Annotated in this window: 46 protein-coding genes (2 of these 46 running past the window's edge); 41 read left to right on the top strand and 5 right to left on the bottom strand. The window is 39.3% G+C overall.

Features of this window, described 5'->3' with window-relative positions; translation table 11 throughout:
- Both ATE92_RS10265 and ATE92_RS10260 read right to left on the bottom strand, forming a co-directional pair.
- On the bottom strand, positions 1-60 hold the beginning of the coding sequence (locus tag ATE92_RS10265) for a GEVED domain-containing protein (RefSeq protein WP_100803622.1). The gene continues 2,868 nt to the left of window position 1, outside the view; 60 of the gene's 2,928 nt are visible here — the first part of the coding sequence; the start codon lies at positions 58-60; its stop codon lies off the left edge, out of view.
- 228 nt (positions 61-288) lie between these two features.
- A complete protein-coding gene (locus ATE92_RS10260) occupies positions 289-3,201 on the bottom strand; it encodes a GEVED domain-containing protein (protein ID WP_100803621.1) in 2,913 nt (970 codons plus the stop codon).
- 210 nt (positions 3,202-3,411) lie between these two features.
- On the opposite strand from ATE92_RS10260, the gene purL reads away from it, so the two are divergent.
- The 32 genes from purL to ATE92_RS10105 all read left to right on the top strand — a co-directional run bounded on the left by purL (position 3,412) and on the right by ATE92_RS10105 (position 41,864).
- Positions 3,412-7,113, top strand: coding sequence for a phosphoribosylformylglycinamidine synthase (purL, locus tag ATE92_RS10255; RefSeq protein ID WP_100803620.1), 3,702 nt, complete (start codon positions 3,412-3,414; stop codon positions 7,111-7,113).
- A 169-nt stretch (positions 7,114-7,282) separates the two neighbouring features.
- Complete coding sequence (locus ATE92_RS10250) at positions 7,283-8,416, top strand: T9SS type A sorting domain-containing protein (RefSeq protein ID WP_100803619.1); 1,134 nt, start codon at positions 7,283-7,285, stop codon at positions 8,414-8,416.
- Positions 8,417-8,603: 187 nt separating this feature from the next.
- The gene (locus ATE92_RS10245; protein WP_100803618.1) at positions 8,604-9,767 is read left to right on the top strand and encodes a T9SS type A sorting domain-containing protein; all 1,164 of its coding nucleotides are present in this window, start codon (positions 8,604-8,606) and stop codon (positions 9,765-9,767) included.
- Between the two features lie 123 nt (positions 9,768-9,890).
- Positions 9,891-10,550, top strand: coding sequence for a histidine kinase (locus ATE92_RS10240; protein ID WP_100803617.1), 660 nt, complete (start codon positions 9,891-9,893; stop codon positions 10,548-10,550).
- 3 nt (positions 10,551-10,553) lie between these two features.
- Positions 10,554-12,398, top strand: coding sequence for a sensor histidine kinase (locus ATE92_RS10235; protein WP_100803616.1), 1,845 nt, complete (start codon positions 10,554-10,556; stop codon positions 12,396-12,398).
- A gap of 14 nt (positions 12,399-12,412) precedes the next feature.
- Positions 12,413-13,171 carry a LytTR family DNA-binding domain-containing protein gene (locus ATE92_RS10230; protein WP_100803615.1) on the top strand — a complete coding sequence of 253 codons (759 nt, stop codon included), beginning with the start codon at positions 12,413-12,415 and terminating at the stop codon, positions 13,169-13,171.
- Positions 13,172-13,255: 84 nt separating this feature from the next.
- A complete protein-coding gene (locus tag ATE92_RS14245; protein WP_100803614.1) occupies positions 13,256-14,017 on the top strand; it encodes a LuxR C-terminal-related transcriptional regulator in 762 nt (253 codons plus the stop codon).
- Positions 14,018-14,131: 114 nt separating this feature from the next.
- On the top strand, positions 14,132-14,683 hold the full coding sequence (locus tag ATE92_RS10220) for a hypothetical protein (protein ID WP_157809615.1): 552 nt from the start codon (positions 14,132-14,134) through the stop codon (positions 14,681-14,683).
- The gene (locus ATE92_RS10215; RefSeq protein WP_100803612.1) at positions 14,680-16,047 is read left to right on the top strand and encodes a hypothetical protein; all 1,368 of its coding nucleotides are present in this window, start codon (positions 14,680-14,682) and stop codon (positions 16,045-16,047) included. Before ATE92_RS10220 ends, ATE92_RS10215 begins: the two co-directional genes overlap by 4 nt.
- A gap of 4 nt (positions 16,048-16,051) precedes the next feature.
- A complete protein-coding gene (locus tag ATE92_RS10210; protein ID WP_100803611.1) occupies positions 16,052-16,519 on the top strand; it encodes a hypothetical protein in 468 nt (155 codons plus the stop codon).
- 20 nt (positions 16,520-16,539) lie between these two features.
- Positions 16,540-16,998: a hypothetical protein gene (locus tag ATE92_RS10205; protein ID WP_100803610.1), complete on the top strand. Its 459-nt coding sequence runs from the start codon at positions 16,540-16,542 to the stop codon at positions 16,996-16,998.
- A 53-nt stretch (positions 16,999-17,051) separates the two neighbouring features.
- Complete coding sequence (locus ATE92_RS10200) at positions 17,052-17,501, top strand: hypothetical protein (RefSeq protein ID WP_157809614.1); 450 nt, start codon at positions 17,052-17,054, stop codon at positions 17,499-17,501.
- 13 nt (positions 17,502-17,514) lie between these two features.
- Entirely contained in the window at positions 17,515-18,732 is a 1,218-nt protein-coding gene (locus ATE92_RS10195) for a thioredoxin family protein (RefSeq protein ID WP_157809613.1), read from the top strand.
- 4 nt (positions 18,733-18,736) lie between these two features.
- Positions 18,737-19,225, top strand: coding sequence for a hypothetical protein (locus tag ATE92_RS10190; RefSeq protein ID WP_100803607.1), 489 nt, complete (start codon positions 18,737-18,739; stop codon positions 19,223-19,225).
- Between the two features lie 39 nt (positions 19,226-19,264).
- Positions 19,265-19,804, top strand: coding sequence for a hypothetical protein (locus ATE92_RS10185; RefSeq protein WP_100803606.1), 540 nt, complete (start codon positions 19,265-19,267; stop codon positions 19,802-19,804).
- 51 nt (positions 19,805-19,855) lie between these two features.
- Entirely contained in the window at positions 19,856-20,587 is a 732-nt protein-coding gene (locus ATE92_RS10180) for a PPC domain-containing protein (protein ID WP_157809612.1), read from the top strand.
- Positions 20,588-20,610: 23 nt separating this feature from the next.
- Entirely contained in the window at positions 20,611-21,765 is a 1,155-nt protein-coding gene (locus tag ATE92_RS10175) for a hypothetical protein (RefSeq protein ID WP_100803604.1), read from the top strand.
- A 106-nt stretch (positions 21,766-21,871) separates the two neighbouring features.
- Positions 21,872-24,265 carry a M14 family zinc carboxypeptidase gene (locus ATE92_RS10170; protein WP_100803603.1) on the top strand — a complete coding sequence of 798 codons (2,394 nt, stop codon included), beginning with the start codon at positions 21,872-21,874 and terminating at the stop codon, positions 24,263-24,265.
- Positions 24,266-24,376: 111 nt separating this feature from the next.
- Positions 24,377-26,158, top strand: coding sequence for a long-chain fatty acid--CoA ligase (locus ATE92_RS10165; protein ID WP_100803602.1), 1,782 nt, complete (start codon positions 24,377-24,379; stop codon positions 26,156-26,158).
- 129 nt (positions 26,159-26,287) lie between these two features.
- Entirely contained in the window at positions 26,288-26,737 is a 450-nt protein-coding gene (locus tag ATE92_RS10160; protein WP_100803601.1) for a MarR family winged helix-turn-helix transcriptional regulator, read from the top strand.
- Position 26,738: 1 nt separating this feature from the next.
- Entirely contained in the window at positions 26,739-29,147 is a 2,409-nt protein-coding gene (locus ATE92_RS10155; protein WP_100803600.1) for a 3-hydroxyacyl-CoA dehydrogenase/enoyl-CoA hydratase family protein, read from the top strand.
- Positions 29,148-29,187: 40 nt separating this feature from the next.
- A complete protein-coding gene (locus ATE92_RS10150; RefSeq protein ID WP_100803599.1) occupies positions 29,188-29,550 on the top strand; it encodes a four helix bundle protein in 363 nt (120 codons plus the stop codon).
- A gap of 25 nt (positions 29,551-29,575) precedes the next feature.
- Positions 29,576-30,766: an acetyl-CoA C-acyltransferase gene (locus tag ATE92_RS10145; protein WP_100803598.1), complete on the top strand. Its 1,191-nt coding sequence runs from the start codon at positions 29,576-29,578 to the stop codon at positions 30,764-30,766.
- A 107-nt stretch (positions 30,767-30,873) separates the two neighbouring features.
- Complete coding sequence (locus tag ATE92_RS10140; protein ID WP_100803597.1) at positions 30,874-32,691, top strand: acyl-CoA dehydrogenase family protein; 1,818 nt, start codon at positions 30,874-30,876, stop codon at positions 32,689-32,691.
- Positions 32,692-32,847: 156 nt separating this feature from the next.
- Positions 32,848-33,717 carry a hypothetical protein gene (locus ATE92_RS10135; RefSeq protein WP_100803596.1) on the top strand — a complete coding sequence of 290 codons (870 nt, stop codon included), beginning with the start codon at positions 32,848-32,850 and terminating at the stop codon, positions 33,715-33,717.
- 42 nt (positions 33,718-33,759) lie between these two features.
- Positions 33,760-35,091: a M28 family peptidase gene (locus tag ATE92_RS10130; RefSeq protein WP_100803595.1), complete on the top strand. Its 1,332-nt coding sequence runs from the start codon at positions 33,760-33,762 to the stop codon at positions 35,089-35,091.
- 19 nt (positions 35,092-35,110) lie between these two features.
- The gene (locus ATE92_RS10125; protein WP_100803594.1) at positions 35,111-36,739 is read left to right on the top strand and encodes a M1 family metallopeptidase; all 1,629 of its coding nucleotides are present in this window, start codon (positions 35,111-35,113) and stop codon (positions 36,737-36,739) included.
- A gap of 9 nt (positions 36,740-36,748) precedes the next feature.
- Positions 36,749-37,321: a YdeI family protein gene (locus ATE92_RS10120; RefSeq protein ID WP_100803593.1), complete on the top strand. Its 573-nt coding sequence runs from the start codon at positions 36,749-36,751 to the stop codon at positions 37,319-37,321.
- A 46-nt stretch (positions 37,322-37,367) separates the two neighbouring features.
- Entirely contained in the window at positions 37,368-40,652 is a 3,285-nt protein-coding gene (locus ATE92_RS10115; RefSeq protein WP_100803592.1) for an amidohydrolase family protein, read from the top strand.
- A gap of 8 nt (positions 40,653-40,660) precedes the next feature.
- A complete protein-coding gene (locus ATE92_RS10110) occupies positions 40,661-41,092 on the top strand; it encodes a DUF3291 domain-containing protein (protein ID WP_100803591.1) in 432 nt (143 codons plus the stop codon).
- The gene (locus ATE92_RS14090; RefSeq protein ID WP_232729185.1) at positions 41,049-41,237 is read left to right on the top strand and encodes a hypothetical protein; all 189 of its coding nucleotides are present in this window, start codon (positions 41,049-41,051) and stop codon (positions 41,235-41,237) included. Before ATE92_RS10110 ends, ATE92_RS14090 begins: the two co-directional genes overlap by 44 nt.
- Before the next feature lie 9 nt (positions 41,238-41,246).
- The gene (locus tag ATE92_RS10105) at positions 41,247-41,864 is read left to right on the top strand and encodes a HEAT repeat domain-containing protein (RefSeq protein WP_198515613.1); all 618 of its coding nucleotides are present in this window, start codon (positions 41,247-41,249) and stop codon (positions 41,862-41,864) included.
- A gap of 52 nt (positions 41,865-41,916) precedes the next feature.
- Here the strand turns inward: ATE92_RS10105 and ATE92_RS10100 are convergent, their stop codons facing one another.
- Positions 41,917-42,543: a fasciclin domain-containing protein gene (locus ATE92_RS10100; protein WP_232729147.1), complete on the bottom strand. Its 627-nt coding sequence runs from the start codon at positions 42,541-42,543 to the stop codon at positions 41,917-41,919.
- A 206-nt stretch (positions 42,544-42,749) separates the two neighbouring features.
- Between ATE92_RS10100 and ATE92_RS10095 the strand changes: the two genes are divergently transcribed.
- From ATE92_RS10095 to ATE92_RS10065, 7 genes are all read left to right on the top strand, one after another.
- Positions 42,750-43,127, top strand: coding sequence for a LysM peptidoglycan-binding domain-containing protein (locus ATE92_RS10095; protein WP_100803590.1), 378 nt, complete (start codon positions 42,750-42,752; stop codon positions 43,125-43,127).
- A gap of 186 nt (positions 43,128-43,313) precedes the next feature.
- The gene (locus ATE92_RS10090) at positions 43,314-46,535 is read left to right on the top strand and encodes a hypothetical protein (RefSeq protein WP_100803589.1); all 3,222 of its coding nucleotides are present in this window, start codon (positions 43,314-43,316) and stop codon (positions 46,533-46,535) included.
- A gap of 10 nt (positions 46,536-46,545) precedes the next feature.
- The gene (locus ATE92_RS10085; RefSeq protein WP_100803588.1) at positions 46,546-48,495 is read left to right on the top strand and encodes a S9 family peptidase; all 1,950 of its coding nucleotides are present in this window, start codon (positions 46,546-46,548) and stop codon (positions 48,493-48,495) included.
- A gap of 15 nt (positions 48,496-48,510) precedes the next feature.
- Positions 48,511-49,206, top strand: a complete 696-nt coding sequence (locus ATE92_RS10080; protein WP_100803587.1) for a DUF2490 domain-containing protein — start codon at positions 48,511-48,513, stop codon at positions 49,204-49,206.
- A gap of 3 nt (positions 49,207-49,209) precedes the next feature.
- Positions 49,210-50,421, top strand: a complete 1,212-nt coding sequence (locus ATE92_RS10075; RefSeq protein ID WP_100803586.1) for a bifunctional alpha/beta hydrolase/OsmC family protein — start codon at positions 49,210-49,212, stop codon at positions 50,419-50,421.
- A 6-nt stretch (positions 50,422-50,427) separates the two neighbouring features.
- A complete protein-coding gene (locus ATE92_RS10070) occupies positions 50,428-50,919 on the top strand; it encodes a YdeI/OmpD-associated family protein (protein ID WP_100803585.1) in 492 nt (163 codons plus the stop codon).
- A gap of 83 nt (positions 50,920-51,002) precedes the next feature.
- On the top strand, positions 51,003-51,587 hold the full coding sequence (locus tag ATE92_RS10065; RefSeq protein WP_100803584.1) for a superoxide dismutase family protein: 585 nt from the start codon (positions 51,003-51,005) through the stop codon (positions 51,585-51,587).
- 339 nt (positions 51,588-51,926) lie between these two features.
- Here ATE92_RS10065 and ATE92_RS10060 read toward each other — a convergent pair whose 3' ends face one another.
- Positions 51,927-55,373: a M36 family metallopeptidase gene (locus ATE92_RS10060; RefSeq protein WP_100803583.1), complete on the bottom strand. Its 3,447-nt coding sequence runs from the start codon at positions 55,371-55,373 to the stop codon at positions 51,927-51,929.
- A gap of 203 nt (positions 55,374-55,576) precedes the next feature.
- Between ATE92_RS10060 and ATE92_RS10055 the strand changes: the two genes are divergently transcribed.
- Both ATE92_RS10055 and ATE92_RS10050 read left to right on the top strand, forming a co-directional pair.
- Positions 55,577-56,110, top strand: a complete 534-nt coding sequence (locus ATE92_RS10055) for an RNA polymerase sigma factor (protein WP_100803582.1) — start codon at positions 55,577-55,579, stop codon at positions 56,108-56,110.
- Positions 56,111-56,119: 9 nt separating this feature from the next.
- A complete protein-coding gene (locus tag ATE92_RS10050) occupies positions 56,120-56,908 on the top strand; it encodes an anti-sigma factor domain-containing protein (protein ID WP_100803581.1) in 789 nt (262 codons plus the stop codon).
- 177 nt (positions 56,909-57,085) lie between these two features.
- On the opposite strand, the gene ATE92_RS10045 is transcribed toward ATE92_RS10050, so the two are convergent.
- Positions 57,086-57,671 carry the 3' portion of a lipopolysaccharide assembly protein LapB gene (locus ATE92_RS10045; protein ID WP_100803580.1) on the bottom strand. Its footprint extends 695 nt past the window's final position, so only the last 586 of its 1,281 coding nucleotides appear in the window; its start codon lies beyond the right edge, outside the window; its stop codon occupies positions 57,086-57,088.

Here is a 57,671-nt window from a genome sequence, read left to right as displayed (position 1 = left end):
AGCAAAAAGACATGCTCCCAGAATCAACGCCAATGCCATAGGTAAATTCTTTAATTTCATCGGTTAGTTTTTTTTTAAATGAATAAGTTAGCAATATAAGGTATTATTTGGAAACAAAACCCCACAAACACGGTAGGATAGACGGTAGTTACTCAATTATTTTTTAAAATTTTAATATGAATCCAGGGTAATTCTATTAAAGTACAATTGTGCTTAGTGAAAATGATAAAAAAACGAAGAAAAAAAAGAGCGGTCTTTAACCGCTCTTTTAAGTTTTTATTAAAAAAATTATTTTACGATAATTCGAGCTGTTTTAAAGGATTTGGTATCCTTACCACCCACTCTAATTAAATAAATTCCACTAGCAGCTTGAGACATATTGATTCTAACTTTAAAAGCATCTCCTTCTTTATCTAGAAGTTTAACTCCCAGCTGCTGTCCCAACATATTGTAAACCGCTGCAAAGGCAATTCCGTCGAAGTCAGACCTAAAGGATACATCAAAAATGTTTTCTCCAATAGAAGTAATTATTATTTCGGAATTAATAATTTCAAAATCTGCAATTCCAAGAGTTCCAATATTGGCCGTATAATCTTCTGTCTCTCCATAAGCAGTAACTTCGCATGCATCTATCGGCACCGGAGCTTGCCAGTTGGATTTGGCTCTCATTCTATGTGCTCCCACTGTTGCACCCACAGGAATGGTTAAGGTAACGGTCTCAGTGTATGAACCTCCCGCCTGCCCGGGTGCTATTATAAAATTAGGCACCACAACTTCATCATTTGTAAAAATTGAATCGTCATTAAAATCGATCCAGACTTTTACATGTTGATCGCCATATCCTGTTGTAAAGGTGATATCGTGAGTTCCTTCATCTAGGTTTGCGATTTGAGCTGTAAAATCTCCATACCCTTCACAACCTGACGGATTGTTTATCTCGGCAATCGAAACCAATTGGAATCCATCACCAAAAGAACAATCGAGGTTAGGCTGACATAAAATATTCTCGACCACTGCAATTGCTTCATCATTTGAACTATCCATATCCCCGGCTAGCGAAGTATTAGAATGAATATTGTATGTCCCTAGAGCCGATAAATCTGCAGTTTGTGTAAAATTATAGGTAACTTCTTGTTCCGATGCGATGGGTCCAACAAATGTTTCAACAACATCGGCTCCTCCATTTATGGTATATACCACGCTGACATTGGATTGTGTAGCGGCTCCGAAATTTTTGATTGTTACCGATACCGTTTCTGCATTGCTTAAACCTGATCCTGAAACAGGAGATGTAATTTCAAGTACTCCCACATCATTTGCCAGCAAGTGCGTCACATTTTTAGTAAAAGGATCGTTTGTGGCAAATTGGTCTCCGACCAAGTTAGTTCTGGCTTCAATAGCATAGGTTTGTCCAGACGTTGATAAATCGACAGTTTGTGTGAACGTATAATTTTGCGCAGAATTTCCATTAATGGTTCCCGCAAAAACTTCCGAAGCAACTAAATTTCCATCCACTCTAAGTTCCAGAGGGATATTGGATTGTGCGGCTGTACCAAAATTACGAATACTTACCTCAACAGTTTCGGCATTGCTTAATATCCCGTTGGTAGGCTGTACAATATTACTAACCCCTACGTCGGCCGTAAAACCTCCACTTAGGGAAAAGGAAGCCACCTGTGTTCTCCATTGATTTGTCGCAGAAAAATACTCTGCGGTATGCCAGAATGTAAAGTTATTGGGATCCATGGTTAGATGAGAATAATCTCCAAATCGGTTCGAAAAAGTTTGTACTCCAACACCGTTGACGATGGTTGTCTCTGCAACAGTCATCATTCCTAAGGGATCTCCATCGAAACGCCCCGTGTACCTAATTCCGGCAGGCAGTGTTGCACTTGCAATGTTGAATCCAAGTCCGATATTTCCGGCTGCATCCATTGCGGCACTTCCCATAAAACGACTATGTCCATCGGCGGGTGCATAGGTTCCTTCCTGGTGAATTGACCATGGAAGAATACCGTCATTTCTCAATTCAATCCAACGAATTCCCGAAGTATCATTCCCGTCAATATCTGTATTAAAAGTCACAATCATAGAGTTATGCGAACCGAAGCCTCTGTAATTAGTGGCGAAGGAAATTACACCCCCTATCATATCTATCTTTTGTGCGGTTCCAGGCTGGGCTACATCCCCCGTTCCAAAAGGAGCAAAAACCGAGTTGAACGGATCTGTTGGAATCACTAAAGGAGCCGAGATGGTGGAATTTCCAATTACGGACCAATCTACATCTATCTCCCAAACTTTTAAATGGTCGAAGGCAACACCGGCCCATCCATCATCCTGAAGGTATACAATATATCCGGGCGTATTTGCAGAGATTGTTGTTCCCAATAAATTAGCCGGCTCGGGGCTATACACCGTATTTGTATTTTGTACCGATCCGGGTAATGGGAAACCGACAATTTGTGGTCCGGCCCCACCGGCAAGTATTACATCACGCTCTATTGCATATACCTTATTGGTGCCTCCCTTATTTGCAGTTAAATAATAACCGTCCGGCCAAACGCTGTAGTGAGGGTAGTCTGGAAAGGCATCCAATGCAAATTGATACACATTATAAGCTCCTGTTGGATCGTTTGTATCTGATACTCCAATCGCCAGAGAATTGGATAATGAGCCAAATTCACTAACAAAATACCTATCTGCTAATTGATCGTATAAAACAATGGGGTCACCCGCATTTGAAGGAATTCCTAAAAAAGTTCCTAAGGCAACAGGTCCTACAAGTAGGTTGCCGGTTTTATCAAATATCTTTACACTTGAGTTTACAGAGTGTACATAGTGATTGGGTCCAACAGCTCCTGTGGGATCCGGTGGCGTAAAACCTGTATTATCAAAACCGATAAAGTTTTGCTCCAATGGGAAGCTTGAAATTCCTCCTGCTTCTCTTTGTACATTTGTGTCGATACCATTAGGAAGCGCATCCATATTCACCTGTGCGTTATATCTGGACTTATTAGGAACAATTTTTATTTCTTTTATTCCAATGTTTTCATTAATTTGTTGAGTTGCGTAATCTCTTAAAGGAATCGTTTTTCCAATAAAAGTTCCTACAATCACCTCGGTAGGCCCCGAAGCTTCTTGTGCAAAAAGTCCCATACTAAAAATTAGTAGCAGGACTGCTATTATATTTTTTGGTTTCATAATTTTAAGTTTATGGTTATTATCGTTAAATGGGCAGACAAGATAAGCTATTATTTTGAAAATAACATTGCTCTTTTCAATCGATTAGCTCCTAATTTCAGTTTAAAAAATCACTCCTTTTTTAGTTCAAAAATTATTCTAAAATAGTTACCTTTGTGGCGACTTAACGAGGTGGTTAGGTTGTAAAAAATTCACTCAAATTCTACTAAGATGATTCACTTTTTTGGAGACGTAAAAAACATCGTTTTTGCTGTCCAAACTTCCGGCGAACTTTCACAAACCGACACGGAAAAACTACAATGGTTATTTGGCAACCAACCCAGAATCGATAAATCCGCGTTGGCGGATTTTTTTGTTGGCCCACGTGCGGCGATGGTGAGTCCATGGAGTACTAATGCCGTTGAAATTACCCAGAACATGGGTGTTAAAGGTATTATTCGAATAGAAGAATTTAACAAGATTTCTGAAAATTTTACCGATTTTGACCCTATGCTGTCTCAGAAGTTCAGCAAGTTGGATCAGGAGATTTTTAAAGTGCACATTCAGCCCGAAGCCATTTTAGAAATCGACGATATAGCATTGTACAACCAACAGGAAGGTTTGGCTTTAAATGCAGAAGAAATTACCTATCTCGAAAATCTTTCCAAAAAAATAAATCGAAAACTAACAGATAGTGAGGTGTTCGGTTTCAGTCAGGTAAACAGCGAACATTGTCGTCATAAAATATTCAATGGAGTTTTTGAAATAGACGGTAAGGAAATGCCCTCCTCCCTGTTCAAACTCATTAAAAAAACATCGCTGGAAAATCCCAACGATATTGTTTCGGCTTATAAGGACAATGTTGCCTTTGTTAAAGGTCCGAAAGCGATTCAGTTTGCACCTAAAAGTCCGGATAAACCGGATTTCTACCAGGAATCAGCGTTTGATAGTGTAATTTCTATCAAAGCCGAAACACATAACTTTCCAACTACCGTCGAACCATTTAACGGGGCTGCAACAGGAAGCGGAGGGGAAATAAGAGACCGTTTGGCAGGTGGTAAAGGTTCATTGCCTCTGGCAGGAACAGCCGTATATATGACTTCCTACTCGAGACTGAAAGACTCCGCTCATGGCAGATCTTGGGAAAAAGCCATGGAAGCACGGGATTGGTTATACCAAACCCCACTCGATATTTTAATAAAAGCCAGTAACGGGGCATCCGATTTCGGGAATAAATTTGGCCAACCCTTAATCGCAGGTTCGGTACTTACTTTCGAACATACCGAAGAAGCACGTAAACTTGGATTCGACAAGGTGATTATGCTTGCAGGAGGTATAGGTTACGGGAAGGCAGATCAAGCCATAAAAGACATCCCATCTGTAGGAGATAAAGTAGTGATATTAGGAGGTGAAAACTACCGTATTGGTATGGGAGGTGCTGCTGTTTCTTCGGCAGATACAGGAGAGTTTTCTAGCGGAATCGAGTTGAATGCTATTCAGCGTTCCAATCCCGAAATGCAAAAAAGAGCCGCCAATGCCGTGCGTGGAATGGTTGAAAGTGAGATAAATCCTATTGTCTCTATACATGATCACGGTGCCGGGGGTCACCTCAACTGTCTGAGCGAATTGGTGGAAGCTACCGGAGGAAAAATAGATTTGGATAAACTGCCTGTTGGTGATCCTACCCTTTCAGCCAAAGAAATTATTGGCAACGAGTCTCAGGAGCGTATGGGATTGGTGATTGGCAGTGAAAACATAGACAAATTAAGACGTGTTGCAGACCGCGAACGTTCTCCCATGTACGAGGTAGGTGATGTAACCGGAGACAATCGTTTTTGCTTCGAAAGTAGCACAACAGGAGCCAAACCTATGGATTTTGCTTTAGAAGATATGTTTGGAAGCTCCCCGAAAACAATTTTGAAAGACAGCACAATCACCAGAAATTACCATAACGCCAGGTATGACATCGGGCAATTAAAATACTATCTCACACAAGTACTGCAATTGGAAGCAGTTGCTTGCAAAGACTGGCTTACCAACAAGGTGGACCGGTGTGTGACAGGCCGTGTTGCCAAACAACAATGTGCCGGTACGTTGCAATTACCGTTGAACAACTGCGGGGTAATGGCGTTGGATTATAAAGGAAAGGAAGGTGTTGCTACCTCCATTGGACATTCACCAATTAGTGCATTGGTCGATCCTGTGGCAGGTTCCAGAAATTCGATTACCGAAGCCTTAACCAATATTGTTTGGGCTCCTTTAGAAAAAGGATTGAAGAGCGTTTCGCTTTCGGCAAACTGGATGTGGCCCTGTAATAACGAAGGTGAAGATGCCCGTTTGTATGAAGCCGTAAAAGGTGTGAGCGATTTTGCCATTGACTTAGGCATTAATGTTCCCACGGGAAAGGACTCCCTTTCTATGAAGCAGAAATACAAAAATGAGGAAGTAATTTCCCCGGGAACCGTAATTATTTCGGCGGCAGGACATTGCAACGATATTAAAAAAGTGGTGGAGCCCGTACTTCAGAAAAACGGCGGCAGTATTTACTATATCAATATTTCACAGGACGATTTTAAACTGGGTGGTTCGTCGTTCGGACAAGTACTAAATGCTGTGGGCAGTGATGTTCCAACTGTAAAAAGTGCTGCCTATGTAAAAACGGTTTTTAATACCCTGCAACATTTAATTACCAAAGAGCACATCCTAGCAGGTCATGATGTTGCATCGGGAGGATTAATAACCACATTGTTAGAAATGTGCTTTGCAGACAAGAATTTAGGAGCCAATCTCAATCTTTCGGCATTAGGAGAAGAAGATTTGATAAAAGTTTTATTTTCTGAAAATTGTGCTGTTGTGATTCAGGCTTCGGAAGATGCTACTGTTGAAGCATCTCTTTCAGAAAAAAATATAGCCTTTGTAAAAATTGGAACAGTAACGGAATCTGAAACCCTTCAGCTGAAGCATTTGCAACAAGATCTAAGTTTCAGCATTCCTGAGCTTCGGGATGTTTGGTATACAACTTCCTATTTACTGGATAAAAAACAAAGCGGAGAACAAAAGGCAAAGGAGCGTTTCAGCAACTATAAAAATCAGCCGCTTCAATATACTTTTCCAGAGGTTTTCACCGGAAAACTACCTGTCATTGAGCGAAACCAAAATGACGCTTCGGCTCCGCTCAGCGTCCAACGTCCGAAAGCTGCAATTATTCGTGAAAAAGGAAGCAATAGTGAACGCGAGATGGCCAATGCTATGTATTTGGCCGGATTTGATGTAAAGGACGTTCATATGACCGATTTAATTGAGGGTCGTGAAACTCTTGAAGACATCAAATTTATAGCAACAGTAGGGGGTTTTTCCAACAGCGATGTGTTGGGAAGTGCCAAGGGATGGGCCGGAGCCTTTTTGTATAATGAAAAGGCGAACAAGGCGTTGAAAAATTTCTTTGCCAAGGAAGACACCCTTTCCTTAGGGGTTTGTAACGGGTGCCAGCTCTTTGTGGAATTGGAGTTATTAACACCGGAGCACGAACAAAAGCCAAAAATGCTACACAACGAAACCGGAAAGTTTGAGTGTCATTTTACTTCGGTAAAAATTCAGAAAAACAACTCGGTGATGCTATCTTCTCTGGAAGGAAGTACTTTGGGGATTTGGGCAGCGCACGGAGAAGGAAAATTTAGTTTCCCACTAAGCGAAGAAAACTATCATATTGTTGGAAAATACGGCTACAATGCGTTCCCTGCAAATCCTAACGGAAGTGATTTTAATACTGCCATGATGTGCGATGCTACGGGACGTCATTTGGTGATGATGCCGCATTTGGAGCGCTCTACCTTCCCATGGAACTGGCCGCATTATCCCAAAGATCGGAACGACGAAGTTTCTCCTTGGTTGGAAGCGTTTGTCAATGCCAGAAAGTGGCTGGAAAAACAATAAATCATTTTTAGAAAAAAACCGATTTCGTTAATCTTAATCGGTTTTTTTTTGGTTTAAGAAGTTAACATGCTTGTAAATTATCAATTCAAACCAACCAATCGTCAATTGGCTTATTTTAAAAATGGACATCTCCTCTAGTTTCGTGGTGTAAATTTTAAATAATCCAATCATGAAAACATGTATTACACCATTACTCTTATTCCTTTTAACTATTAGTATTACGCTGGGAAGTGTAACAATAATAGCTCAGCCGATTAACGACCATATCGTGGATGCCATAAATCTTGGCGAAGGCCCCATACCCTATTTGGATGCCGCAGTAGACTTTGCATCAGCAACTAATTTAGATGATCAAACTCCCGGTCCTTTATGTGAAGTGGTAGATGCGGGGATCTGGTATACTTTTAAGGCCACGGCCGTTGGTATGGTATCAGCTGAAATTATGAACCCTAATGATCCTATTGTTGTTTTCTTTTCAGGGCCTGAAAACGCAACGAACGCACTGCAGCTTTCTTTTGTAGATCAACCTACAAACATTTGTAATATAAATTCATTGAGTAGTATTCAAACCTCGATTGGAATCAACTATTATCTGTATATACACAATGCAGCTGTATCTGATGCTGATATTAATGTGGGTGATGCATTTGCAGCTCCCGTAAACGATCTCCTTGAAAATGCTACAAATTTGAATGGAATGGTAGATTATTTTGATAATGATGTACATTTTTTAATGGCAACCAACACAAATGACGGAGGGCAATCGGGATGCGATTCGGGCTTGGCCATTTGGTACAAATTCACGGCCCAGTTGGATGGACAGGTAATAGCCGGCGTTGGAACTCCACCCGGAGAAAGTGCAATACTATTCTACTCGGCGGCCGATGAAAATGTAACTTCGGGATCAGAGCTAACTCATGTTGACCAACCCACCAATCCGTGTGCATTCGGTAATTTGTCGTCCATTCAAGCCACCGCAGGTGTCACCTACTATATTTTAGCAGCAACAGCACAACCGTATATCGATGTTTCGGTGAATCTTTCGGCGATTTTAAGTGTTGAAGACAATGTACTCGAAGGATTTACATTTTTTCCCAATCCGGTGACTTCAGAAATTAATCTAAGCGCAAAAGCTGCAATCGATGAAGTGGTAATCTACAACCTATTAGGGCAAACGGTTTTTGCTGAAAACCCCAACACTTCAGCTAAAAATATTGACCTGTCCTTCTTACAAACCGGAATGTATATAATGCAAATTACTTCAGAAGGTGCAACAGCCAGCTATAAGATTTTGAAAAAGTAGTAATACTACAAGTTTAATATTGTTGTAGGAGCCATTCTATCTTAGAATGGCTCCTTTGATTATAATCAATAAAGCTTGATAGAAAAGAATTACCATATATCAACTCACAATTGCCATTCGTCAATTTTGCCTTAATAAAAGAAGGTAGTCCATGTAGTTTTGACCTATAAATCAAATAATAAAAATCATGAAAACATTTACTACAAAAATCTTTTTACTGTTGACAATGACCTTAGTCTCTTCAACAATTTACGCAGCAGACACTATAATTATGCCTCCTGCAAACGACCTTATTGAAAATGCGATTAATTTAAATATTGGTCCTTCTCCTTATTCCGAAAGCAATGTAAATTTCCCGGAGGCTACCAGTATAAATGATCAGACATATTCAGGTAACGGTTGTAGTTTAACGCAGGCCGCTGTTTGGTATAAATTTACTGCTACAAAGGCTGGAAATGTGGCAGCCGGAATTTTGAATCCTAATGGAGCCGTAGTTGTATTTTTCTCCGGCCCCGAAAACGCCACCAATGGAAATAATTTGGTCTTTGTAAACCAAAATAACAACATTTGCGACTATAGTGCGCTAGGCAATATTGATACTACCGCAGGAACCACCTATTACATCTATATGCGTAATGTTGTAGTTTCTGATGTTTCAATTAATGCTTCAGCTGCCTTTCAAGCTCCAGCCAATGATTTAATTGAAAATGCCACTAACTTGAATGGTTTGGAGGATTATTTTGACGACAATGTTCACTTTTTAGTGGCAACCAATGATGGAGATTCAGGGCAATCGGGTTGCGACACAGATCCTGTAAGAGCGGTCTGGTATAAATTTACTGCGGCTATTGACGGACAGGTAGTAGCCGGGATAGATGTTGCGCCAGCCGGCGGCGGTGTGGTTTTCTATACTGCAGCAGATGAGAATGCCACATCGGGCGGCGATCTTACCTGGGTAGATCAACCTAATAACCCTTGTGGCCCGAACAATCTTGCATCAATAAATGCCGTAGCCGGTACTACATATTATTTATTGGCTGGAAAGATAGGAGCTTTTGCTAATGGATATGCAGACGTTTCCATTAATTTATCCGGCATTTTAGGAATTGAAGACAACGTTATTGATGGCTTCAGCTTTTATCCCAACCCTGTTACTTCAGAAATAAATTTAAGCGCAACTACAACAATAGACGAAGTTGTAATCTACAATCTCTTAGGACAAAAGGTTTTTGCAGAAAAGCCCAATTCGACCAGAAAAACTATAGATATGGTGTCTTTACAAACCGGATTATATGTGATGCATGTTTCTTCGGAAGGAAGGTCTGCAAGCTATAAAATTGTAAAAAAATAATAAACTTGGAATTACTATTGTAATCTATGAGGAGAAAGCTGTTCAATCTATTTGTTGGGCAGCTTTTTAATACATAAAATCCCCTAATAAATTGAAACCAATTTGAAACCGTCTCCCTCTATTATGTCATTACAATCTAACTCTGAAGTATCGGATGAATTGGCGCATTTAAAACTGAAAACATTGCGATCTCAAATGAATCCGCATTTTATTTTTAACGCCTTAAACGCCATTCAGTTTTTTATTACTTCAGAAAATAAAAAATCGGCCGTAATCTATTTATCGGTTTTCAGTAAACTTATTCGTCATTATTTGAATAACATTGAAAATGACACCGTGCATCTCACAGACGAATTCGCAATGCTTCAGGAATACTTAAAGCTTCAGAAGTTGCGATATTCCCATCAGTTTGAATACCATTTGGAGTACGAAGAAGATTTAAAAACCATCGAAGCTGTTATTCCCTCCTTTATTCTTCAGTCACTTTTCGAAAACATTATAGAACATGCCATTTATAACCAGTATCAAAATTACAAAGTAGTGACCGTTTTCTCAAAACAGAGAGAAGCTGTAGAAGTAAAAATTCGGTTTTCATACAATTGTCTTCCCAATTCACCTCGAAAGTACATCCCCGATTACAGAGAACAAATGGTGAGATGGCAGGATCAAATTAGATTATTGAATAAGCTTAAAAGTTATAAAATTAAAAAAAAGGTTACTTTTAGTAAGAGTTCTGCCATAAGTGGTGGAACCATCGTATTAATTCTTCCTAACCTATCATAGCCAATGAGGTATAGGCTACAACTATTGCTACTATTAAGTCTGCTTTTAAGCGGATTTGCCTCATTACTTAATGCTCAAACAACAGTTTCAGAAACTGAAGTTTTCGTACCGTTTAAAGTGTATAAATCGGAAGGGGATAGTCTTTCCGTAGCGGCGATAATTTCAAGACCCGAGCTATTTATCACCTCAAATATTAACTCCGGGAAAACCAATACCAACAATACTTATTGGGTGCGAGCCGATTTAAATCCGGTTTTAAACCATCTAAAAAGTGACAGTGTTTGGTACTTGCAAACCGGTTCATTTTACGACATTACCTATTATTTTCAAGGGAAAAATTCAATTGAATTTAAGGAATACGGCCCTGTAAACACCAAGGAAAAATACAGTTTTTACACCCCTAAAGACGGGGTTTATTTTAAAGCCGAAAATCTTATAAACGAAAGGTATTTATTTTTCAAAATTCGATTCTATTCGTCCAACCAGAATTTCAATAACCTAAAGCTGAAGCTTAGAACAGAAGCGTCAAAAAAAATTGAAAGCAATTATTATCGTTGGAAAGATGTGGTTGAAGCATCCCGCGACTATCTGTTTGTAGGTGCTTTTTTTATAATTTTCATATTTACCTTTATCACCTATTTTGTTTCTAAACGATTAGATTTCCTATTTTATTCAATTTATACATTGTGTTTGTTGCTCTACCTGGGAAGGAGCGCCTATAACACGGTTGTATTTCTCACATACGACTACACTGTATTTTCATTGTGGCTTCATTCAAGCCTGCAGGTGTTTATAAATCTCTTTTATGTTGCCTTTGCAAAGTACTATCTGGAAACCTTCAAAATGTATCCAAAGCTCAACAAGGCCATTCACGGGATTGCCATCTTCCTGCTAATTGTAATTCTGGTTAATTCCTATTTTACCATCACATTACAGTTAGACCCGCACACGCTGGTGATGAATATTCATAGATTGGTAATGTCTGTTTTTGCAGTTTGCGCTGTAATCTATCTTGTAATTTATGCTAAAAATTCGCTAGCTTATTTTATCATTATTGGATCGTTAACCTTTACTGCCGGTGCTTTGGCTATGTTATTTACAGAAGACAGACACTATATGATGGTGGGAAGCGTGGTAGAAGTATTGCTTTTCGGACTTGGTTTAAATTACAAACTGCGAAAGGACAACAAAGAAAAAATACAACTGAAGCAGACGGCGCACGACAATCAGATTAGTGCTTTACGCGCACAAATGAATCCGCATTTTATTTTTAACTCCTTGAGTTCTATTCAGCATTTAATTATTTCGGGGAAAAAGGAATCTTCTATCAAGTATTTGAACAAATTCAGTCTCTTAATGCGGAATCTGCTGGAAAGCTCAATTGAAGCAAATGTTGTTTTATCGGAAGAAATTTCACTTCTGGAAAAATACTTGGAACTGGAGGCGCTTCGCTTTAATAATTCGTTTCAATATGAAATTACGGTTGACGCTTCGGTAGATCCTGAAGCTGTGGAAGTGCCTTCATTAATAGTGCAACCCTTTGTTGAAAATGCCATTCTGCATGGACTGTTGAAAAAAACGGGAAATGACAAACATCTGCGAATCCATTTCAACAGAAAAAATAATCACATCATTTGTGAAGTTGAGGACAATGGTATTGGAAGAAGTGTTTCTGAAACCAAAAAATCTGATATGAAAAAGTCCAAAAAATCGAGAGGAATTGAAGTCACCGAAAAACGCTTGCAACTTATTAGTAATTCCGAAAAAGACACCATTGAGATTATCGATAAAACCAACGAGAAAGGCGAACCTACCGGTACGCTGGTAATCATTAAAATTTCTATTTAATACCAAAACCAAGCATGAAATTGAAAGCAATTATTGTGGACGACGAGAACCACAGCCGCGAGACTTTAAAAAATCTATTAACCGAATTTTGCCCTGACGTAGAAGTATTGGTTGCAGTAAGTTCGGTAGAAGAAGCCATTACTTCCATCTCCGGTCTAAAACCGGATGTTGTTTTTCTGGATATCGAATTGCAAACCGGAACCGGATTCGATATTCTGGATAGACTCGAAAATATAGACTTTCAGGTTGTGTTTACTACGGCCTTCGAACAGTACGCCATCAAAGCAGTAAAGTTTAGTTCGTTGGATTATTTATTGAAACCCATCGACCTGGAAGAATTACAGAAAGCGGTGGAAAAAGCAAAAAAGGCCAAAGACAAAGACTCATACAACCAACAGTTGGAAACGCTTATCTTTAATTTAAAGCAGCAGCAACCACATCTCAACAAAATATGTCTTTCCACCTCCGAAGGCTTTGAGTTTTTAAACGTGGACGACATTTTGTATTGCAAAGCAGAAGGTTCCTATACCACTTTTAAGCTTAAAAATAACGTCTCGCATCTGGTAAGCAAGCATTTAAAGGAATACGAAAATCTCTTAACCGATCAGAGTTTTATGCGAGTGCACAACGGCTATCTCATTAATCTTAAAGAAGTTAAAAAATATATCAAGTCGGATGGAGGTTATATCCTTATGAACAACGACGATACCGTAAGTATTTCAAGAAATAAAAAGGATGATTTTTTTGAAGCCATGCAACAAATATCAAAATAAATAAACGTTCTTTAGGGGAATAAATCCAAACAAGAATTAAGTAAATAATTTGGTTTAACCCTACTTCTATGTATCCCCATCCCTATGAGCCAAGAGATTGAAAAGTTGCACCATGTTTGGGAACATTCTCAAAAAACCGCAGGTAAAAACACTGCTCTGCCACAGATAAATTTTGAAAAAATAATTGGCTCTTTAATTAGCACCGGACCATTTTATTACTACGTGATCGATTTTTACGACATGTCGCTCTCCAACGTGAGTGGGGCAATAGAAGAAATACACGGATTCAATCCCAAAACCGTCACTTTTAATGATATACTTGGCACCATTCACCCGGAAGATATGGACTTTGTGGCCAAGGCTGAAGCCGCCAATATTAAGTTCCTTTTTGGAACATTAGGAATTGACAAGGTATTGCAATATAAATCTTGTTTCTCTTTTCGTAGTAAAATGAAAAATGGAGAATATGCCCTGTTAAATCATCAGGCACTAATTTTAACACTGGACGAGCATGGAGGTTTTGGGAAATCCTTAAATATTCATACCAGAATTGATCATTTGTCCAAAACCAATACCCATCAATTGTCATTAATAGGACTTCAAGGGCACTCTTCCTTCATGAATATTGATGTACTTGAAGACAAGAGAAATCCGATTGAATTTTCCAAAAGAGAATTAGACGTTTTAAGACTAATAGCAGAAGGCAATACCAATAACGAAATTGCCACTCAACTTTTTATAAGTCCGCTAACAGTCAAAAAGCACCGAACCAATATTTTAAACAAATCCAAATGCAAAAATACTTCTCAATTAATCAAGGAAAGTATTCTCATGGGGTTGATATAAACTTCACGTAAATAATACCCCTTTATAGGTATTGTTTAGGCTGCGAAATATCACTTTATTTGGTACACATCCAACTTTAATTGTGCTATCAAGACTTGACAATTAGAATCACAGATGAAAAAAGTTATTTTATATCTAAGATCAAGAAGACAAAAAATTAATCTATGGCTGATTTTTATAGTGGCTATGTGTTGCTTTTGCACTATGACCCTAACAGCCCAAAGCATTGAACAGCTCGTTGGGCATTGGCAATTACAAAAAGTAGGTCTCAAAAAAACCATCGTTCAAAATTCTGAGAACGAAAGGGAAGCTCTCCTCGATATTTTTAAAACGGGCTTTTATAATCAACTCACAGAGGAACAAAAATTAACTGTAGAAGATTTAGAGTTTACCAATTCTGAAGCAGAAAAACTCCTTGACTACTATTTTCAAACGACAATTGAGTTTAAAACCACCGGGGCTTTTTATAATACTTCGCAAAATCCGGTCAAATCTCTTTCCGGTGAATATCTACTAGACAAAAAAAAGCTACATCTGGAATGGGAAACAGCAGAAAAAAAAAGTTTTAAAATAGCAAAAAACTCCAATTCTGAGCTTATTCTAAAAGACACCAAACTGAAGATTACTTATTACTATTTAAAAATTAATCCAATAAAAATACCATGAAACAAATTCATTTTATCCTCCTATTTATAGCCTCTTTTGGAATGAATCCCAATGTATATTCCCAACAGTTTAGCTTGGAGCAAACCAAAGAAATCCTCACCAGTTATAATTGGAAAATGTCCAGCTATACATCAGAAGATGGAGAGAAAAATTATTTAGCAGACAACAATACCGCGATAATTTATTTCAGTAAAAATGGAGCGATGACTATTTTTCGCAATGCGGACGATTCTCCTTTGGAACCTTTGGATTATAGTATAACAAACAATCAAATATACTATGGACAACTGGTGGAGGATGCTAAATTGAATTACACTTTAGAACAAAACGAATCGGGCTATATCTTGAGCATAACGAATGATGATCTTGGAAATGAAACCGTTTTTATGTACGATTCGGTGAATCCGGCAATCAGCGCTTTTGCACTTCCAACCAACCGATCCGTAATTATTGGAGCCGGCCGTGAATCGTATGACGGTACTCCGGCAGATGCGCCGACTATTATTTCAAAAATCAACAGCCTGCTTAAACAAGCTATTGGGAACATTGGATTTTGGAAAGATGGAGGTCAAAAATTTATCATTGAGGACAATTATTTTACAGTTGGCGAGATGGGTACAAAACTCGTGGAAACTGCCAAAGATGGAAATGATGATCCAAATACGTTTAGCTATGAATTTAATCCCGAAAATATAAAAGATGTAACCATAAAATATTTACCTAATGATTCACCTGTGGGAATACTTAAATTAGAATTCTATGGAAATAATGACGTTTATCGACAAATCATAAGGAAGAAGAAAGATCCATTTCCTTTTTATAGCAGTCTGGTTTTAGTATCCTATCTCAAAATCGATCAGACGAATTTTAGTCGGTTAAAAGAGTTGTTTCTTCAGTTAAAAGAATTGTATAGCACCAAAGAAAATCAGCGATTATCACTCTTACAAATCTTTACCGAAGAGGATAAGGAATTTTGGATTTCGGGAGATGGAATTTCGCAGACTTATTCGCTGAACGAAGCTCAATTTACAGGTTGTACTATGCGATTTCATTACGACCTAAAGACTATAAGTACTTCAGGCGACTCAAAAGGGTCTTTTATTACCGAGATTCCACTTAAAGATATTGAAAATATTACGTTGGACAAAGGTAAAAGCAGGCCCAATACAATTTTGCTGCATGCCGGAAAAAACGGGTTTCGAACTTTTAAGATAGATGATGATAGCGACTATGTTCCAGACACAGCTGTTTCTCATCTACCCATATTTATTGATGTTTCTACTTCGAAAAAATTAGAACGGGTATTAGAACTGATAAAAACACACTGTAAGGAGTGTGGTGGCCCAAAATTGAAACTAAAATAGACTTATGAAAATGTATCCTATTTTAATCGCAATCTTACTCTGCGTAACTAGTTGGGCACAAGAAGCAGATGTGACAAACTCTGATGCTTACAAATTCATCCAGAATTACTATTCCACATTTGCAACCGGCTATGATTTAGATGACCGCTACGTTATAATTTCAGAGAATTACAAAGCCATTTTTTCTGATACTACCTTCACACTTACATTCGATACTATCGATAAAAATAGAGACCTTCAGAAACAAATTGTATCCATTGACCTAAAAGATGTTATAAGCATAGAACCTAATGGCCTGGACGTGGTGGAAATCATGGATTATGAAACGTATGCAATTCCAGTTTGTTGGAAATTAGCGTTTATCACAGCCAATGAAACTTATGTCATTAATATTTATTACGAAGTGGATGAGGACGTGGAACAAACCGAAATTTATAAAGCCTTTGAAAATCTCATAAAAATTAAACAATAGCAGTCCTAAATTTAATAATCATGAATAAAGCAATCACGATCTGTCTTTTTTTTGTAATAGCAATTACATTAACTAGTTTGACTAAAAACCATGAACAATTAGATGAATTTCCGCCAATCCAAAAATTTTTAGATAAAATAAAGCAACAAGAGTTGGAGGGCGAAGATCCAATGAAAATTTCTCAAAAATTGGAAGGAAATACCTTTACATATATAACCGACTGGTACGATATAGTTTCTAAAGATTTTTACGAAAACATCGATTGGAATCAATTTAGTCGTGTAAGGGAGGAAACTATGACCGATAATATTATTAAATGTGAATTTTATTTTTACCGAAACATGCAACTGTCTAGTTATAATAATAGTAATGAAAAAACATTGGATGAAAAAACAAATTATTTCACCTGTTATATTCTAGAGAGCGATTGGGAGGCATTTATAAAAGTGATTGAGGATTGGGAGGAAGCACAAGATTAAGTTATTATAAGAATTATAATAGGTAAAAAAACTAACGTATATAATAAATACTCATGAAAAGCGTACTCAGAATCAGTTTAGTTATTGTAATCTCACTTACATCGATGAGTTTGACAAAAAGCAATCCTCAGGCCAACGAATTTCCTCCAATACAGAAGTTTCTGGATAAATTTACAAAAGTCACGTACGGGGGTGACCCTATGACGATTTCACAAGAGATTGCCGGCAACACCTTTATTTACAAAACAGACTGGCAAGGCATCCAAACCGAAGAGACCTATTCGGAAATTAATTGGAATCGTTTTGAACTGTACACAAAAATTATTGACGATGAGTATGTATCCTGTGAGTTCAGATTTTCAAAAGACATAAATTACAATTATATCGATGATGAATTCATAGAAGAAAGTAAAGAAGTGAATTCATTTACCTGCTTTATTCTATTAAAAGATGAAGAAGAATTTTTGGAAGCTATTAGGGATTGGAAGAATACAGGACACTAAATTTGCAATGATTATGAAAAAATTACTTTTAGCATTCCTTTTTCCGGTGATGAGTTTTGCACAGGGGATTAACTTTGAAGATGCAACTTTTCCACAATTGCTGGCAAAGGCAAAAACCGAAAATAAGATTATTTTCATTCACGCCTACACCCTTTGGAACAGCTCCTCCAAGTATATGAAAGATAAAGTTTTCCCCGACGCCAATGTGGGTGCTTATTTCAACTCAAATTTTATAAACGCCAGATTTAACATGGAGGAAGGTGAAGGTATAATGCTTGTCAAAGACTATAACATTACCGATTATCCTACGATCTTATTTATTGATGGAAACGGGAAACTAGTGCTTAAAACCCTTGGTTTCCAATCACAAGGCGAATTGATTGCCTTAGGTAAATCGGTTGCTAAGCCAATTGATTTCTCCGCTCTTGACAATATGGATCTTGGTTCGTTCTCTTTTGTTTATACAGAAGAAGAATTATCAAAACGAATCGAAGAGTTTGATTCGGGAAATAGAGATCCTAAGTTTTTATATAAATTGACTGAATATGCGCTGAACCGGAATCACAAAAATGCGAAAATGTATGCCAGAGCATTTTATAAGGTTGAGAAAAATTTGTTGACATACGACAATGCCACTTTAATGCTTCAAACTATGGATAGTCCCGAATCTGAAGAATTTACTTTTTTACAGAGGAATGAAGCTGAAGTAAGCAAAATTCATAACCATATCGATGTAACAAACAAATTAGATAAAGTTGTAAGCGAATTTGCACTAATAGGAATCGACGAGAATGAATCTATTACCAATCGAGTAAACAAAATTGAAAGTACAATTGCGAAATACAGACCAAATAAGGCAATTGAACTGTCTTCCTTTTATGGTTTAGCCTATGCAGAGCAAGAGAAGGATTTCAAGTTATATGAAAAATATGCCCTTATTTATTTTGAGATTACTTATAAAAATTCAAGGCATAACCTCTTAAATAAAGTAGCTTGGGGATTCTACGAAAATATAACAAACGAAGCCTCATTAGAAAAAGCGCTAAAATGGGCATTACAGTCGGTGGATGTATCGAGTAATTCCTATAATAACGATACGGTGGCGCATTTGTATTATAAACTTGGCGATACAAATAATGCTAGAATTTATGCAGAAATTGCTATTAAACTAGGAAAAGAAAATGGTGCCGACACTTCAATAACAGAAGCGTTACTAGCAAAATTAAACTAAGACTATGAAGATTAAAAATCGATTTACTAATTACTATCTATACCTATTGTTATTTTTTTCGAGCACATCTTTATTAGCTCAAAATCAATCTACAATTATAGATAATGCATACCCTCAAGGCGTGAGCAAAGAAATCTATTATGGGATGCCATTAAGTGAATTTGAACAAAACATTGAAGGGGCCGAGCTTGTTGAGGAAAATTCTTTTAGAATAGTTTTTATCCAAAAACTTACTACAAAAGAAATTCAAAAAATTGTTTATTATTTCGATTTAGATGGAGAGAAGCCATTATATGAGATAATTATTACATATTCAAACCTACAACAACCGGTCAATATAGCACACTCTCTTTTTGGGGAACCAAATTTTGATCAAACAGAATGGAGGGTTCACACTAATGAACATAAAATTTGGAGCTGGGTATTTAAAGAAAAACTCGTAATTGTAGCAAACATTCCTGACACAGAATGGAGTTCTAAATGGAATAATTAATAATCTTTTATACTGTATTTTAAAAAATAGCGAACTCCGGTGAACGAAAAAAAATTCTCAAAAGAAGAACAAAAATTCTGGCAACGGTATTTTCGAATCGAAAAACTCGAAGATATCCCTCAAGAATGGTCTATACTTGGCGGTTATGGGTTTGGTGATGATCAGACAGATGAATATATTTACTTTGTTAGTTTAAGAGTACCCATTCTTCGAGAAATTATTCTAAAAGAATCCTATGTTACAGACGAAGGGGTAAAACACATGAGTGTTTTCGAAGAGTTAAAATTGCTCTATTTGCGAAAACACAAAGCAATCACTAAAAAAAGCATTCCGTATTTCAATGAGATGAAATCTTTGGAAAGTTTGAATATTACTAAAACAAATATTACGCTAACTGATTTACATGAGCTTTTGGACAATCAAAATCTTAGAGAAGTTTTTATAGATTCAGAAGAAAATGAAGAAAATATCCTTGAAAAAGCATTTGCCTTAAAAGAACGTATGCCAAATTGCAACATCTATTTAGACACTTGTTTTACGACCGAAAACAATGGAGACCCAATCGATCCTATTTTCTAACGATTAAACAATGTTTTCAGAATTTATTGTACTTATTAAATATGTGTAATTATGAATAAAACTATCTTTCTTATCCTTATTAGTTTCCTCTTTTCGTCCAACAGCCTCTTTAGTCAGTCCCATAATCTTAATAGTATTATGTCGCAATGTAGGTACGCTAAAAAACCGGCAAATTTTAATTATGAAGGCGCCACACCCTGTCCTGCCTGTGCCGATTTAGACAAGAAAGACAAAGAAGCAAAAAAAGCTGAAGACAAACGGCGTCTAACCGAAAATAAAGCAAATCAACTGGCCGCTAAGGAAGCACTCGCTGTTTCAGAAGCCAACCGACTTAAAAAGGAAGAAGCTGAAGCAAGAGATGCCCGTGTAGCTGCATTAGTAAAAGAAAAAGAAATTAAAGACAAAACAGTTGTAGCGCAAGCCAAAGGAGGAACCTCCGAACTTTTAAATGTATTGGTTGAAGGAGACAGAGGTGATCAAAAGATAGTTCGGTTTACGGTACCTTCAGGAGTGTCATTTATGGAGGTAATCTTACAGGAAGGTGGCGTGGGTTCTAAAAACAGTGCCGATCTTTTTGTGCGACGTACAATAAACCCAACGGTCTCATTTAAGCAATACTCACATTACACATGGGAAGCTGATTGTGCAAGTACCAATTTAAATCGAGCGCAAGAATTATGCACATTTACAAATCCGCAATCGGGTGAATGGGTAGTTTTGGTCGGTTGCATTGATAATTGCAATTATTTTAGTTCGAATCTGGTTGTTAAAATAACCCAATAATCAAAACCAATAGTATTTAAAATATGAAACAACTCCTACCCTTCTCAATATATTTCATTTCTGTATTTACAGCTTTCTCACAAGCTGTGGATTACGAAAAGTTGGATTCTATTACGTCCAATATCAGCCTGATGCAACAATCTGCTAATAATTTCGGGTTTGTTGAAAACGACAAAATATACAGTCTTGGTTTTCCTGAGGATAACTTCCACCTGTATATCCACAACTTATTGGCAACGCACGCCGTATATAAAACCAACAACGGTAAAGAGCTGTTATTTCTAACTGAAAAGATCGATATCACCAAGGCAAATCACATTGTGTATGGGAATTTAACTCCGGACTTATTATATATACATCTTTATTTTCCGGATGACCTCATAAAAACAAAGGTGTTTGAAAATGGAGAAATTGTAGATTTTTTACACCTTAAATATATTGAGTTTTATAAATCGGTTGAAAATAATATAAGTGCAGTGTCCAACATCACTGCCTTATACGGGCTATTACAAAAAGCATCAGGAAAAATTACTGAAGAAGTATTGTCGCAGGAACGAAAAGATTGGGACCAACTTACACTAGCTGCCTATCAGGAAAAATATCCCAATTGGATCCAAATAATAGAAGGAAAGCCAAAAAAGGTAAAGGCAGAAGTTGTTGCTTCAAATCCGGGCAATGTTGAGAATTTTATGGATTTTATGTATTTTAAAGAGTACCGCTTAGGACTCACCGAAGACGAAGTAAAGAAAACCTACCCGGCATTTAAGAGAGTATATAAAACTAAAAATGAAACGGATGAGACCTTCGATTATTCCATTGCGAGAAAGGATAATGTATATCAGGGAGATTTAATTGGATTCTACATAAAAAACAACAGAACAATTGGATATTATGCAACAATCTTTGGCGTTTTCGACAGAATCGTCTATACCGATGAAAGCGCTTTGGCTAAGGTGAACGAGATAAAAAGTGATTTAATTGCCAAACTGGGGTTTGAGCCTACCGAAAAAATAACCGAAACGCCTACCGCTGGTTATATTTCGAATACGATGACAACCTATGTTTGGGAAAAAAATGATAAAATGATTGCGCTTTACTATTCGAAATTAGTAAATGCGGCCGGAGGTGACTATTTCTATTTCATGATAAGCTCAATAGATCAAAATCTGGCGCGTTAGCAAGTAGCCTAAAAATGGTTGATAACTAAGATTTGTCAAATTTTGCTGCACTTTATTAGTTTTCACTATATTGTACCCCCCAAATCATATCAAGTATCTGCAATTAATGAAAAAATTAGCCCTCCTACTGCTGCTCATTTCTGCCGTAAGTTTTTCCCAGAATATTCAGGAAAAACACCAACGCGCTCAAATAAATTACAATTCCACCAATGATCTTACGAGATTGAATGCCCTCGGTATCCCTCTGGAACATGGTGTTCATAAAAAAGGACATTTTATAATTTCCGACTTTTCTGTTTCTGAAATCAATCTCGCTCGTCAGGCAGGTTTTTCGGTCGAAATTTTAATAGAAGATTCTAAGGCGTATTTCCTTCAGCAAAATCAACTGAACAATCCTCCTCAAAGAAATCTTACTTGCGACGGAAGTGGCGCGACTGAATATCAAACTCCGGCCAATTTTCAATTGGGTTCCATGGGTGGTTATCTTACCTATCAAGAACTTTTAGACGAATTGGATGAAATGGCAGCGCTATTTCCCAATCTTATCACCCAAAAAGACAATATAAGTACATTCCTTACCGAAGGAACACCGGACAATTCAACTACGCCGCCAATTGGTGGCAACGGTATTAAATGGGTCAAGATTAGTGACAACCCTAACGCTTCAGAAGGAGAACCGCAAATTCTATATACTGCTTTACACCATGCCCGGGAGCCTGCAGGGCTTTCTCAATTGGTTTTCTATATGTGGTATTTGTTAGAAAATTACGCCACCGATCCTGAAATTCAAAGTATTGTGGACAACACCGAACTATTTTTTGTTCCCGTTTTAAATCCCGATGGTTATTTGTACAATCAAAAAACCGACCCTAACGGAGGTGGTTTTTGGCGAAAAAATAGAAAGAACACCTACGGAACCGATTTAAACAGAAATTACGATTACTATATCAATGGTGATCCCGGAAATGGAACCTGGGGAGGCGAAGGCACTTCAAGTGATACGGAGAGCCAAGTCTATCACGGTCCGGCTCCCTTTTCCGAAATTGAAACACAAGCGATTAAGTGGTTTGTAGAACAACACGATTTTGTGATGGCTATTAACAACCATACTTCGGGCGATTTGTTATTGTATCCGTATGGTTATACCGATAATGCTCCCACTCCGGAAAATGCTTTATTTGAAGGAATATCTGAAGAACTGGTGTCACAAAACGGCTTCGACAATATCATTTCATCCGAATTGTACCCGGCAGCAGGGGTTAGTGACGATTTTATGTATGGTACCGTAGGAACACACGATAAAATATATTCGATGACGCCGGAAATTGGTCCGAGTTTTTGGCCTCCTTCCAATCAGATAGTTCCCATTTCCCAAGGAATGATGTATTTAAACCTTACCTCGGCTAAAATGGTAAACAACTATGCCGCTATTAAGGACACAGCTCCATTATTTGTTGGGAGCTTAGTGAATGCTGAAGCCGATTTCGACATCAAGCGATTAGGTGTTTCAGGAACCGGAAACTTTACGGTAAGTATGAATCCAATTTCTGCAAATATTTCTACAGTGGGAAATGCAGTAACCTTTACCGGAATGGACGTACTCGATACAGACAGCGGTTTCATTCCTTACACGCTTGCAAACGGAACGGTTGAGGGCGATGCTATTATTTACGAATTGATTGTAAATAACGGAAGCTACGACTCCAAAATCACAATAAATAAGCTTGCGGGAAGTTTGCTTCCTGTATTCAACGATCCCGGAAACAGTGTAAGTGATAATTTTGTAAATGTTGGCTGGGGAATTACTACAAATACATTTGTTTCTCCTTCCAGTTCAATCACGGATTCGCCGGGTGCACTGTATCCACCTAATTCAAACAAAACTATTACACTGAGTAATTCGGTCGACTTAACAAATGCATTAGGAGCAAGTGCCTCCTTCTATGCCAAGTGGGATCTTGAACCCAATTACGACTACGTGCAATTTGAAGTATCCATTAACGGAGGAAGCACATGGATCCCGCAATGTGGAAAATACACCAATGCAGGAAGTAACAACAACTCACAACCTACGGGAGAACCTTTGTACGACGGTTCACAAAGCGATTGGGTTTTGGAAGAGATAAACTTGAGTGATTATTTAGGCGAGACTATTCTGGTTCGCTTTCAGTTTCGTTCGGACAACGGCGATCAAAGAGATGGATTCTATTTTGACGACCTGAAAATTAATATTGCAAGCGATGGCACTTTAGGCGCTCCGGAAACGACTGAAAATCATTTTGAATTATTCCCGAATCCCATTGAAGATGTTTTACATATTAATACACAACTTACCAATTATTCAATTTCAATGTATACGTTGCAAGGTCAGTTGGTCACCAAAACCGAAAATAATTCGGGCCCGCAATCGTTCGATTACAGCAATTACGCATCAGGCGTTTATATGATACAAATTACTTCCGAAAATGCTTCAAAAACATTTAAAGTTGTGAAACTATAACAAGAATTTCATTTTATAAATTTAGGAAGCCACGATAATTCGTGGCTTTTTTTATTTCAATATAAAACTGGATAATTTTTCATAATTTGCATGGCTACAACAATACCAATTATGACCGAACCAAAAAGACTCTTCGACTTCCCCTATTACCAACTGGAAAAATACCCTCTCGAAAAATCACTTGTGAGCAAGGTAAACGGAGAATGGATTGCAACCTCAACGCAGGAATATATAAATAAAGCGAACGCTCTAAGTCGCGGTTTAATTCGCTTAGGCGTAAAACCCAACGACAAGGTGGCCATCATCTCTATGACCAATCGCACCGAGTGGAATATATGTGATATTGGGATTTTACAAACCGGAGCACAGGATGTACCCATTTATCCCACCATCAGTGAGGAGGATTACGAATATGTGCTCAACCACAGTGAATCTATGTATTGCTTTGTTTCTTGTGAAGAAGTGTATACCAAAATTGCAAAAATAAAAGATAATGTACCTTCCTTAAAAGGCATTTATTCTTTCAATAATCTTAATAATTGTCCTAATTGGGGTGAGGTGTTGGAATTAGGTAAGGATGAAAGCAATCAAAACGAAGTAGTTAGTAGAAAAGAGGCTGTAAAAGAGACCGATCTCGCTACACTTATTTATACTTCCGGAACAACAGGACAACCAAAAGGAGTTATGTTGACTCATAGAAATATAGCGAGTAACGCTACGGCAAGTGCCAAAAGATTGCCCATAGAAATGGGAAAAACTAAATCGCTAAGCTTCTTGCCTGTTTGCCATATTTATGAGCGCATGTTGCTTTATATGTATCAATATTGTGGAGTGAGTATCCACTTTGCTGAAAGTCTTGAAACAATTAGTGATAATTTAAAGGAAATAAAACCGGAGGTGATGACCGCAGTACCGAGACTGCTGGAAAAAGTGTATGATAAGATTTATGCAAAGGGAGCAGATTTAACCGGAATTAAAAAGAAATTATTCTTCTGGGCTATCGATTTAGGGCTAAAATATGAACCCTACGGCCAAAATGGTTGGTGGTACGAGACAAAATTGAAGATTGCCAGAAAATTAATTTTTAGCAAATGGCAGGAGGCTTTGGGAGGAAACTTGCAGGCGATTGCTTCAGGAAGTGCAGCTTTACAACCCAGATTGGCACGTGTCTTTAACGCCGCAGATATTCCTGTGATGGAAGGCTACGGACTTACGGAAACATCACCTGTAGTAAGTGTTAACGATATGCGAAACGGTGGTTTCCGAATTGGAACCGTTGGTAAGGCAATTGAAAATACTGAAATTAAAATTGCCGAAGATGGGGAAATTCTGGTAAAAGGACCGCAGGTTATGATGGGTTATTATAAAGATCCCGATAAAACTGCTGAAGTTTTAAAAAACGGGTATTTTCATACAGGAGATATAGGTGAAATTGATGCGGACGGCTTCCTTAAAATTACCGATCGTAAAAAGGAAATGTTTAAAACCAGTGGCGGGAAATATGTTGCGCCTCAATTACTTGAAAATGCAATGAAGCAATCTCGCTTTATAGATCAGATTATGGTAGTTGGTGAGGGCGAGAAAATGCCGGCAGCTTTAATTCAGCCTAATTGGGAATTTATAGCCGAATGGAATAAGCGTAAAAACAAAGGCCTTCCGGACGACCCGAAAGAACTGGTAAACAATGAAGTACTAATTTCTCGAATTCAGAAAGAAATAGACATCCATAACGAACGCTTCGGTAAATGGGAAAAAATTAAAAAATTTGAACTCACGCCCGATGTATGGGGAATTGAAAGCGGTCACCTCACTCCTACCATGAAAATGAAACGGAAAGTAATTAAAGAGAAATACATAGATCTTTACAATAAAATCTATGAAAGAGATTCTTGAGATTAAATAAACCTATATTTTAGAATGAAAAGAGCCTCACCAATTGGCTCTTTTTTTATACTAATATTTTACATATTTACTATGCGTGCATAATATAATTTTGTATCTTTGGATTTCCAATATTTCAATATGAAGGAAAAAACCATCGATTATGTATTACGAGCCACCTGGATGGCCGTTCAAAAAATGTATAACGAAGAGGCCGGAAAAAAAGGGAGCACCATGGCTACCGGTTTCGCCCTGATTAGCATCGACCCGGAAGAAGGTACCTCTTCTACAGCCCTGGGACCTAAGATGGGAATGGAAGCCACAAGCTTATCACGTACCCTAAAAACGATGGAAGAGAAAGGATTGATTGAGCGTAAACCCAATCCGTTGGATGGTCGAGGAGTAATTATTCACCTAACCGAATTTGGGAAAGAGATGCGGGAATTTTCGAAAAATGTGGTGCTGCAGTTCGATGAGGCCGTAAAAGAAGAAGTAAGCCCTGAAGAGCTGCAAACTTTTAAAAATGTAGCCCACACCATTTTGGAGCTCATCAACAGTAAAAAAATATACAATACCGAAAAAATTTCATAGCATGTCAAAAAGAAGAATTAATAAAGTTGCTGTAATCGGCTCCGGAATCATGGGAAGCGGAATCGCTTGTCATTTTGCAAATATTGGAGTTGAAGTACTACTATTAGATATTGTTCCTCGTGAATTGAACGACAAGGAAAAAGCCGCAGGCCTCACCTTAGAAGATAAAGTTGTTCGCAATAGATTGGTGAACGAAGCTTTGACAGCTTCTATCAAATCGAAACCCGCACCCTTATACCACAGTAGTTTTGCAAACAGAATCACAACAGGAAATCTGGAAGATGACATCGCAAAGGTTGCAACTGCCGACTGGATTATTGAAGTGGTTGTAGAACGATTAGACATAAAACAACAGGTTTTTGAAAACCTTGAAAAGCATAGAACTCCCGGAACATTGATTACTTCAAATACTTCAGGAATTCCTATACATTTTATGAGTGAAGGTAGAAGTGAGGATTTTCAGAAGCATTTCTGCGGAACACATTTCTTTAACCCACCTCGTTATTTAAAATTGTTTGAAATCATTCCGGGACCTGAAACTTCTTCCGAAGTTTTGGATTTCTTAAACGGATACGGCGAAAAATTTTTGGGGAAAACTTCAGTAATTGCAAAAGATACTCCCGCCTTTATTGGAAACCGTATTGGTATTTTCGGAATTCAAAGTTTGTTTCACCTGGTTCAGGAGATGGGTCTAACCATCGAAGAAGTGGACAAACTTACCGGTCCCGTTATTGGTCGTCCTAAATCGGCCACTTTCCGTACCGTAGATGTGGTTGGATTAGACACGCTGGTGCATGTTGCCAACGGAATTTATGAAAACTGCCCTAACGACGAAGAACACGAAGTGTTTAAACTCCCGCAATTTATTGCTACCATGATGGATAATAAATGGTTGGGAAGCAAAACAGGACAGGGTTTTTATAAAAAAGTGAAAAATGACGACGGAAGTAGTGAGATTTTAGGATTGGATTTGAATACTTTGGAATATCGCAGCGGTAAAAAAGCCTCCTTCCCTACTCTGGAACTTACCAAAAGTATCGACAAGGTTGTAGATCGCTTTCCTGTATTGGTTGGCGGAAAGGACAAAGCAGCAGAATTCTACCGTAAAAGCTTCGGAAGTATGTTTGCCTACGTGTCTAAACGTATTCCTGAAATTTCGGACGAATTGTACAAGATTGATGACGCCATGAAGGCCGGTTTCGGCTGGGAAAATGGCCCCTTTGAGATTTGGGACGCCGTTGGAGTGCAAAAAGGAATTCAGCTTATAAAAGATTTGGGGAAAGAACCCGCTCCATGGGTGAATGAAATGCTCGAAGCGGGAATCGAATCGTTTTATACAGTAAAAGAAGGCGCGACATATTATTACGACATTCCGAAGAAAAAACACCTAAAAGTGCCCGGACAGGATGCGTTTATCATTTTGGACAATATCAGGAAATCTTCCGAAGTCTTTAAAAACAGTGGAGTTGTTGTGGAAGATCTCGGCGATGGAATTTTAAATTGTGAATTCCAAAGCAAGATGAACAGCATTGGCGGAGATGTCCTTGCAGGGCTTAATAAAGCTATTGATATAGCCGAAAAAGATTTCGACGGACTAGTAATCGGAAATCAGGGTGCCAACTTCTCGGTAGGTGCCAATATTGGAATGATCTTTATGATGGCGGTCGAGCAGGAATACGACGAATTGAACGCGGCGGTGAAATATTTTCAGGACAGCTGTATGCGACTGCGCTACTCTTCCATCCCTACCGTTGTTGCTCCCCATGGAATGACTTTAGGCGGAGGATGTGAAATGACCCTACACGCAGACCGCGTTGTGGCTGCAGCCGAAAGTTATATCGGGTTGGTTGAATTTGGTGTAGGCGTGATTCCGGGCGGTGGTGGTTCCAAAGAAATGGCATTGCGTGCATCAGACAGTTTTGCCAAGGATGACGTTGAATTAAACCGTCTAAGAGAACGATTTTTAACCGTTGCAATGGCGAAAGTATCTACGTCAGCTTATGAAGCATTTGATTATGATTTCCTCAAAAGCGGAAAAGATATTGTGATAGTCAACAGAGACCGACAAATTGCTGAAGCCAAAGCAGTAGCGAGAATGATGGCAGATCAGGGGTATACCAAGCCGGTAAGGCGAAAAGATATAAAAGTGCTTGGAAAACAGGCTTTGGGCTTGTTTTTGGTAGGAACAGATGCAATGGAAGATAGTCACTATATAAGTGAGCACGATCAAAAAATTGCCAACAAATTGGCCTATGTTATGGCAGGTGGAGATCTTTCTGAACCCACTCTGGTTTCAGAACAGTACCTACTCGATCTGGAACGAGAAGCTTTCTTAAGTCTGGCAGGAGAACGCAAGACCCTGGAACGCTTACAACATATGATTCAAAAAGGAAAGCCACTTCGCAACTAAGGTGCTAAGAGAAATGAGTTATTAGATACTAGTATTGAGAATGCATAAAGTAGAAGATTTAAAAATTTGGGTTAAATCAATAGAATTGGCTAAGAGTATTTATCAAATAGCCGATACATTACCTATTGAAGAAAAATACGGATTGACTAGTCAGATAAAAAGATGCGCTATCTCAATTCCTTCAAATATTGCTGAAGGGTCCGGGAGAAATTCGCAAAAAGAATTTATTCAATTTCTAAGTATCGCCAATGGTTCAGCTTACGAATTACAAACACAGTTACTGTTAGTAATTGAATTACAATTAATTTCAGAAGAAAAACTAAAGCCAATATTGGAAAAGGTAATTGAAATTCAAAAAATGAATTATGGATTTCAGAAATCACTTAAAGAATCTAAATACTAACATCTCAATACTCAATACTATATAAATGAAAACAGCATATATCGTAAAAGCATACAGAACAGCAGTGGGAAAAGCGCCACGAGGTGTCTTTCGTTTTAAAAGACCGGACGAATTGGCCGCGGAAACCATTCAGTTTATGATGAAGGAATTGCCGCAACTCGACAAATCTCGAATTGACGACGTGATTGTGGGAAATGCAATGCCGGAAGGGGCTCAGGGACTTAATATGGCGCGATTCATCTCTTTGATTGGATTGGAGTCGGTGGATGTTCCGGGGGTTACTGTCAATAGATTTTGCGCTTCAGGAATAGAAACCATTGCAACGGCCACTGCCAAAATTCAGGCGGGAATGGCCAATTGTATTATCGCAGGTGGCGCAGAAAGCATGAGTGCCGTTCCTATGTCGGGCTATAAACCCGAATTGAATTATGAAATTGCCAAATCCGGACACGAAGATTACTATTGGGGAATGGGTAACACCGCCGAGGCTGTTGCCAATCAGTACAAGGTATCCCGTGAAGATCAGGACGAGTTTGCGTACAATTCGCATATGAAGGCGTTAAAGGCACTAGCCGAAAACCGTTTTAAAGATCAAATTGTTCCTATCGAGGTGGAAGAGACCTTTGTAAATGAAGCAGGGAAAAAGGAAACCAAAAAATATACGGTCACTCAGGATGAAGGTCCGCGTAAAGGAACCAGTAAAGAGGCATTAGCAAAGTTACGCCCTGTGTTTGCCGCGGGAGGAAGTGTTACTGCCGGAAACTCTTCGCAAATGAGTGATGGTGCAGCATTTGTTATGGTGATGAGTGAAGAAATGGTAAAAGAGTTAAATCTCGAACCCATTGCGCGCATGGTAGGTTTTACTGCAGTGGGTGTAGAACCCCGAATTATGGGTATAGGACCTGTAAAGGCAATTCCGAAGGCATTAAAACAATCGGGATTAAAACAGGATGATATCGCGCTTATCGAACTCAATGAAGCCTTTGCTTCTCAGTCGTTAGCTGTAATACGTGAACTCGGCCTTAATAAGGATATAGTAAATGTAAACGGGGGCGCCATCGCACTTGGGCACCCACTGGGCTGTACAGGAACTAAATTATCGGTTCAGCTTTTCGACGAAATGCGCAAGCGAAATATGAAGGGCAAATACGGCATGGTAACCATGTGTGTGGGAACCGGACAAGGAGCTGCGGGGATTTATGAATTTTTAAAATAAGATAATGAGAAGACTTGTCTGGTCGAGCGCAGTCGAGACCTAAATAGACAGGAAAGATTAAAAAATAGTTCTCGACTGCGCTCGAACTGACATAAAAAGGATAAAAAATGAGTACAGAAACAAAGAATAACAAAGAACTTTTACGGGGTGGTCAATTCTTGGTAAAAGAAACAGCCTGTGAAGATATTTTTACTCCTGAAGACTTTTCAGAAGAGCAAAAAATGATGAAAGAAGCGGTAATGGAATTCAATGAAAGAGAGATCATTGCTCACAGAGATCGCTTCGAGAAAAAAGATTATGCATTCACCGAAGAGGTAATGCGTAAAGCCGGAGAGCTTGGCTTTTTAGGCGTTGCTGTTCCTGAAGCTTATGGCGGATTGGGAATGGGCTTCGTTTCTACCCTCCTTACCTGTGACTATATTTCCAGCGGCACAGGATCTTTTAGTACTGCATTTGGTGCGCATACCGGGATTGGTACCTTGCCAATCACCTTATATGGAACCGAAGCTCAAAAACAAAAATACGTTCCCAAGCTTGCAACCGGTGAATGGTTTGGCGCTTATTGCTTGACAGAACCGGGTGCGGGAAGTGATGCCAACAGTGGAAAAACAAAGGCCGTACTTAGTGAAGACGGTACCCACTACAAGATCAGCGGACAAAAAATGTGGATCTCCAACGCGGGATTCTGTAAGCTCTTTATTGTATTCGCTAGAATTGAGGACGACAAATACATCACCGGATTCATAGTCGAAAATGACCCTAGTAATGGGATTACTATGGGTGAAGAAGAGCATAAATTAGGAATTAGAGCTTCTTCTACCCGTCAGGTGTTTTTTAGCGATACGGTAGTACCTGTAGAAAACATGCTTTCGGAAAGAGGAAACGGATTTAAAATTGCAATGAACGCCCTAAACGTTGGTCGTATCAAATTGGCCGGCGCCTGTTTGGATTCGCAACGACGTGTTACCACTACGGCTATAAAATATGCTGTAGAACGCAAACAATTTAATACTCCCATAGCCGAATTTGGTGCAATTAAGAAGAAGATAGCCGAAATGGCCACTAATGCGTATGCAGGTGAATCTGCTACTTACAGAGCTGCGAAAAATATAGAAGATCGTATCGCTCTTCGTGTAGCTGATGGAAATTCACATCAGGAAGCCGAGCTGAAAGGAGTTGAAGAATACGCCATTGAATGTTCTATTTTAAAGGTTGCAGTTTCGGAAGACATTCAGAATTGTGCCGATGAAGGGATTCAGATTTTCGGCGGAATGGGCTTCTCTGAAGATACTCCAATGGAAGCGGCTTGGCGGGATGCGCGTATTGCACGCATCTATGAAGGCACCAACGAAATCAATCGTATGCTGGCCGTAGGAATGCTTGTAAAGAAAGCCATGAAAGGTCATGTCGATTTGTTAGGCCCCGCCACAGCAGTTGCTCAGGAACTAACAGGAATTCCTTCTTTTGACACACCGGATTATTCTGAATTGTTTTCAGAAGAAAAAGAAATACTCAGAAAATTAAAGAAAGTATTCCTTATGGTTGCCGGAGCTGCCGTTCAAAAATACGGCCCGGATCTGGAAGAGCATCAACAAATGCTTTTGGCTGCGTCCGATATTTTAATTGAAATTTATATGGCTGAAAGTGCCGTGCTTCGTTCCGAAAAGAATGCGAAGCGTTTTGGAGAAGCTGCACAAAAGGAACAAATTGCCATGTCAAAATTATATTTATATCATGCAGTAGAAACCATTAATACCAAAGCACATGAAGCAATTATCTCCTTTGCTGAAGGTGATGAACAACGCATGATGTTGATGGGCTTACGACGTTTTACAAAATACCAGAACATGCCAAACATAGTAGAGCTACGTAAAATTATTGCCGAAAAGGTTACCGCCGAACAAAAATATCCTTTCTGGTCGTAACCATTAGCAACAACATAGGCCAGAGAGCTGTAAGAGTTCAATTTTTCCATAAATTGAAAATTGGTTAGTTAGTTGAAAACCGTCTCTGAAGAGGCGGTTTTTTTTATACTTCAACTTTGGTCCAAACTTTGCTATCTTTAGAACAAAATAATGACAATGATTAAAGTACTCTTTACTGCGGTAGTGCTACTAACCTCGCATTTACTCCTCTCCCAGCCCGATACCGATATTTTTCTGATGGACATTTCGGCATCTGAAAAAGGCCTCGAAATCTCCAACTTTAAAAATATTTCAAACAATCCGGGATACGACAGTCAACCTTCTTTTGCGTTAGACGCACTACTCTATGCGGGAACGGAAAACGGTCAGACTGAAATAAAATCCTATAATATCGCTTCAGGAACTACAGAGCGTATCAATCAGCCTACATCCGGCGGAGAATATTCACCTCTATTAGCTCCGGACGGGGTTGGATTTACGGCAGTTCGTCTTGATACAACAGGGCTACAGCGTCTTTACTATTATAAAAATACAGGCGAATCTCAACAATTAATTGAAGACCTTCAAGTGGCCTACTACGCTTTTTATGATAAAAACACCCTTTTAGCTTCAGTACTTTCGGATGACAGATTGGATTTGGTTCTTGTTGATTACACTCAAAAAAAATGGGATACTATTGTACTGAATTCAGGCAGATCCATTCATAAAATTCCCAATACCAGGGCAATGAGTTATACCGTCCTGAACGAAGATGGAAACTACGACATCTATCAATTGGATATGGAAACCCGAGAAAGCTTTTTTATCACCGAATTACCCATTGGCATCCAGGATTACGCGTGGTTAAGTGAATCGAAATTAATTTTAGGGAGTACAGATAAATTATTTATATATGACCTTTTTGGCACCGGAGAATGGAAGCCTGCGGCTGATTTGTCTAACTATTCCTTTCAAAACATAACACGCATTACAGTAAATGCCGGCGGAACCAAACTTGCTTTGGCAGCCGAACTGAAGACAGAATAATGTGTTTGATTTTAGTATCTTTAGCTACTTACTACTTAATCCATGAAAAATTTAATTATTCTGCTTAGCCTTTCCATTGGTTTATGCTGTTCTGCACAAACCGATACGAGAATTTATGACATTATCAATGCTGTTTCTTCCGAAAGAATTGAAGCCGACATTACTAAACTTGCCGGATTTGGAACAAGACATACCCTAAGCGATACTGTTTCTGAAACGAGAGGAATTGGCGCGGCTCGCCGATGGATTAAAAAAGAATTTGAAACTATTTCGAATGATTGCAAAGGCTGCTTGGATGTTTTTTATCAGAAAGATTTGGTAAAAAAAGGCGATAACAATCGCATTGTCAACGATGTATGGGTGGTAAATGTAGTCGCCGTTCAAAAAGGCACAAAATATCCCAACCGATATATTATCATGAGTGGGGATATCGATTCCCGGGTTAGTGATCCAACCGATTATACATCCGATTCTCCCGGTGCCAACGACAATGCCAGCGGCATGGCAGGAGCTATCGAAGCTGCTCGTGTTTTATCGAAGTATTCGTTTGAAAGTAGCATTATATACGTAGGATTAAGCGGTGAAGAACAAGGCTTGTTCGGCGGAAAAGGATTGGCTCAATACGCGTTGGATAATAAGTGGGAAATTATTGGAGTACTTAACAATGACATGATAGGGAATATAAAAGGTGTAAACGGCGTAATAAGCAATCGGGATTTTAGAATCTTCTCCGAACCTGTTCCTCCCACAGAAACTGATAACGAGCGTACTTCAAGACGCTTTTACGGCGGCGAAGTAGACGGAATTTCACGTCAGTTGGCGCGTTATGTTTATAATACCACCAAAAGCTACATGCCCGAAATGAATCCCACCTTGATTTACAGATTAGATCGTTTTGGTCGAGGAGGTCACCATCGCCCCTTTAACGACGTAGGTTTTGCCGGCATTCGAATTATGGAATCCCACGAAAATTATACACAGCAGCATCAGGATATTCGTATGGAAGATGGTATAGAATACGGCGACAAACTGAAATTTGTCAATTTTGACTATGCAAAAAAACTTACGGCTGTCAATGCTATAAATTTAGCGAGTCTGGCCTGGGCACCGCCTTCTCCTAAAAATGTTGCAATTGGAGGTATTGTGGAGCCTTCAGCAAAGTTAAAATGGGACAAAGTGGAAGGTGCAAAAGGCTATAAAATTTATTGGAGGGACACTACTTCCCCAACCTGGGATTACAGTCGATATGTAGGGAATGTCGAAACCTTTACTCTGGAAGGTATTGTAATCGACAATTATTTCTTTGGAGTGGCATCGATAGGACCCGATGGTCATGAAAGTCCGGTAGTATTCCCCAATAAAACTTTTCGATAATCACTAATCATTTTACACAATGAAGCACGTTCTTGTTATAAGTATTTTTCTCTTGTCATGCCTCACGGTTTTTTCTCAAAATTTTACCCGACAAGATACGCTTCGGGGAAGTATTACAGCCGAACGTGCATGGTGGAATTTGATACACTATGATTTAATCGTGGAAGTACAGCCCGACAATCGATTTATACAAGGAAGTAATACCATTACCTATGAAGTTTTAGACAAAAATGAAGTGATGCAAATTGACTTGCAGGCACCTATGAAGATTGATAAAATCCTTCAGAATGGCAAGGAATTATCCTTTACTTCGGAAGGGAATGCGCATTTCATTAACCTTCAGCAGAAGCAGAAAAAAGGAGAAACCGATAAACTCACCGTTTATTTTTCAGGAAAGCCAAAAGAAGCAATACGCCCACCCTGGGATGGCGGTTTTACCTGGAGGAAGGACAGTAACGGGAAACATTTTATTGCAACTTCCAATCAGGGAATTGGTGCCAGTATCTGGTGGCCCAACAAAGATCATTCATACGACGAGCCCGACAAGGGTATTGGGCTGGCAATTGAAGTCCCTTCAAGTTTAGTAGCCGTTGGTAACGGTCGATTAATAAAAACAGAAGACAAGGGTGCAACCAAAATCTGGCACTGGAAAGTGGTGAACCCCATCAACAATTACGGCGTAAATATAAATGTAGGTGATTATGTACATTTCGGGGAAAAGTATAAGGGCTTAAAAGACGAATTGGATATGGATTACTGGGTATTGCGAGAGAATGAACCCAAGGCGAAAAAACAATTTTTACAAGCTCCAATGATGATGAAAGCTTTCGAACATTGGTTTGGCCCCTACCCTTTTTATGAAGACAGTTTTAAGCTTGTAGAAGTTCCCTATTTGGGAATGGAGCACCAAAGTAGTATCACCTATGGGAATCAGTATAAAAACGGGTATTTAGGCAGCGATCTTTCGGGTACCGGCTGGGGACTGAAATTTGACTTTATTATTATCCACGAAGCAGGACACGAATGGTTTGCGAATAATATTACAAACAGGGATATAGCCGATATGTGGTTACATGAGGGCTTTACCGCCTATTCTGAAAATTTATACCTCGATTATCACTTCGGAAAAGAGGCCTCGGCAGATTATGTGATTGGCACCCGAAGAATGATTCAAAACGACCGTCCCGTTATTGGAACTTACAATGTGCAGTATGAAGGAAGTAGCGATATGTATTATAAAGGTGCCAACATATTACACACCTTGCGACAGCTTCTTGAAGATGACGAAAAATGGAGAGACATATTAGTCGGTTTGAACAAGAATTTTTACCATCAAACCGTTTCAAGTAAGCAGGTTGAAGAATCTATTAGCAAAGAAACCGGAATTGATCTCACCGAATTCTGGGAGCAATACCTCCGAACTACCATGATTCCCCTGGTAAAATATAGAGTAAATGGAAAATCACTTCAATTTCGGTATGAAGAAGTGATTGAAAAATTCGACATGCCGGTAATTGCTATAGTAAACGGTAAAGAAGAATGGATCTTCCCTATTGCCGAATGGAGAACCAAGGAGTTTTCGGAACCAATTAAAACTGTCGAAATTAAGAGAGATTTTTTTGTAGATAGTGAAATGATTAAAAACTAGAAATTCATTTTGAAAGAAAAACCCGAGTTATATTTCCCTCGAGATGTGGAGTGGCGCGAATGGTTACATTTTAATCATACTACCCATGATCAGGGAGTTCATTTAATTTTTTATAAACTGGAATTAAATGTCCCGACCATGCGCTGGGAAGATGCGGTAAAAGTTGCACTGTGTTACGGCTGGATAGACAGTACTGTGCGCAGTCTGGGTAATGGCAAACGACAACAATATTTTTGTCCGCGTAATCCAAAAAGTACCTGGAGTGCACTAAACAAATCGTATATCCCTCATTTGGAAGCGGAAGGCTTAATTCACGACAGCGGATGGGAAACTATAAAAATAGCTAAAGATACCGGTACGTGGAGCGCTATGGACGATATTGAAAACCTTATAATTCCGCCGGAATTGAAAAAAGCATTTAAGGCAAACCCTGTCGCCTTTAAAAACTATCAAAATTTTGCCCCCGGGTATCGCAAAAGTTATTTAAGTTGGCTGTTTCAGGCGAAAAGAGATGAAACCCGAGCCAAAAGAATTAAAGAAATAATAGCACTCTGTACTACGAACCGGAAATCAAGGCAGTAACATCCTATTTAAAATATTATCTTTAAAACCTCATAAAACCAATCAAATGCGAATTTTTCTCTCACTACTAGCAATATGCTATACACTTTCACTAACTGCCCAGGACAAAAAAGAAGAAGCAAAATGGGATGTTGCAGCCCCCGGAAGCGATTTCAGTTATAAAACACATAGCTTTTCCACCAATGAAGGAACCTGGATGAATCTGGATGTAAGTCCGAACGGGCAAACCATCGTCTTCGATCTGTTGGGCGATATTTATACCCTTCCCATTAATGGTGGCACTGCAAAGGCTATCCGTACAGGTATACCTTTCGAGATTCAACCCCGATTTAGCCCCGACGGCAGTAAAATATCATTTACAAGTGATGCAGGAGGTGGTGATAATATTTGGGTGATGAATACCGACGGAAGTGATGCCAAGGCCGTTTCAAAAGAGGATTTCAGATTGTTAAACAACCCTGTTTGGATGCCCGATGGAAATTATCTGATAGGTCGGAAGCATTTTACGTCCGAACGAAGTATGGGTGCTGGCGAATTATGGCAGTATCACATTACAGGAGGAAGCGGACTGCAAATCACAAAGCGTAAAAACGATCAACAGGATGTCAACGAGCCCTTTGTGTCCCCCGACGGTAAATATCTTTATTATAGTGAAGATATGTATCCGGGTGGATTCTTTCAGTATAACAAGGATCCCAACAAACAGATTTATGCTATAAAAAGATACGATTTTGAAACCGGAGAAACCCAAACTATAACCGGTGGTCCGGGTGGGGCAGCCCGACCTACTATTTCCCGGGATGGAAAGAAATTAGCTTTTGTGAAACGAGTTCGGACCAAAACTGTACTCTATATCCACAACCTGGAAACCGGAGAAGAATGGCCGGTTTTTGACGCTTTAAACAAAGACCAGCAAGAGGCCTGGGCTATATTTGGGGTTTATCCTAATTTTAGCTGGATGCCCAATAATTCGGAGATTGTATTCTGGAGCGGTGGAAAAATTCAAAAGGTGGACATTCATTCTATGGCTGTTACAAACATTCCTTTTACAGCCAATGTGAACATAGATTTGGCACAGACGGTGCATTTTAACAACCCGATTGAAACAAATTCCTTCACTCCAAAAATGATTCGGCAGGTTGTGACATCTCCTAACGGAAAAATTATTATCTTTCAGGCTCTTGGGCACCTTTGGAAAAAAGAATTACCCAATGGCACACCAAAAAGATTAACTTTAGGCACCGATTTTGAGTTCGAGCCGGCATTCTCCCCGAATGGAAACGATATAGTTTTCGTTACCTGGAACGATCTTGAGAAAGGTGCCATTTTTAAAGTCCCTGTTTCGGGCGGCAAAGCAGTAAAAGTTACCACTACCAAAGCTATATATCGTACTCCATCATATTCCCCTGATGGAAATTCTATTGTTTTCAGAAAAGAGAACGGTAACTTGGACCAAGGTCAGACTTTTACAAAAAACTCGGGAATTTACACCATGAACAGCTCCGGAGGGAATGAAAAAATGGTTGTCGACCATGGTGAATTTCCAAAATTCAGCACCAATGGACAACGTATTTTCTTACAAACCGGCGGTGACTATTTTGGCAACCTTACCAAAAAGCTCATTAGCGTTAATCTAAGCGGAAACGATGAAAAAGAACACCTCATTTCTAAATACGCAAATCGATTGGAGCTGAGTCCCGACAACAAATGGATTGTCTTTTCACATTTGCATAAAGTATATATTGCTCCCATGGTTTTGCATGGACAGCCGGTGGATTTGGATAATAAATCTAATTTTGTTCCTGTTTCACAGATAGCAAAGGATGCCGGAATTAATTTACATTGGTCTGCAGATAGTAAAAAAGTATTTTGGACCTTGGGAGATGAATACTTCAGTAATGATTTAAAAGATCGTTTTACCTTTTTATCGGGCTCCCCAAAAGAAATCCCTGAAATGACTTCCGAAGGAATAAAAATTGGACTCACAGCTCAAACAGATAAGCCATCGGGTAAAATTGCGTTTACCAATGCGCGTATTATAACTATGGATGGAGATACGGTCTTTGAAGAAGGAAACATCATCATCAACGGCAATAAAATTGAAAGTATTGGTCCTTCTGCAACGACTCCGGTGCCATCGGACGCAAAAATTTATCCCTCAAAAGGAAAAACAATTATGCCCGGAATGGTAGACGCACATGCACATATTGGTGCCTTTAGAGACGGACTAACCACGCAACAGAATTGGCAATTTTTAACGAATCTGGCATTTGGTGTTACAACCGCTCACGATCCATCGGCAAATACAGAAGCTGTGTTTTCTTTGTCCGAATTGCAAAAAGCCGGCCTTCTGGTAGGACCCAGATTGTACTCCACCGGATTTATTTTATACGGGGCCGAAGGGGATTTCAAAGCGGTTATTAATAATCTTGACGATGCCAAAAGCAGTATAAGACGTACCAAAGCATTTGGGGCAAAAAGCGTGAAAAGTTACAATCAACCCCGTCGTGAACAGCGTCAGCAGGTTCTGCAGGCCGCACGCGAATTGGGAATTAATGTGGTTCCCGAAGGAGGTTCTACCTTCTATCACAACCTCACTATGGTAATAGATGGCCATACAGGGGTGGAGCATAATATTCCTGTTGCTCCGGTGTATAAGGATGTCTTGGAAATTTGGGGCAAAAGTGGTACCGGATATACACCAACGCTTATTGTAAATTACGGCGGACTTAATGGTGAATACTACTATTACCAAAGAGATAATGTTTGGGAAAATGAGAAGCTGCTTACCTTTTCACCACGAGCGATTATTGATAGCAGATCTCGTCATCGTACCATGGTTCCGAAGGAAGAATATGACAATGGCCATATTTTGGTTTCAGGCACTGCAAAAAAGTTGAGTGATGCCGGAGTTAAAGTAAATATGGGGGCCCATGGTCAATTGCAAGGTCTTGGAGCTCATTGGGAGACCTGGATGTTGGTCCAGGGTGGAATGACTCCTATGGAAGCACTAAAAGCTGCTACTATCAATGCTGCCGAATATATTGGAGCCGGCAATGATATTGGTTCCTTAAAAGCCGGAAAATTGGCCGACTTGGTGATTCTTTCCGAAAACCCATTGGAAAACATTGAAAACACACAGTCGGTCGAAATGGTGATGGCAAACGGAAGATTGTACGATACAAATACCATGAACGAAATTGGCAATCGTCCAAAGGAGCGCAGTCCATTTTACTGGGAACAAAATAATTATAATCAGGCATTTCCCTGGCATGAATCAACGCAGAGTTTTATGTATGGGGGTTGTGGATGCCATATAGGTCACGACTAACTAGAAACATGCATCTTGCCCAATTTAATATTGCCGAAGCACTCGACACTATGGAGAGTCCTGTAATGGCCGATTTTGTAAACAATACCGATCGTATCAATGCCTTGGCTGAAAAATCTCCCGGCTTCATTTGGCGTTTTACAGATGATGAAGGGAATGATTCCTATTCGGTTAGAATCTTCAAATCGGATTTTATACTCGTAAACATGAGTGTTTGGGAGAATCGGGAAAGTTTGTTCAAGTTCGTGTACAATTCAGATCACGTAGAAATCTTCAGAAGAAAAAAAGAGTGGTTTTCAAAAATGCCGAAAATGCATATGGTGTTATGGTATATTGAAGAAGGCGAAATCCCTACCCTTCAGGAAGGAAAAAAAAGACTCGAATATTTGCAGGAGCATGGAGAAAGTGAATATGCCTTCAGCTTTAAAAGTAATTTTTGAAACGATGTCGTTTTTCGATTTATCCAAGTTAGCACGTGTTCAAAAAGTAGCTGAAATTCAGTTTCAGTTACAAGAAGCTGTCAAAACAAAGTATGTAACTATTTTTATTGACTATTTTTCAAATGAAGACACCTACATTCGATAAGCTTCCTATTTGGGTGTTGGCAGAATTTATAACGGGGAACCTTCGCTTAGAGAATCCCTTGTAGAAGTTATACTGAAATTACTATCGGAAGCTAATGAGCATGTGCGGCAAACTGTGGTGAATGCAGCAGGTGAAATTGGCAAATTTCAATTTGAAGTTGTTTCAGCAATTTTTGACGTAGCCTTATTCGATTCACATCACAAGGTGCGAAATGCAGTAATTGGTTCGCTGAAGAAAATGAGTCAGAAAAACCCGAAGCCCACTCTGGCTTGGGCCAAACAATTTTTAACACATCCCGACAAAGAAATAAGACGGCAAGTGTGTCATGGTATCGAACTGCGTGGGAGAACGCATCCTCAGGATATTTTACCACTGTTGGAAGTGTTACAAGATGATGAAACCAAACTCGTACGAGACACATTAGTGCATGTTTTGGGGCAAATTGCTTATAAAAAAGGGTGTCTGCCAAAGGTTATTTCGGCTCTAAATACCTGGAAGAATAAAGACTTGGTGAGCGATGCCATGCTTGAAATTATCGACGTCCACAGTGAACAACGATATGCAAAGTTCTCGGCACTTACACAAGATGAAGTAATGGATTATATTTCGGAAAATCTTACAGCATAAAAAAAGACCCCGCAATGCGAGGCCCTCTTTCACTTAACTCAACTAACTAACCTTATTGTTTAGGCATTACTACCTTATCAATTGTGTGAATTACACCGTTAGACGCATCTATATCAGCGGTAACAACGGTTGCAATTGCACCTTTGGAATCTTTTATTTGCACCTTACCATCTTTTAGAGACAACGTTAAGTTATCACCTTGTAATGTAGTAACAGTGTATTTGTTGTTGTTATCGTTAATAGCCTTTACAAGATCGGCAGCTTTCCACTCCCCGGAAACTACGTGATATTTTAATAATCCCTGCAATGTTTCTTTGTTTTCAGGCTTCATTAAATTGTCCATAGTCGCTTTAGGTACTTTGTTGAAAGCTTCATTTGTGGGTGCGAATACAGTATATTCTCCTTCTCCTTTAAAGGTTTCGGCTAAATCTGCTGCCTGCAAGTGGTGCACTAGTCCTGAGAAATTTTCATTTCCCATGGCCAAGGCTGCAATGGTATTATTTTCAAATTCCATTTTTGCCATTTTAGCATCCTCTTCGGCTTTCAATTGGGCTTCCATTTCCATTTTTTGAGCTTCAGCCAATGTTGCGGCTTCAGCATCTTTCTTTTTACTATCGTCGCAGGCAGTAAAGACCATTACTATTGCTGCTAATGACATGATAATTGCTTTAAATTTCATAATGTTGATTTTTGTTTCAGTAAAAGTAGGTTTCATAATGTGAAATTTGTATTAAAACAATTTAATGTTACGTTAAATTACCACTTTGACCTATAATTTTTGTTAAATGTCGAAAACAAGAGACACGATTTAAAAAATAGGTCAGATACCGAAACAAAGATTTCAAAATTTGTATCTTTAAGTCATAAACTTAAAATGTAAACAAAATGGTTAAAGCAAAATATCAAAGCGTTCTGGATTTGGGAGAAAAATTGAAAATCCAAAAAGGAGATGTACAGGTGAACGGAAATAAATTAGAAGTTCGGGGAGTGGCAAATACGCCTTACGAGAAGAACCTGCTTTGGGATGAAATTAAACGCGTTGGCGGTGAAAATCCCAATGATATTATGGCAGATATTACGGTTGCAGATTCTTCGGTATTTGCGAGACATACCGTTGCAAGTGGAGAATCATTGAGCAAAATTGCGAAGCATTACTACAAAGATCCTATGAAATACAATGCTATTTTTGAAGCAAACAGAAATATTTTAAAGAATCCGGATATGATTCATCCTGGACAAGAATTGGTCATTCCGAATCTGTAACTCCTACACATACCTACTTTTTTAACTGACCCCTCCTTAGCGATGCTTTGGAGGGGCAGTTTTTTTATGTCTTTTGAAAATACTCATTATATGTTACTACAAAAAAGAATCTTCTAACAACATTTTACTAACTTTAGGAATTCAAAAGAAATAAGTAAGTATCAATCAAAAAATAATCAAAAAATAATGAAAAAAATATTCTTTCTGGCGTTCCTCTGTATCGCCACCTCTCTTTCGGCTCAACAACTTTCAATGGACATTTTAAAAGATATGAAACCTCGGAATATAGGTCCCGGTGGGATGTCCGGTCGAGTAACCGCCATTGATGTTGTGATAACAAATCCCGATATTATGTATGTTGGTACTGCATCGGGAGGTTTATGGAAATCTACAAGTGGCGGTATAAAATGGAATCCGGTATTCGACAAGGAGGTCACGGCTTCGATTGGAGCGGTTGCCATTCAGCAATCCAATCCGTCTGTAATTTGGGTTGGAACCGGAGAAGGAAATCCCAGAAACAGCTTAAATGGAGGATATGGAATTTATAAGTCGGTGGACGCGGGAAAAACATGGATGTCTATGGGCCTTGAAAATACCCGGCATATTCATCGAATAATAATCGATCCAACCAACCCCAACATAGTTTATGCAGGTGCCATTGGTTCTCCATGGGGGGAACATCCCGAGAGAGGTGTCTTTAAAACCACCGATGGTGGAAAGACCTGGACCAATATTTTGTTTTCAAATAATAAAACCGGCGTGGCCGATATGGTTATGGATCCGACCAATCCAAATAAGTTAATTGTCGCTATGTGGGAACACAAACGCGATCCGTGGTTTTTTAATTCCGGTGGCGAAGGCTCCGGGCTTTTTATTACACATGATGGCGGTGCCACCTGGCAAAAACGAACCGATGCCGATGGGCTTCCGAAAGGAGAGTTGGGACGTATTGGTATTGCCATTGCGCGAAACAAACCTAATATAATCTATGCGCTTGTGGAAGCGAAAAAGAATGCATTGTACAAAAGTGAGGACGGCGGATTTAAATGGAAAATGATCAGCGACAAGGATGATATAGGTAACAGACCGTTCTATTATTCTGAAATATATGTAGACCCTGAAAATGAAAACAGAGTGTACTCTGTTTTTACCTATATCAATGTATCGGAAGATGGCGGGAAACATTTCGAACAATTGATGCCCGCTTATGGAGTTGACAATGGAGTTCACCCCGATCATCATGCCTGGTGGATTCATCCAACCGATGGGAGTTTTATGGTAGACGGTAACGACGGTGGGTTGAATATTACACAAGACGGTGGAAAAACCTGGCGTTTTGTTGGAAACCTTCCGGTGGCTCAGTTTTATCATATTAATGTAGATAATGAATTTCCTTATAATGTTTATGGCGGAATGCAGGATAATGGAAGCTGGAGAGGGCCGGCATATGTTTGGAAATCGCAGGGCATTCGAAACGACTACTGGCAGGAAATATCCTTTGGTGACGGTTTCGATGTGGTTCCCGATAAGGATGACAGCAGGTATGGATGGACCATGAGTCAGCAAGGCTACGTAGATCGTTACGATTGGATTACAGGAAATAACTACACGGTACGACCCACCCACCCCGATCCAAATGTAGAACTGCGGTTTAACTGGAACTCGGCTATAAACATCGATCCGTTTAACTCGAGTACCATTTACTTTGGAAGTCAATTTGTACACAAGAGTACCGATAAAGGCTTAACCTGGAAAGTAATTTCTCCCGATTTGACCACCAACGATCCCGAAAAACAAAAGCAAAGCGAAAGTGGAGGTTTAACTATGGACGCTACCGGTGCTGAAAATCACACCACTATCCTTGTTATCGAACCTTCTCCCGTCGAGCAAAACATGCTATGGGTAGGATCGGACGACGGACGAGTACACTATACCCAAAACGGGGGTCAATCTTGGACAGATGTGTCTAAAAACTTAAAAGGACTCCCTGCAGGAAGTTGGGTAACTCAGATAAAGGCTTCGAATAAAAACAAAGGGGAGGCATTACTTGTGGCGAACGATTACAGAAGATTTAATTATACTCCCTATGCCTACCGCACCAAAGATTATGGAAAGACATGGCAGCGAATTGTAAGTGAAAAGGATGCTAAAAGTTATGCTCTCAGCATTGTCGAGGATCCCATTGAGAAAAATTTGATGTTTTTAGGAACCGATGACGGCTTGTATATTTCAATCAATGCCGGAAGCAGCTGGACAAAATGGACCAACGGTTTCCCAACAGTTTCAGTAAAAGATTTGGTAATCCATCCTCGTGAACACGATTTGGTAATTGGAACATTTGGACGAGCGGCCTGGGTATTGGACGATATTAGACCTTTGCGGGAAATTGCAAAGAACAATAATGTTTTAAATTCAGATTTAAACGTTTTCAGCCCACCTATCGCTTATGAAGCCGCCTACCAGCAACCTACAGGGAGTCGCTTTGGAGCTGATGCCATATACAATGGTGAAAACAGAGGATACGGAGCCCAAATAACCTATTATTTTCTGAAAAAAGAAGAACCTAAGAAAGAAGATGCTTCAGAGAACAAGGATGAAAATAAAGACGATGAAAAAGAGACAGAAGCTTCCGAAGCCAAAAAAGGACCTAGTAAAGATTCTCTTTATATGAAAATCTATGACGGCAATCGTTTAATTAGAACTCTAAAAAAGAAAATTCCGGACAGCACAGGTATTTACAAATGGACCTGGTATTTGGATGAAGCCGGAGTGGAAAGACCATCACGTAGTGTGAGAGAACGCAAGAACGAACCCGGAGGTACTCAGGTAAAACCCGGGAACTATCGTGTGGAAATAAACTATATGGATAAGTCGTCCTCAACCACTATCAAGGTAGAAAGCGATCCCAGGTTGGAAGTTTCACAAAAAGCCATCGATGAGAGTTATGCGACATCAAAGGAAATAGAAGAAATGACTCAACTTGCGGCCGATGCTGTAAAACAACTGGTAGAAAGTAAATCTAGTTCGGAAGAATTCAGTAAAAAACTAAAAAAAGAAGACGAAGAAAAGTACAAGGATGCCATAAAAGCGAGTAAAGAAATTACTAAAAAAATCGATTCGCTTGTCGCACTGTATATTGGAAAAGAAGACGACCGTCAAGGGATTACCAGAAATCCGGAGGTAACTGTGATGCAAAGAATAGGCACGGCCAATTGGTATAGTGGTAGCCGACCTAACGGTATCACTTCCACCGAAGAAACCTTGCTTCAGCACGCTAAGAACCAATTAAACGAGGCTATAAAGCAAACAAATGCCTTTTTTGTAACCGAATGGGCAGAATATAAGTCCAATATGGAAAAAGTAAATCTATCACTCTTTAAAGAGACAAAAACGTTTAAAACTAACTAAAAGCTATCCCATGAAAAAAATACTTATTCTGAGTTTTACGGCAGCACTGTTTTTTGCCTGCAAGGATCAAAAGAAAAACGAAACCGCCAAGGCGGTTGATGTTAAGAAATATAGTATTGAGCAGTTTATGGACAACGAAAATGCCTTCGATAATGGCTATTCGGCCGATAAGTCCAAGGTATTAATAACGAGTAATCGTTCCGGAATTTACAATATGTATACGGTTTCGGCCAAAGGAGGTGAAATGACTCCAATAAGCAAGTCGGACAGTGCCTCGGTATTCGGAATATCCTATTTCCCCGAAGACGACCGCATCCTGTTTAGGATGGACGGCAATGGAGATGAAATTTATAAAATATTTGTGAAGGACGGGGAAAATATAAAGCGACTGACGCCCGAGAAAAATGTACGAGCCTTATTTAGAGGCTGGGCTAAAGACGGAAAAAGCTTTTTCTACGGAAGCAATGAACGAGATGCAAAGTATATGGATCATTACGAAATGAATCTTTCAGATTTCAAATCCAAGCGCATCTACAAAAATGAAGACGGAATGGATTTTGCCGGAATGAGTGATGACCGAAGCTATATCGCCCTTGTTAAACCGGTTAATACCAACGATAGGGACTTGTTTTTACTCAATACCAAAACAGGAAAAAAAGTTAAGGTAAATGATACGCTTAGCAGTAACTCGGCTGAGGACTTTTCTCCCGATGGAAAACATTTTTACTATACCACCGATGCCGATGCCGAATTCAGTTACCTGATGCAATACAATCTGGAAGATGGAACCAAAACCAAAGTGCTGGAAAAGCCCTGGGATATCAGCTCGTTTTATTTCACTCATAATGGCACATACCAACTGCTGTTCACAAACGAAGATGCTAAAACTGTGATGGAGGTAATCGATGTGGCTTCGGGAGACAGAGTGGTGTTCCCAAAATTTGAGGGACAATATATAAGCGGAGCCGAATTTTCAAGAGACGAATCTATGGTGCTGCTAAGCGTGGGAGGTTCCCATACACCGACCAATTCCTATAGTTATAATTTGGCGACTAAAGAATTGCATCAACTCACCGATGTGCTGAACAAAGAGATCGACGGAAACGATTTGGTTTCAGCCACAGTGGTTCGTTTTAAGTCGTTTGACGGGCTGGAAATTCCTGCCATCTATTACCAACCCAAACAAGCTTCGGCAGATAATAAAGTCCCCGCCCTGGTATGGGTACATGGGGGCCCCGGAGGTCAATCAAGACAAGGCTTTAGCCATACCATTCAGTATTTGGTAAATCATGGCTATGCGATACTCGCTGTGAATAACAGGGGTAGTAGCGGGTATGGAAAATCCTTCTTTAAAATGGACGATCAAAATCACGGGGACAAGGATTTAAAAGATTGTATTGCGGGGAAAGACTGGTTAGCCGCTCAGGATGTTATTGATGCTGATAAAATAGGAATTATTGGAGGATCCTATGGAGGTTATATGACTATGGCCGCCCTCACCTTTGCTCCGGAAGAGTTTAAGGTAGGAGTGAATATATATGGTGTGACCAACTGGATGAGAACCCTCAAAAGTATTCCGCCATGGTGGGAATCGTTTAAAGAGGCCTTGTACACCGAAATGGGTGATCCGAATTCGGCAGATTCGGTTAGATTAAGAGCAATTTCTCCGCTTTTCCACACCGAAAAAGTTACAAAACCGCTTATTGTTTTACAAGGAACTCAGGACCCACGTGTACTTAAAATTGAATCGGATGAAATTGTGGAGGGCGTTAAAAAGAATGGTGTTCCGGTAGAATATGTTTTGTTTGAAGATGAAGGGCACGGATTTGTAAAAAAAGAAAACCAGATTGAAGCCTATGGAAAGATAAGAGCCTTTTTAGACAAATATTTAAAGGGTGAAGGGTTGGAAACAATGGATGATGGAACAACCAAGACTACGAAAATAGACGCGGATTCTTAATCAATCCTTTTTAGTATGCTGAAACAATTTGTTTTTCTTTGCATAATCCTTATTAGCGGAATGACCAGGAGTATCGCTCAAGATTCGGGAGAAGGACATTTGGGAGCCTGGTATATTTTAACGGGTACACATACCTTAAGTGATAAACTGAGTATGTATACCGAAATCCAGTGTAACTTATATGAAGTAACCTCCAACTTTGAACAATTTTGGGCCCTAACGTCTTTAGATTATCATTTTCTAGAAAATGCCCAAGCCAGTATTGGCTATGGGTACTTTAATGGCGACTCTTCTTTCACCGATACTCAGGAAGAAGAAAATACTCGTGAAAATAGGGTCTTTGAACAATTTACACATACTGGCAAATTAGGGAAGTTTACTTTGCAAAATCGCTATCGGTTAGAGCATCGATTTATCGAAAAACCCTTGCAGAGCCTCACTGAACACAGAATAAGAGGTCGCTTACAAATAACGTATCCCATAAATGATAATTGGTTTTTACAAGGGTTCGATGAGGTATTTATTAATCTGCAAGAACCCATTTTTAATCAAAATAGATTAACCGGTACTTTGGGATATAAATGTTCTCAAAACATAAAAATTCAGGTCGGATATATGAAAATACATTTTACAGGACGCAGTTATGACCGTTTACAGTTAGTTTTAAATATCAATACCGACTTACGAAAGAAAGCGATAGAAAAGGGATAAAAAATGAAACAGCAAAAGGTAACATTTAAAAACAAGGAAGGTCAAATGCTTTCGGGAATTCTAGAACTACCCGCTGACAGCCTTCCACATAACTTTGCGCTTTTTGCGCACTGCTTTACCTGTACTAAAAATCTAATCGCCGTAAAAAACATTAGCCGAGCCCTAACCGCATCAGGTATTGGAGTACTTCGTTTCGATTTTACGGGTTTGGGCGAAAGTGAAGGGGATTTTGCCGATACTAACTTTTCGGGCAATGTGGAAGATTTAGTCGCTGCAGCCAACTATTTATCCGAATTTTTTAAGGCTCCTACCCTACTTGTGGGACATTCGCTGGGTGGCGCTGCCGTTTTGTTTGCGGCAGCCGAAATTGCTTCGGTCAAAGCTGTCGTCACTATTGGTGCTCCCAGTGATCCTGAACACGTACAACGCCTGTTGAAATCGGATTTACCCGAAATTCAGCAAAAAGGAATTGCCGAGGTAAATGTTGGAGGAAGAAGTTTTACAATTAAGAAACAATTTTTGGACGATTTACAATCCCAATCATTAGGTCTGGTGATAAAAGATCTTCGAAAAGCAATATTAATTTTACACTCACCTCAGGATACCATTGTGGGAATTAAAAATGCCGAAGAAATTTATATCGCTGCCCACCATCCAAAAAGCTTTGTATCACTTGACGGGGCAGATCATTTGCTCTCTAAAAAGGAAGATTCTCTGTATGCAGGTAACGTAATTGCAGGTTGGGCGTCTCGATATATCGAAATTCCAAAAACCACAACGGTAAACACACAACATGATGTAGTTGCGAGTTTAAACATGGAAAACGGATTTACAACTCAAATGAAGGTAGGTAGTCATTATATGACAGCCGATGAACCTGAGAGTGTAGGCGGAAATAACTTCGGGCCCAATCCGTATGAATTTGTTTCTGCGGGATTGTCTGCCTGTACTGCTATGACGCTTCAGATGTATGCAAAACGGAAAAAATGGGATCTCCAGCATGTAGAAGTCCATACCAGTTATGCCAAAGAATATGCCCATGATTGTGAAGCATGTGATGACCCTTCAGCTAAAATAGACACGTTTAAGCGCGAAATTAGTGTTGAAGGTGATCTGGATGATACACAATTAAAAAAACTGCTTGAAATAGCCGATAAATGTCCTGTGCACAAAACTTTGCACAGCGAGACCCAGATAATTACGAAACTATTATAAAATTAGATGAACCTTTTAACTTCCGATCGTTTTGAAGTCACCCTTGTTGGAACACACGGGTTAATTATTCCGGAAGCAGTCGCAGATTTCTTTGTTGAGAAAGGTCACACCCGGGTGCAATTAAAGGCCTTTTTTAAGGATGCACAAATATCTTTTCACGGCGCTTTACACAAATACGAGGGTAATTATATGGTGAGCTTCGGAAAAAGATATCAAAAAGAATTAGGAGTGTTTGCGAACGACTATTTCGAACTACAGCTTATTGAAAACACAACAAAGTATGGCGTGGAAATGCCGGAAGAGCTTTCGGCTGTGTTAGAAAGTGATCCTGAAGCATCGGAACTATTTGACCGTTTTACAGATGGAAAAAAGAGATCATTAATTTATTACATCCTACGGTTTAAGAACTCCCAAACCAGAATTGACAAGGCATTACTAATTTCAGAAAATATAAAACGCGGCATCACCGATCAGCAAGAACTGGTGAAACAACCGTAAATGCTAAGATTTTCTAAACTTTTTGGCATTGCTAAAGAATCATCATACCTTTAAGAATCACTAAACTAAAAAACACAATAATCATGAAAAAAATAGCATTATCCATTATGGCCTTATCTCTTATTTTACTTGTTGGTTGCAAAGACGACAAAAAGAAAATGGAGGAAGACGATGTTACTTCCACCGAGGTAGTTGAAGAAACAAAGAAGGAAACACCTAAGGGAATGACCATAACTATGGAGTCTAAAAGTGAAAGTAATGCTACGGGAAGCGTAGCTTTTAAGGAAGTAAACGGAACAGTTGCAATGGAAGCCACACTGGAGGGATTAACTCCCGGGGTACATGCGATACATATACATGAAAAAGCCGATTGTTCTGCAGCCGATGGCACCTCAACAGGAGGACATTGGAATCCAACCTTTGCACAACATGGAAAATGGGGTGCTACTGAAGGGTATCATAGAGGGGACATTGGCAATTTTAAAGTCGGTGAAGATGGAAAAGGCTTTATTTCAATGCAAACCAACGAATGGTGTATTGGTTGCGATGATGAAACAAAAAACATAGTTGGTAAAGCCATTATCGTTCACCAAGGGGAGGACGACTTTGTAACTCAACCGACAGGAGATGCTGGCGGAAGAGTGAGTTGTGGAGGAATTATTCAATAAAAATTTAAAAGATTAATATTAGTATGATAGCCGCCTATTTTGGGTGGCTATTTTTTTTGCGAATAGGTGTGCTTTGTAAATTATAGTCAATAAAAAGTCCGTCCCCAAGGAATGCTTGGGGACGGACTTTTATAGTTAGATGCTATAGAAAATGTTTCTTTTTAGGGACACAGAAGGTATTTTAATGTTTACTTTATGTTTCATTATCATAGTACCTATATAGTATACAACTAACAAAACAAAAACCCTACCAAACTTTTTTTGAGAAGCTCAATTTAATGAGAAAACCCCTGTCTTTTAAGTAAAGACAGGGGTTTTTAAATTTACTAAATGTTAGGGTTAATGCTTAACAATTCGTTTTACAATACTAGTTGTAGCTGTATTAATTTTTACAAAATACATCCCTGTAGCCAAAGCTTCTACTGAAATTTCAGTGCTTACTCCGGTATTAGACAAGTTGATTGTTTGAATTAATCTACCATTTACATCCATAATTACTGCTGAAAGCAATTCGGTTGTTGTGTTGTTAATCAATGTTAACTGACCTTGAGTTGGGTTAGGATACAAGATTAGGTGATTCCCTAATTCTGAATCTGACACCCCTAAGATCTCATCTACTGTTACATTAAAGGTACAACTTGATGCATTTCCTAAATCATCGGTTGCAGTCATTGTCACTACGGTTACTCCTACACCTACCATAGTTCCCGCTACCGGGTCCTGAGTAATAACAGGAGATGCAGTACAATTATCGGTCGCCGTAGTTAATGCAGTGTAATCGGGCAAAGTATATTGGTCACCCGGATTTACAGATACTGTTTCATCTGCAGGACATGTTATCACAGGAGCCAGTGCATCTACAGTTGCTGTAGCCGGAGAACGATCTCCTAAACAACCATCAAACCCTAGGTTTATATCACTATTCGCAACACCAAAATCGGCAGCTTCACAACCTACAGCCCAGTCGGTGGCCGAATCTGTATCGTCATGTCTTCGGAATGAATCTGGACATGCACTTGTAAATGATGCTCCTATCCCGGTCCAGTCTAAGTCGGCACCCGTAACGTTAAATCCGTTAATGGTCACGTTGAGTCCGCTTATAGCAGCTGCGCTCCAGTTCCAGAATAATGAATCCACTACATTTCCGGTATCATCAATTACAATAATCCATCCTGTACCTGCTGAACTCCAGAATAAATTATTCCCCCAATACTGTGCAGATCCCGAAGAATCGTCCCAAAATACCACTGAATCGGCCGCCATAGCACCCAATGTCTTGGTAATAGAATTTACAATATTAATATTGGAATAATCGTCACTTACCGCGACGGTATATCCTGAATAATCTGCAGCAAGTCCAACATTCTGTAATTCGAATGTATCGGGTGTATCAATTCTTGTTTCAGATATTTTTAACTGCGACAAAGGTCCCGGAGGAGTTTCTTGTGCATACACTGTAGTTGTAGTTACCGGATTGAATGTATAATCTTCACCTTCAAATAAGAAAGTTCCATCTATTGGAGCGTCATACCATCTAATTACATTTAATGGATCTGATAAAACTGCCGATACTGTTACCGGAGTTCCGGGACAAAAGTCCATTGCATCCACTGTAACAGGTCCGGGAGGAATCGCTAGTACTTCAATATCATCGGAAGCAGAAGAAGCAATAGAGCATACTCCGGCTGGGACATCGTAAGTAATTGTATGAAGTCCAACACCCGCAGCGACTGGATCGAATGAATAAGTACTTCCATTCCCGTCATCGGTTACTCCTGTTCCACTATAAACGCCTCCTAGAGGAGATCCACCACTTAATCCTGTTAATACTGGAGAATTTGCACAAACATCATCGGGAGCAGTAAAGGTTGCTAACCCTGAAGGTGTATCAAATGCTTCAGTACCGTCACTTCGACTTGCGGAAGAACCTTGATCTGCACTAACTCCTAATCCTCTTTTTGCAAAGGCATCCCAAAGAATACATTCGTTTGCGCCACCATAGATTGCAAGATCTGCCGCAAAAATAGCATCTCTTCCGTCTACAAATCCGGGGCTACATGGTTGTAATTTCATGGCTTCTGTTACTAAGGCAAAGGCTTGAATATTACCTGCATCCAATGAAACATCTCCCGTAAAATTATAGAAATTGGTATCAAATCCGTACTCATCGATTAATGCCCATGTAACTTCCCACATCATAGTTGCCCATACCGAGCCTACACCGTGAGGCACGGCAGCTGTTTTAATATCATCGTATGTTTGAGGATTAACCGTCATGTCTGTTGTGTAAGGATATGGACGTATTCCGGCACCACCGGGTCCTTGTCCAAATAAATAAGTTCCAACTCCGCGTTCATCGGTTCCTGTGTCTCCGGATTCAATACTCATAAGAACTCCGTAAAAATCACTCCAACCTTCTCCCATTTGTTCCTGGTTGCCCAAACATCCTGCTGCTCCCGGACCTCCGGTGAGTCTGTTTGAAATTCCATGACCATATTCATGTACAATTACCAAATTATCGAAATCACCATCCTTGTCGCCACAAACATACATTTGCATGGTTGGGTTTCCACCATCGGCCGGGGTTCCAAAATTTGCATTACAGGTTCCCGATCCATCTTGTGCTTCGGCATTTACCGAATCACTCCCAAGTCCACCGTTACCGTAATTATTTTCCTGAAAATTTCCTCCCGCTTCATCAAATCCGTATTGGTATAACAAATCGTGAATAATATTATTCCAATAAAAAAGATTGGTGATTGCGGCGTCCTCATATTGATTCGCACCCGAATAAATTTGACTAAATGGATAGCCTACAAAATAAAGAGAAGCTCCCCCATCAGGTTGATACCCGGGATTGTTTCCATCTTCGTATGCGTTTACGTTGTTACCACGCGTTACCGTAAATTCGGCTCCTGCAGCACCATTTGTATCGTGCCATCCAAAAGGAGACGCGATGGCGTTGGAAGCAAATGTCTCGACAGTTCTTGAACCGTAATAAGGGCTTTCGATTGGCATCGCAAATACTTCGTAACACTCGTTACATCCGGAATTTGCATTCGCTACCAGTTCGTTATAATTAGGAATATCAAATAAATTGGCATTGTAATCTATCACTTCGGCATCGTCGCTATGATCGTGTTCGAAGGCACAACTCAACATCCAGTTTACTTTATCAACAATTACTCCCGAAGCAGCATCTACTCGCATACTCCACCAGTCTTGTTGGCTTTTTTCCTGAATTGAAATATCCCAAACCAAAACCAATTCGTCGTTCTGGTTTAATTGATACATTAATTTGGCAGGAATAGGACTTAAAGATATCCCTCCATCACTAATAAGTGATTCCTGACTCACTCCTTTTTTCTTACTAATTACGGAAAGAGTTTCGGTAATATTGTAATTCAACTGACTGGCTGCAGATTGCACCGCCTGGACTGCAGTTAATGCAGGTGTTGAAGATCCAACGGCTCTATTAACAGCATTGTTTATAAAATGATTGCTTGCAGAAATCACCTTTCCGTTAGGAAGTGTATGCACGCCTGATTCGGTACCGTAAATTTGTAATCCGTTTAATGTTTGACGGTAATAGATATGGCTTACATTACCAACACGACTCACAGTCTCATTGGTAATTTCCCATTTAACATCTTCCTGCGTAATTTTACTGTTTTCACGCAATTGTTGAAGTTGGTCATCAATACTTTGGGTAGTTTTTTGCGCCATAATTTGTCCCGCAAAGACAAAGACAAGCCCTAAAAACAACCGGAAGGTAATTTTTTTCATCTAGTTAAATATTAAAGGTTAGTAATAAGTAGGTCATTATATTTTAGTAAATCTATTAAAATATGTCTAGTTGCCAAACTTTTAGCGGGACATATATTAAATTTAACATTCAAAGAGGGGCATAAAACTTTAAAAGTAAGAAAGTTAAAATCCCACATGTGCAAATTCTTTTTCAGTACTTTAGCAGTTCAATAAAAAACGATATGGAACAACCCAATGCTTTAATTCTTGAAATGCAGCAGCGTAATGAAAAGGCATTTTCGAAAATTTATTCGATGTATTCTGAAGCGATTTATGGTGTTATTTATAGTATTGTTTTAGACAGTGATATTGCCGAGGAGGTCCTTCAAGATGTGTTTATTAAGGTCTGGGACAATTCATCCTCTTACGACATCGATAAAGGCCGATTTTTTACCTGGCTACTTAACATCGCACGAAACGCCGCAATAGATAAAATTCGATCCAAAGCATATAAGAACACCAAGAAAAACCTAAGTACTTCAAATTTCGTAGATATTCTGGCTGGAAGTGATAGTTTAAACCAAAGGACAAATGCCATAGGAATTAAAAAGTTTGTCGATGCATTAAAGCCTGCCTGTATTAAAATTATTGACCTACTCTTTTTTAAAGGGTATACGCAGGTGGAAGCGGCCGAAACATTAAAAATTCCATTAGGAACCTTAAAAACACGAAACAGAAATTGTATTCAGGATCTTAGAACTATGGTTCTGGGTTAAATAGAAAATATGACTAAAGAAGAAATAATAGCATCCGGTAAATTAGAAATGTACGTCTGTGGCTCGCTTTCTGCTGAAGAAATTTCAGAAGTTGAACAGGCCATTATCGAGCATCCGGAACTGCGAAAAGAAATAGAAATTATTGAAGCTTCCTTAATCACACTTGCTGAAGCTGTTGCTCCACCGTTGTCTGCGATGGTTTGGACCTATATCATTAATTCAATTCAAAAGGTAAGAACATTAGATAGCGCCTCAAGAACTAACTGGCCGGCCATTACCGGTTGGGCAGCTGCGATTTTATGTATTGCCGGTATTTTCTGGATGTTGAATGAAAATAATGATCTGCAGGAGGATATTCAAATCACCACAACCGAAAATACATTATTAAAAGAACAGATTGATGTAACCGAAGGAGAACTTACTGAGGCAAACAACATCCTAACTGTCCTGCGGTCTAAAGAGTATACAACTATCATGCTTCCGGGTAATCAGGCAGTTGCGCCTGAAGCATTTGCCAAAGTATATTACAACAAGAAAGAAAACATTGCTTACATAGATGCCAGCGGATTACCTGTTGCTCCATCCGGAAAGGTATATCAAGTATGGTCACTTAAACTGGATCCACTTACTCCTACAAGTATGGGATTGTTGAGTGCCGATACTCAAGCCGAGAAAGGCGTGTATAAATTTGATAACATTCCAGATCCTGAGGCCTTTGGTATCACTCTCGAGCCCGAGGGAGGAAGCGCCACTCCAACACTTACGCAATTGTATACGTTGGGAGCTGTATCTCCATAATACGATAGCTTCAATTTAAACTTACTACAATTAAAAAGTGCCCTCTTTTGGAGGGCACTCTAACTAACAAAAAAACTCTGAAACCGGTAACACCGGTAGTTAAATATCTATAGTTGTAGATAATCAACCTTTCTACTTCTATTTACGTAATTAAACGAGGGTTGGTTTTGTTATTTGTTATAAATCTTCAATACTTTTAGTAAGCACCGGTCCCAGTTCGAAGGAAGCTTCTAATAACTCTTCTTTAAGCGGTTGCACCTTTTCATCCATGCCGTTTGCCTTATAAATTAACGCCGCGTGGTATTGTGCCATAGGTTCGAACGTTTTCCCTATAACGAAGGCTTCAATTGTCTCCAACGCGGCATCCTTTCTTCCCGCTTTTAATTGTGCATAGGCTAATAAATCGTAAGTTTCGGGAGTGGCACGATTTCCAATTTCTATTTCAGCTAACTGAACCGCTTTTTCAGGATTTGTTTCTGCAAAGATTTCGATAAGAAATGCGTTGTACATTCCTCCATAGTTGCCTGCCTCGGCAGCAGATACAAACTTGTTGGTAAACATAGTAGCTTCAGAAGTATTGCCTTCGTACTCGGCCATTTCAGCTTTCAATAAATAATAATCCGGTATTTTATGCTGCACCATCACCGAATCAAGAATTCTATTGGCTTCTTTGGTATTTCCTTCCGAAGCATATAAAATCCAGGTGATTCCTTTTTTTGCATACGAATTATCGGGCTGTAGTTGCAGTGTTTTAAGATAATGG

The organism is Ulvibacter sp. MAR_2010_11 (assembly GCF_002813135.1).
GTDB lineage: Bacteria > Bacteroidota > Bacteroidia > Flavobacteriales > Flavobacteriaceae > Altibacter.
Note: the sequence above shows the minus strand (reverse complement) of the source record. Positions and strands in the feature narration are given on the sequence as shown.

Excerpts from the sequence above, each read along its gene's own strand:
- ATE92_RS10060 (WP_100803583.1), bottom strand. The coding sequence starts at position 55,373 with ATGAAAAAAATTACCTTCCGGTTGTTTTTAGGGCTTGTCTTTGTCTTT.
- ATE92_RS10125 (WP_100803594.1), top strand. The coding sequence starts at position 35,111 with ATGAAGCACGTTCTTGTTATAAGTATTTTTCTCTTGTCATGCCTCACG.
- ATE92_RS10080 (WP_100803587.1), top strand. The coding sequence starts at position 48,511 with ATGCTGAAACAATTTGTTTTTCTTTGCATAATCCTTATTAGCGGAATG.
- ATE92_RS10070 (WP_100803585.1), top strand. The coding sequence starts at position 50,428 with ATGAACCTTTTAACTTCCGATCGTTTTGAAGTCACCCTTGTTGGAACA.
- ATE92_RS10205 (WP_100803610.1), top strand. The coding sequence starts at position 16,540 with ATGAATAAAGCAATCACGATCTGTCTTTTTTTTGTAATAGCAATTACA.
- ATE92_RS10240 (WP_100803617.1), top strand. The coding sequence starts at position 9,891 with ATGTCATTACAATCTAACTCTGAAGTATCGGATGAATTGGCGCATTTA.
- ATE92_RS10230 (WP_100803615.1), top strand. The coding sequence starts at position 12,413 with ATGAAATTGAAAGCAATTATTGTGGACGACGAGAACCACAGCCGCGAG.
- ATE92_RS14245 (WP_100803614.1), top strand. The coding sequence starts at position 13,256 with ATGAGCCAAGAGATTGAAAAGTTGCACCATGTTTGGGAACATTCTCAA.
- ATE92_RS10075 (WP_100803586.1), top strand. The coding sequence starts at position 49,210 with ATGAAACAGCAAAAGGTAACATTTAAAAACAAGGAAGGTCAAATGCTT.
- ATE92_RS10085 (WP_100803588.1), top strand. The coding sequence starts at position 46,546 with ATGAAAAAAATACTTATTCTGAGTTTTACGGCAGCACTGTTTTTTGCC.
- ATE92_RS10235 (WP_100803616.1), top strand. The coding sequence starts at position 10,554 with ATGAGGTATAGGCTACAACTATTGCTACTATTAAGTCTGCTTTTAAGC.
- ATE92_RS10140 (WP_100803597.1), top strand. The coding sequence starts at position 30,874 with ATGAGTACAGAAACAAAGAATAACAAAGAACTTTTACGGGGTGGTCAA.
- ATE92_RS10050 (WP_100803581.1), top strand. The coding sequence starts at position 56,120 with ATGACTAAAGAAGAAATAATAGCATCCGGTAAATTAGAAATGTACGTC.
- ATE92_RS10090 (WP_100803589.1), top strand. The coding sequence starts at position 43,314 with ATGAAAAAAATATTCTTTCTGGCGTTCCTCTGTATCGCCACCTCTCTT.
- ATE92_RS10215 (WP_100803612.1), top strand. The coding sequence starts at position 14,680 with ATGAAACAAATTCATTTTATCCTCCTATTTATAGCCTCTTTTGGAATG.
- ATE92_RS10180 (WP_157809612.1), top strand. The coding sequence starts at position 19,856 with ATGAATAAAACTATCTTTCTTATCCTTATTAGTTTCCTCTTTTCGTCC.
- ATE92_RS10155 (WP_100803600.1), top strand. The coding sequence starts at position 26,739 with ATGTCAAAAAGAAGAATTAATAAAGTTGCTGTAATCGGCTCCGGAATC.
- ATE92_RS10165 (WP_100803602.1), top strand. The coding sequence starts at position 24,377 with ATGACCGAACCAAAAAGACTCTTCGACTTCCCCTATTACCAACTGGAA.
- ATE92_RS10220 (WP_157809615.1), top strand. The coding sequence starts at position 14,132 with ATGAAAAAAGTTATTTTATATCTAAGATCAAGAAGACAAAAAATTAAT.
- ATE92_RS10195 (WP_157809613.1), top strand. The coding sequence starts at position 17,515 with ATGAAAAAATTACTTTTAGCATTCCTTTTTCCGGTGATGAGTTTTGCA.
- ATE92_RS10055 (WP_100803582.1), top strand. The coding sequence starts at position 55,577 with ATGGAACAACCCAATGCTTTAATTCTTGAAATGCAGCAGCGTAATGAA.
- ATE92_RS10200 (WP_157809614.1), top strand. The coding sequence starts at position 17,052 with ATGAAAAGCGTACTCAGAATCAGTTTAGTTATTGTAATCTCACTTACA.
- ATE92_RS14090 (WP_232729185.1), top strand. The coding sequence starts at position 41,049 with ATGGAGAAAGTGAATATGCCTTCAGCTTTAAAAGTAATTTTTGAAACG.
- ATE92_RS10175 (WP_100803604.1), top strand. The coding sequence starts at position 20,611 with ATGAAACAACTCCTACCCTTCTCAATATATTTCATTTCTGTATTTACA.
- ATE92_RS10260 (WP_100803621.1), bottom strand. The coding sequence starts at position 3,201 with ATGAAACCAAAAAATATAATAGCAGTCCTGCTACTAATTTTTAGTATG.
- ATE92_RS10150 (WP_100803599.1), top strand. The coding sequence starts at position 29,188 with ATGCATAAAGTAGAAGATTTAAAAATTTGGGTTAAATCAATAGAATTG.
- ATE92_RS10130 (WP_100803595.1), top strand. The coding sequence starts at position 33,760 with ATGAAAAATTTAATTATTCTGCTTAGCCTTTCCATTGGTTTATGCTGT.
- ATE92_RS10245 (WP_100803618.1), top strand. The coding sequence starts at position 8,604 with ATGAAAACATTTACTACAAAAATCTTTTTACTGTTGACAATGACCTTA.
- ATE92_RS10110 (WP_100803591.1), top strand. The coding sequence starts at position 40,661 with ATGCATCTTGCCCAATTTAATATTGCCGAAGCACTCGACACTATGGAG.
- ATE92_RS10190 (WP_100803607.1), top strand. The coding sequence starts at position 18,737 with ATGAAGATTAAAAATCGATTTACTAATTACTATCTATACCTATTGTTA.
- ATE92_RS10210 (WP_100803611.1), top strand. The coding sequence starts at position 16,052 with ATGAAAATGTATCCTATTTTAATCGCAATCTTACTCTGCGTAACTAGT.
- ATE92_RS10160 (WP_100803601.1), top strand. The coding sequence starts at position 26,288 with ATGAAGGAAAAAACCATCGATTATGTATTACGAGCCACCTGGATGGCC.
- purL (WP_100803620.1), top strand. The coding sequence starts at position 3,412 with ATGATTCACTTTTTTGGAGACGTAAAAAACATCGTTTTTGCTGTCCAA.
- ATE92_RS10115 (WP_100803592.1), top strand. The coding sequence starts at position 37,368 with ATGCGAATTTTTCTCTCACTACTAGCAATATGCTATACACTTTCACTA.
- ATE92_RS10250 (WP_100803619.1), top strand. The coding sequence starts at position 7,283 with ATGAAAACATGTATTACACCATTACTCTTATTCCTTTTAACTATTAGT.
- ATE92_RS10145 (WP_100803598.1), top strand. The coding sequence starts at position 29,576 with ATGAAAACAGCATATATCGTAAAAGCATACAGAACAGCAGTGGGAAAA.
- ATE92_RS10100 (WP_232729147.1), bottom strand. The coding sequence starts at position 42,543 with ATGAAATTTAAAGCAATTATCATGTCATTAGCAGCAATAGTAATGGTC.
- ATE92_RS10170 (WP_100803603.1), top strand. The coding sequence starts at position 21,872 with ATGAAAAAATTAGCCCTCCTACTGCTGCTCATTTCTGCCGTAAGTTTT.
- ATE92_RS10065 (WP_100803584.1), top strand. The coding sequence starts at position 51,003 with ATGAAAAAAATAGCATTATCCATTATGGCCTTATCTCTTATTTTACTT.
- ATE92_RS10095 (WP_100803590.1), top strand. The coding sequence starts at position 42,750 with ATGGTTAAAGCAAAATATCAAAGCGTTCTGGATTTGGGAGAAAAATTG.
- ATE92_RS10135 (WP_100803596.1), top strand. The coding sequence starts at position 32,848 with ATGATTAAAGTACTCTTTACTGCGGTAGTGCTACTAACCTCGCATTTA.